The 57,671-nt window shown below is 37.3% G+C and carries 51 protein-coding genes and 2 pseudogenes (2 of these 53 only partly in view); 45 read left to right on the top strand and 8 right to left on the bottom strand.

What is annotated here, in order from left to right; all coding sequences use genetic code 11:
* Positions 1–433: the 3' end of an alanine dehydrogenase gene (gene ald / locus AC3WSO_RS18755; RefSeq protein WP_492532925.1), read on the top strand. Its footprint begins 683 nt before the window's first position; only the last 433 of its 1,116 coding nucleotides appear in the window; the start codon falls outside the window, past its left edge; it ends in the stop codon at positions 431–433.
* Between the two features lie 635 nt (positions 434–1,068).
* On the opposite strand, the gene AC3WSO_RS18750 is transcribed toward ald, so the two are convergent.
* Complete coding sequence (locus AC3WSO_RS18750; RefSeq protein ID WP_492532923.1) at positions 1,069–2,157, bottom strand: M24 family metallopeptidase; 1,089 nt, start codon at positions 2,155–2,157, stop codon at positions 1,069–1,071.
* Between the two features lie 273 nt (positions 2,158–2,430).
* Here AC3WSO_RS18750 and AC3WSO_RS18745 point away from each other — a divergent pair, with 273 nt between their 5' ends.
* Positions 2,431–3,114: a metal-dependent hydrolase gene (locus AC3WSO_RS18745; RefSeq protein WP_349659204.1), complete on the top strand. Its 684-nt coding sequence runs from the start codon at positions 2,431–2,433 to the stop codon at positions 3,112–3,114.
* A gap of 152 nt (positions 3,115–3,266) precedes the next feature.
* A complete protein-coding gene (locus AC3WSO_RS18740) occupies positions 3,267–4,574 on the top strand; it encodes a DRTGG domain-containing protein (RefSeq protein WP_492532920.1) in 1,308 nt (435 codons plus the stop codon).
* A 94-nt stretch (positions 4,575–4,668) separates the two neighbouring features.
* Here the strand turns inward: AC3WSO_RS18740 and AC3WSO_RS18735 are convergent, their stop codons facing one another.
* Positions 4,669–4,974 carry a YtpI family protein gene (locus AC3WSO_RS18735; RefSeq protein ID WP_492532918.1) on the bottom strand — a complete coding sequence of 102 codons (306 nt, stop codon included), beginning with the start codon at positions 4,972–4,974 and terminating at the stop codon, positions 4,669–4,671.
* Between the two features lie 90 nt (positions 4,975–5,064).
* Here AC3WSO_RS18735 and AC3WSO_RS18730 point away from each other — a divergent pair, with 90 nt between their 5' ends.
* The 8 genes from AC3WSO_RS18730 (at position 5,065) to AC3WSO_RS18695 (ending at position 15,958) form a co-directional block, all read left to right on the top strand.
* Positions 5,065–6,009 carry a DHH family phosphoesterase gene (locus AC3WSO_RS18730; protein WP_492532916.1) on the top strand — a complete coding sequence of 315 codons (945 nt, stop codon included), beginning with the start codon at positions 5,065–5,067 and terminating at the stop codon, positions 6,007–6,009.
* 436 nt (positions 6,010–6,445) lie between these two features.
* Entirely contained in the window at positions 6,446–9,529 is a 3,084-nt protein-coding gene (gene dnaE / locus AC3WSO_RS18725) for a DNA polymerase III subunit alpha (protein WP_492532914.1), read from the top strand.
* Between the two features lie 176 nt (positions 9,530–9,705).
* Complete coding sequence (locus AC3WSO_RS18720) at positions 9,706–10,347, top strand: FadR/GntR family transcriptional regulator (RefSeq protein ID WP_492532912.1); 642 nt, start codon at positions 9,706–9,708, stop codon at positions 10,345–10,347.
* A gap of 21 nt (positions 10,348–10,368) precedes the next feature.
* Positions 10,369–11,217: an acetyl-CoA carboxylase, carboxyltransferase subunit beta gene (gene accD / locus AC3WSO_RS18715; RefSeq protein WP_492532910.1), complete on the top strand. Its 849-nt coding sequence runs from the start codon at positions 10,369–10,371 to the stop codon at positions 11,215–11,217.
* Entirely contained in the window at positions 11,210–12,166 is a 957-nt protein-coding gene (locus AC3WSO_RS18710) for an acetyl-CoA carboxylase carboxyltransferase subunit alpha (RefSeq protein ID WP_492532908.1), read from the top strand. The genes accD and AC3WSO_RS18710 overlap by 8 nt, the downstream gene beginning before the upstream one ends.
* A 286-nt stretch (positions 12,167–12,452) precedes the next feature.
* Positions 12,453–13,412 carry a 6-phosphofructokinase gene (pfkA, locus tag AC3WSO_RS18705; RefSeq protein ID WP_492532906.1) on the top strand — a complete coding sequence of 320 codons (960 nt, stop codon included), beginning with the start codon at positions 12,453–12,455 and terminating at the stop codon, positions 13,410–13,412.
* Positions 13,413–13,440: 28 nt separating this feature from the next.
* Complete coding sequence (gene pyk, locus AC3WSO_RS18700; protein ID WP_492532904.1) at positions 13,441–15,201, top strand: pyruvate kinase; 1,761 nt, start codon at positions 13,441–13,443, stop codon at positions 15,199–15,201.
* Positions 15,202–15,568: 367 nt separating this feature from the next.
* The gene (locus tag AC3WSO_RS18695) at positions 15,569–15,958 is read left to right on the top strand and encodes an FxsA family protein (protein WP_492532902.1); all 390 of its coding nucleotides are present in this window, start codon (positions 15,569–15,571) and stop codon (positions 15,956–15,958) included.
* On the opposite strand, the gene AC3WSO_RS18690 is transcribed toward AC3WSO_RS18695, so the two are convergent.
* Positions 15,942–16,907 (bottom strand): AI-2E family transporter, encoded by a 966-nt coding sequence (locus tag AC3WSO_RS18690; RefSeq protein ID WP_492532900.1) that lies wholly within the window; start codon positions 16,905–16,907, stop codon positions 15,942–15,944. The genes AC3WSO_RS18695 and AC3WSO_RS18690 overlap by 17 nt on opposite strands.
* A gap of 253 nt (positions 16,908–17,160) precedes the next feature.
* On the opposite strand from AC3WSO_RS18690, the gene citZ reads away from it, so the two are divergent.
* From citZ to AC3WSO_RS18670, 4 genes are all read left to right on the top strand, one after another.
* Positions 17,161–18,276, top strand: coding sequence for a citrate synthase (gene citZ / locus AC3WSO_RS18685; RefSeq protein ID WP_492532898.1), 1,116 nt, complete (start codon positions 17,161–17,163; stop codon positions 18,274–18,276).
* A gap of 78 nt (positions 18,277–18,354) precedes the next feature.
* Complete coding sequence (gene icd / locus AC3WSO_RS18680) at positions 18,355–19,617, top strand: NADP-dependent isocitrate dehydrogenase (protein WP_492532897.1); 1,263 nt, start codon at positions 18,355–18,357, stop codon at positions 19,615–19,617.
* 189 nt (positions 19,618–19,806) lie between these two features.
* Positions 19,807–20,745, top strand: a complete 939-nt coding sequence (gene mdh, locus AC3WSO_RS18675; protein ID WP_492532896.1) for a malate dehydrogenase — start codon at positions 19,807–19,809, stop codon at positions 20,743–20,745.
* Positions 20,746–21,020: 275 nt separating this feature from the next.
* On the top strand, positions 21,021–21,596 hold the full coding sequence (locus tag AC3WSO_RS18670) for an SMI1/KNR4 family protein (RefSeq protein WP_492532894.1): 576 nt from the start codon (positions 21,021–21,023) through the stop codon (positions 21,594–21,596).
* Positions 21,597–21,905: 309 nt separating this feature from the next.
* Here the strand turns inward: AC3WSO_RS18670 and AC3WSO_RS18665 are convergent, their stop codons facing one another.
* Positions 21,906–22,730, bottom strand: a complete 825-nt coding sequence (locus AC3WSO_RS18665; protein ID WP_492532892.1) for an MBL fold metallo-hydrolase — start codon at positions 22,728–22,730, stop codon at positions 21,906–21,908.
* A 408-nt stretch (positions 22,731–23,138) separates the two neighbouring features.
* On the opposite strand from AC3WSO_RS18665, the gene AC3WSO_RS18660 reads away from it, so the two are divergent.
* From AC3WSO_RS18660 to AC3WSO_RS18565, 20 genes are all read left to right on the top strand, one after another.
* Positions 23,139–23,579, top strand: coding sequence for a MaoC/PaaZ C-terminal domain-containing protein (locus AC3WSO_RS18660; RefSeq protein WP_492532890.1), 441 nt, complete (start codon positions 23,139–23,141; stop codon positions 23,577–23,579).
* A gap of 52 nt (positions 23,580–23,631) precedes the next feature.
* Positions 23,632–24,348, top strand: coding sequence for a response regulator transcription factor (locus AC3WSO_RS18655; protein WP_492532888.1), 717 nt, complete (start codon positions 23,632–23,634; stop codon positions 24,346–24,348).
* Positions 24,345–25,880 (top strand): two-component system histidine kinase PnpS, encoded by a 1,536-nt coding sequence (gene pnpS, locus AC3WSO_RS18650; RefSeq protein WP_492532886.1) that lies wholly within the window; start codon positions 24,345–24,347, stop codon positions 25,878–25,880. The genes AC3WSO_RS18655 and pnpS overlap by 4 nt, the downstream gene beginning before the upstream one ends.
* Before the next feature lie 381 nt (positions 25,881–26,261).
* Entirely contained in the window at positions 26,262–26,630 is a 369-nt protein-coding gene (locus AC3WSO_RS18645; RefSeq protein ID WP_079561583.1) for a CidA/LrgA family holin-like protein, read from the top strand.
* On the top strand, positions 26,627–27,340 hold the full coding sequence (locus tag AC3WSO_RS18640; protein ID WP_492532884.1) for an LrgB family protein: 714 nt from the start codon (positions 26,627–26,629) through the stop codon (positions 27,338–27,340). The genes AC3WSO_RS18645 and AC3WSO_RS18640 overlap by 4 nt, the downstream gene beginning before the upstream one ends.
* Before the next feature lie 182 nt (positions 27,341–27,522).
* On the top strand, positions 27,523–28,509 hold the full coding sequence (gene hflK, locus AC3WSO_RS18635) for an FtsH protease activity modulator HflK (protein WP_492532882.1): 987 nt from the start codon (positions 27,523–27,525) through the stop codon (positions 28,507–28,509).
* Positions 28,509–29,519, top strand: coding sequence for a protease modulator HflC (hflC, locus tag AC3WSO_RS18630; protein WP_492532880.1), 1,011 nt, complete (start codon positions 28,509–28,511; stop codon positions 29,517–29,519). Before hflK ends, hflC begins: the two co-directional genes overlap by 1 nt.
* Before the next feature lie 710 nt (positions 29,520–30,229).
* The gene (locus AC3WSO_RS18625) at positions 30,230–30,661 is read left to right on the top strand and encodes a DNA polymerase I (RefSeq protein WP_492532878.1); all 432 of its coding nucleotides are present in this window, start codon (positions 30,230–30,232) and stop codon (positions 30,659–30,661) included.
* A gap of 205 nt (positions 30,662–30,866) precedes the next feature.
* Entirely contained in the window at positions 30,867–33,494 is a 2,628-nt protein-coding gene (polA, locus tag AC3WSO_RS18620; RefSeq protein WP_492532876.1) for a DNA polymerase I, read from the top strand.
* Positions 33,495–33,506: 12 nt separating this feature from the next.
* Positions 33,507–34,379: a bifunctional DNA-formamidopyrimidine glycosylase/DNA-(apurinic or apyrimidinic site) lyase gene (gene mutM / locus AC3WSO_RS18615; RefSeq protein WP_492532875.1), complete on the top strand. Its 873-nt coding sequence runs from the start codon at positions 33,507–33,509 to the stop codon at positions 34,377–34,379.
* 13 nt (positions 34,380–34,392) lie between these two features.
* A complete protein-coding gene (coaE, locus tag AC3WSO_RS18610; RefSeq protein WP_492532873.1) occupies positions 34,393–34,986 on the top strand; it encodes a dephospho-CoA kinase in 594 nt (197 codons plus the stop codon).
* Positions 34,987–35,753: 767 nt separating this feature from the next.
* The gene (locus AC3WSO_RS18605) at positions 35,754–36,776 is read left to right on the top strand and encodes a glyceraldehyde-3-phosphate dehydrogenase (RefSeq protein ID WP_079561574.1); all 1,023 of its coding nucleotides are present in this window, start codon (positions 35,754–35,756) and stop codon (positions 36,774–36,776) included.
* Positions 36,777–36,972: 196 nt separating this feature from the next.
* Positions 36,973–37,443 carry a transcriptional regulator NrdR gene (gene nrdR, locus AC3WSO_RS18600; RefSeq protein WP_049667519.1) on the top strand — a complete coding sequence of 157 codons (471 nt, stop codon included), beginning with the start codon at positions 36,973–36,975 and terminating at the stop codon, positions 37,441–37,443.
* A 21-nt stretch (positions 37,444–37,464) separates the two neighbouring features.
* On the top strand, positions 37,465–38,841 hold the full coding sequence (locus AC3WSO_RS18595; RefSeq protein WP_492532871.1) for a replication initiation and membrane attachment family protein: 1,377 nt from the start codon (positions 37,465–37,467) through the stop codon (positions 38,839–38,841).
* 2 nt (positions 38,842–38,843) lie between these two features.
* Complete coding sequence (gene dnaI / locus AC3WSO_RS18590; RefSeq protein ID WP_492534416.1) at positions 38,844–39,782, top strand: primosomal protein DnaI; 939 nt, start codon at positions 38,844–38,846, stop codon at positions 39,780–39,782.
* A gap of 554 nt (positions 39,783–40,336) precedes the next feature.
* Positions 40,337–42,268: a threonine--tRNA ligase gene (gene thrS, locus AC3WSO_RS18585; protein ID WP_492532869.1), complete on the top strand. Its 1,932-nt coding sequence runs from the start codon at positions 40,337–40,339 to the stop codon at positions 42,266–42,268.
* A gap of 798 nt (positions 42,269–43,066) precedes the next feature.
* The gene (gene infC / locus AC3WSO_RS18580; RefSeq protein ID WP_024363824.1) at positions 43,067–43,570 is read left to right on the top strand and encodes a translation initiation factor IF-3; all 504 of its coding nucleotides are present in this window, start codon (positions 43,067–43,069) and stop codon (positions 43,568–43,570) included.
* A 31-nt stretch (positions 43,571–43,601) separates the two neighbouring features.
* Entirely contained in the window at positions 43,602–43,802 is a 201-nt protein-coding gene (rpmI, locus tag AC3WSO_RS18575; RefSeq protein ID WP_004226312.1) for a 50S ribosomal protein L35, read from the top strand.
* 58 nt (positions 43,803–43,860) lie between these two features.
* Complete coding sequence (rplT, locus tag AC3WSO_RS18570; RefSeq protein WP_053592414.1) at positions 43,861–44,220, top strand: 50S ribosomal protein L20; 360 nt, start codon at positions 43,861–43,863, stop codon at positions 44,218–44,220.
* 101 nt (positions 44,221–44,321) lie between these two features.
* Complete coding sequence (locus AC3WSO_RS18565; protein WP_079561568.1) at positions 44,322–44,582, top strand: DUF1294 domain-containing protein; 261 nt, start codon at positions 44,322–44,324, stop codon at positions 44,580–44,582.
* A gap of 38 nt (positions 44,583–44,620) precedes the next feature.
* Here AC3WSO_RS18565 and AC3WSO_RS18560 read toward each other — a convergent pair whose 3' ends face one another.
* Positions 44,621–45,016, bottom strand: coding sequence for a sigma-w pathway protein ysdB (locus tag AC3WSO_RS18560; RefSeq protein WP_079561567.1), 396 nt, complete (start codon positions 45,014–45,016; stop codon positions 44,621–44,623).
* Positions 45,017–45,119: 103 nt separating this feature from the next.
* Here AC3WSO_RS18560 and AC3WSO_RS18555 point away from each other — a divergent pair, with 103 nt between their 5' ends.
* Positions 45,120–45,605 carry a dUTP diphosphatase gene (locus AC3WSO_RS18555; RefSeq protein WP_492532867.1) on the top strand — a complete coding sequence of 162 codons (486 nt, stop codon included), beginning with the start codon at positions 45,120–45,122 and terminating at the stop codon, positions 45,603–45,605.
* 94 nt (positions 45,606–45,699) lie between these two features.
* Positions 45,700–46,788, top strand: coding sequence for a M42 family metallopeptidase (locus AC3WSO_RS18550; protein WP_492532866.1), 1,089 nt, complete (start codon positions 45,700–45,702; stop codon positions 46,786–46,788).
* A gap of 254 nt (positions 46,789–47,042) precedes the next feature.
* Here AC3WSO_RS18550 and AC3WSO_RS18545 read toward each other — a convergent pair.
* A pseudogene (locus AC3WSO_RS18545) lies at positions 47,043–47,836 on the bottom strand (MerR family transcriptional regulator).
* 257 nt (positions 47,837–48,093) lie between these two features.
* Here AC3WSO_RS18545 and AC3WSO_RS18540 point away from each other — a divergent pair.
* Positions 48,094–48,744 carry a cysteine peptidase family C39 domain-containing protein gene (locus AC3WSO_RS18540; protein ID WP_492532864.1) on the top strand — a complete coding sequence of 217 codons (651 nt, stop codon included), beginning with the start codon at positions 48,094–48,096 and terminating at the stop codon, positions 48,742–48,744.
* A gap of 733 nt (positions 48,745–49,477) precedes the next feature.
* Here AC3WSO_RS18540 and AC3WSO_RS18535 read toward each other — a convergent pair.
* Complete coding sequence (locus AC3WSO_RS18535; RefSeq protein WP_492532862.1) at positions 49,478–50,470, bottom strand: serine hydrolase domain-containing protein; 993 nt, start codon at positions 50,468–50,470, stop codon at positions 49,478–49,480.
* Positions 50,471–50,646: 176 nt separating this feature from the next.
* Positions 50,647–50,745 (bottom strand): annotated as a pseudogene (locus AC3WSO_RS18530) (hypothetical protein); the annotation flags it as partial.
* Positions 50,746–51,116: 371 nt separating this feature from the next.
* On the opposite strand from AC3WSO_RS18530, the gene argF reads away from it, so the two are divergent.
* The 7 genes from argF to AC3WSO_RS18495 form a co-directional block, all read left to right on the top strand.
* Positions 51,117–52,082, top strand: coding sequence for an ornithine carbamoyltransferase (gene argF / locus AC3WSO_RS18525; protein ID WP_492532860.1), 966 nt, complete (start codon positions 51,117–51,119; stop codon positions 52,080–52,082).
* A 375-nt stretch (positions 52,083–52,457) separates the two neighbouring features.
* Positions 52,458–53,384 (top strand): LysR family transcriptional regulator, encoded by a 927-nt coding sequence (locus tag AC3WSO_RS18520; protein WP_492532858.1) that lies wholly within the window; start codon positions 52,458–52,460, stop codon positions 53,382–53,384.
* 468 nt (positions 53,385–53,852) lie between these two features.
* Positions 53,853–55,181 carry an LLM class flavin-dependent oxidoreductase gene (locus tag AC3WSO_RS18515; protein ID WP_492532857.1) on the top strand — a complete coding sequence of 443 codons (1,329 nt, stop codon included), beginning with the start codon at positions 53,853–53,855 and terminating at the stop codon, positions 55,179–55,181.
* A gap of 48 nt (positions 55,182–55,229) precedes the next feature.
* On the top strand, positions 55,230–56,237 hold the full coding sequence (locus tag AC3WSO_RS18510; RefSeq protein WP_492532855.1) for an LLM class flavin-dependent oxidoreductase: 1,008 nt from the start codon (positions 55,230–55,232) through the stop codon (positions 56,235–56,237).
* 13 nt (positions 56,238–56,250) lie between these two features.
* Positions 56,251–56,523: a glutaredoxin family protein gene (locus AC3WSO_RS18505; protein WP_079563201.1), complete on the top strand. Its 273-nt coding sequence runs from the start codon at positions 56,251–56,253 to the stop codon at positions 56,521–56,523.
* Between the two features lie 15 nt (positions 56,524–56,538).
* Positions 56,539–57,363 (top strand): transporter substrate-binding domain-containing protein, encoded by an 825-nt coding sequence (locus AC3WSO_RS18500; RefSeq protein ID WP_492532853.1) that lies wholly within the window; start codon positions 56,539–56,541, stop codon positions 57,361–57,363.
* Positions 57,364–57,389: 26 nt separating this feature from the next.
* Positions 57,390–57,671, top strand: the start of a protein-coding gene (locus tag AC3WSO_RS18495) for an amino acid ABC transporter permease (protein ID WP_492532851.1). It continues 423 nt past the right edge of the window; the window shows 282 of its 705 coding nt (coding positions 1–282); its start codon is at positions 57,390–57,392; its stop codon lies beyond the right edge, outside the window.

Here is a 57,671-nt window from a genome sequence, read left to right as displayed (position 1 = left end):
GAAAAACTCAGATTTAGTAGTTGGAGCCGTTTTAATTCCTGGTGCGAAAGCACCAAAGCTAGTTTCTGAGGAAATGATTCAGTCAATGCAACCAGGCTCAGTAGTGGTCGATATTGCTATTGACCAAGGCGGTATTTTTGAGACATCTGATCGAGTGACGACACATGATAATCCGACTTATGTAAAACATGGAGTTGTGCATTATGCAGTAGCAAATATGCCAGGAGCTGTACCACGTACATCAACAATTGCTTTAACAAATAATACAATTCCTTATGCACTTCAAATTGCTAATAAGGGTTATAGACAAGCATGTGTTGAAAACGCTGCATTGAAACTAGGTGTTAATACTATTGATGGACATCTTGTTTACAAAGCTGTTGCAGATTCTCAAGGTTTGCCATATGTAAATGTTGATGAATTAATTCAATAAGTAAAATATCAAAAGGAAGCACCGTGTTTGGTTGCTTCCTTTTATGTTGTTGAAAAGCTATTCTTCTTAGCAAAACGAGGGTTGATTTCCGTCCCAGGCTACTCGCTTTCCTGTGGGCGAGCGTTGAGCCGCCTTCTGCTCCATTCAGCGATAGCATATTTTATTCATTTCAAAAGTGAACATCTGTTGGCCCGAGACCCTGGAACGCATACTTTAAACTAAAAAAGAGGCTGGGACAAAACTGGTCAAAACCTTAAAAAGTGAGAGAACTCAATTTAGAAATGTTGATTTCTCGCACTTTTTTGATGAAGGTAGATGTCGATATTTTTCGAAAGTTGGTCGATAAACAATCAATACTTCTCGATAAATCTCAATTTCGCAGGCTTTAAATTTTTTTTATGAAAAAAATAAGGACCACTTCTGATAAAATTAAGTCACCACTTGAAGGTTGAAAACGAGATGGGCCTCGCATTAATGGCTGTGGATTTAAGAAAATTCATAGCCATTAGCTAAGAACTATTATATGGAGACAACATAAAAAATAGAGAAATCCGAATTTGAATTCATTTAAATTCGGATTTCTCATTAATTGAAACTAGTTATGTCCCAGCCTCTTTTCTATATGATTCAATAAACTATAGTACAATCAAATCTTTCGGGAATTTTGTAAGTATTTCTACCCCGTCTTTTGTTACTACTACATCATCTTCAATACGGACACCTGTCACATCGGATTTATAGATGCCAGGCTCAATTGTGAAGACCATGCCTTCTTCCATAGTCATTTCATTTGCGCCTGTAACAGATGGGAATTCATGTACAGAAATGCCGAGTCCATGACCAAGTCGGTGTGTGAAGTATTCGCCATAGCCTGCTTCAGTAATAGTATCACGAGCGATTTTATCTAAATCCATTGCGCGAACACCTGGCTTCACTGCTGCAATAGCATTTGTGTTAGCAGCTAGTACTGTGTTGTAAATTTCCTTTTGTGCTTCACTAGGCTCACCAAAAGCAACTGTACGTGTAATGTCAGAACAATAACCATCGTAAATTACGCCAAGGTCGAATAAGATCATATCGCCTTTTTCTATTTTTCGAGCACCTGGTTTACCATGTGGAGAGGCTGTTTTTGGACCGCTTAATACCATTGTCTCAAAGGACATCTTGCAGCCTTTATCCTGAATAGCACTTTCTATAGCCGTTAAGATTTCCATTTCTGTTTTGCCTTCTGCGATTTCTTTACAGCCAATTTCAATAGCATAGTCAGCTAGTGCAGCGGCTTTACGTAATTTTTCTAATTCAGTTGCCTCTTTAATTACGCGCATAGCATTGATTTTTTCATCAAGGCGGACAAAACTTGCCTGTGGAAATGATTGTTGAAGGGCTTCTAAACGTTCAACAATAAGTTGACCTTTCTCAATAGCAAACGTTTGTGGATTAACATTACGAGCTTTTATCGCTTGTGCAAGAACTTCCATTGAATTTTCAGTATCTTGGTGGCCGATGACTTCATAAGACCAACCTGCATCCTTCGCATCTGGGATCTCCATTTTTGGACAAATTAAAAAAGGTTCTGCCTCTTTAAAAATCATCACGCCTAGCAATCTCTCATGTGGATCACTTTTAAAGCCTGAAACGTAAAAAACATTGTCTGGTGTCGTTACGAAAGCGGCATCAATTTGGTTTTGTTGTAAATAACTTTGAATTTCTTTAACCTTTGACATAAACAGTTCCTCCTCTGATTGCACTGAAAAATTTCCATGTGCTTGGCTAAACTAATAGCCTAACCGGGATGAGGCTTCGACTTTTGAGCGATTTAAAACTCTAATTCGATGCTTCATTTTTGTACGAATGAATAATTGTCTCCCTACAAGGTATGCTTTGTTGGGAAAGAATCTATTATTCTCTGTACAAGCATATCAAAAAAAGGGAAAAATCGCATGGATAGCGAATAAAAAATGGTGTAGAACAATAAGTACCGCAGGGAGGAAACGTAAATGGAAATTAGTTATCATGGACATTCTGTTGTCAAAATTCAATCAAATGGGAAAACAATCTTGATAGATCCATTCATTAATGGGAATGGGCAAACAGATTTAAAGGTTGCTGAGGAAGCACCAGATATAATCTTACTTACACATGGCCATAATGATCATGTTGGTGATACAGTGGAGCTTGCAAAGAAAAAAGATGCACTTGTCATTGCGCCAAATGAGTTAGCCAATTGGATTTCTTGGCAAGGAGTGAAAGTGCACCCGATGCATATAGGGGGAGCCAAGGAATTTGATTTTGGTAAAGTGAAGTTTACGCAAGCTTTCCACGGTTCGTCATATGTAACTGAAAATAACGAAATTATTTATATGGGAATGCCTGCTGGAATTTTACTATTTATCGAAGGATTAACAATTTATCATGCAGGGGATACAGCTTTGTTTAGTGATATGAAACTAATAGGAGAACGCCATCCTATTGACATTGCATTTTTACCAATTGGTGATAATTTTACGATGGGTCCAGAAGACGCGGCTTGTGCAGTGTCATTTTTGAAGCCGAAAATTGTCGTACCAGTTCATTACAATACATTCCCTCCAATCGAGCAGGATCCACAAATTTTTGCAGATTTAGTGCAAAATGCAGAGGTTCAAATTTTAAAAGCGGGTGAAAAAGTAAACTGTTCCTAATCAGTGACACTGCTGTACTATATGAGTTGACACCACGTGCGTAGTTGAAACGATGGGAAAAGTATAACAAATTCATCACTTTATATTAAATATTTTTATAAAAAATATGGTACACTAAGAGCAGAATTGATGATTGAGAAATAGGTGATATTTTGTCTACAAAACATGAGAGAATTTTACAATACATCGAATCATTACCCGTTGGTGATAAAATTTCAGTACGTCAAATTGCAAAGGAAATGCAGGTGAGTGAAGGAACGGCATACCGTGCTATTAAAGAAGCGGAAAATCGTCGTTTAGTAAGCTCTATTGAACGTGTTGGAACAATTCGTATTGAGAAGAAAAAGAAAGAAAATATTGAGCGATTAACCTTCGCAGAAATCGTAAATATTGTAGATGGCCAAGTTTTAGGTGGAAAAACAGGTCTACATAAAACGTTGACAAAATTTGTTATTGGTGCCATGCAATTAGAAGATATGATGCGTTATACAGATGCAGGAAGCTTGCTTATCGTTGGTAACCGTATTAAAGCACATGAAAATGCACTTCGAGCTGGTGCAGCTGTGTTAATTACAGGGGGCTTTGATACAACTGAGGAAAACAAATTACTTGCAGATTCCTTGGACTTACCGATCATTTCAACAAGCTATGATACATTTACTGTGGCAACAATGATTAACCGCGCAATTTATGACCAATTAATTAAAAAAGATATTTTATTTATTGAAGATATTTTTGTGCCGATGACTGATACTTCTGTTCTTCGAAATGATGAAACAATTCAACATTTCCACAAGCTAAATGAACGAACAACTCATGGTGCATTTCCTGTTGTGACAGCAAACAATAAGCTTATTGGGATGATTACAGTAAAAGATGTTATCGGTCGCGAAGAAAACGAGTTTATTGAAAAGGTTATGACGAAAAATCCGATTGCTGGATCGATGAAAATGAGTGTTGCTTCTGCAGGACATCGTATGATTTGGGAAGGGATAGACCTGTTACCAATTGTCGATGATGATAATATTTTGCAAGGTGTAATTAGTCGACAAGATGTATTAAAGGCGCTTCAGCTTGCTCAAAGACAACCTCAGCATGGTGAAACGATTGATGATTTAGTGAAAAATGAGATGAAGGTGCTTGGCGATGAAGAATTAATCGTAGAATTTAAAGTAACTCCTCAAATGACAAACCAATACGGGGCAATTTCTTATGGAGCATTTACAACTTTGTTAGCGGAAGTTGGCTCATTCTCATTAAAGCGTCGTAAACGTGGGGATGCAGTTGCCGAAAACATGACGATTTATTTCATCAAGCCTGTGCAAATGGAAAGCACACTTACTGTTAAGCCTCGAATATTAGATATGAGTCGTAAGTTTGTGAAAATGGACTTCGAAGTGTTTAATCAACAAATGCTTGTTGGGAAGGCAATGATGATGTTCCAATTACTGGAGCGTTAAGAAAACGGAAAAAGGGATGGTCTAGGGTAAATGCTAGACCATCCCTTTCATTTCTTTCAGCGGGTGTCACGGAATTATGCCGAGAATCGATTATTTATTGGTTAATACGGTACTCTTCTTCAACAAATTGACCGTAGTGACGAACCTTTTTAATATTTTCGACAATAACAAAGATGCCTAAAACGACAAGAATTGCTACAATAATAAATGTAAATAATCCTGGGAATAAATATGCTTGGTTTAAACCAAACAAAAGAATAAATGCACCAAAACTTACATTGGCTTTACTCTTATACCAATTTTTAGCAATTGGTAATGAAGATCGAAACTGTTTTGTTTTAAAATAAAAATAAAACACAAATGATATGATTATTGTAAACACAAATATTAAATTGGGCATAGTAAACCTCCTAGCATAATTAGTCATTATTGTAACGATTATTGAAGAAAAATGCTAACGGTTATTACTATCAAGTTGGGGGAAATTAATTTGAAAAGACAAATCATCGACACAATTGCTTCATATGAAACAATCATTATTCATCGCCATGTTCGACCAGATCCAGACGCTTATGGATCTCAGCAAGGCTTAAAAGAGCTTATTTTAGCAAATTATCCGGAAAAGAAAGTTTTTGCTGTAGGTGAGCATGATGAATCATTATCATTTTTAGCAAATCCAGATGACATTACAGATGAAAAATACGATAATGCTTTGGTTATTGTGACAGATACGGCAAATATAGAACGTGTGGACGATCAACGCTATATAAAAGGTAAAATGATTATTAAAATAGATCACCATCCAAATGACGATGCGTATGGTGATTTACTATGGGTAGATACAAATGCGAGCTCTTGTAGTGAAATGATTTATGAGCTTTTTGAGGAAGGAAAACAAGTTGCCAACTGGATTCTACCAGATGCCTCCGCAAGATTATTGTTTGCTGGTATTGTAGGAGATACAGGACGTTTCCAATTCCCGAGCACGACCGCAAAAACGTTTAAAATTGCAGGGGAGCTTATTGCATATGATTTTGATCGAAATCAAATTTTCGATGGAATGTATGAAATGAAGCAAAAGCTATTAAATTTACAGGGCTATATTTATCAAAATTTCAAAATGGATGAGTACGGAGCAGGACATATCAAGCTAACAAAGGAATTGCTAGCAGACTTCAATGTTATACCGTCAGAGGCATCCTTGTTAGTAGGTTGTCTTGGAAGTGTGAAAGGTATTTGTGCATGGGTGGTCTTCATTGAAGAGGTCGATCAAATTCGTGTACGTTTACGCTCAAAAGGCCCTGTTATTAACACTTTGGCGAAGGAATTTAACGGTGGTGGGCATCCGCTCGCTTCAGGAGCTACAGCTTATTCATGGGAAGAAGCAGACCGTGTTATAACGAGATTACAGGAAATTTGTAAATCATATCAATAAACATGAATATTGGGCTCAATCGCTAAATTTTGTGGATGACATTTGTTACATGTATGCCATATATAAGTGTTGATTGGAGTGGAGGCTAGGCCACTCCTTGAGGATCAGCAATAGAGGAACGAAGTCTAAATGCATCACATCCTGTGATAACGCCTGACCAACATCCTGCTGTTGCTGTCGCTGCGCTTTCGCACAAACAAAACCCTCTGCTGTCGCTACGTTAGCACTACGCTTTCGCGCAAAAACATCTGTTGCCCCAAGCGGCGCATCGGACGCCCCTAGGAAAGCGCCCAGCCGGTACGGTCAACCACTCATCATGACGATTATCCAATATTTAGTGATGATTTGAAAACTCAATAGAATTAGAATGTGCTTCTGCCATAATAATGAAGTTTTGAAATTAACATTTTTTAATACCAGAAAGGAAGGGATTCATTTGACACATGTATATACGAAAATGCATACGAGTGCGGATTTATTGCAAAGTACGATTCGGCTTGAACAATTGATCCCTTTTTTACAAGAGCAAAATACTCAGGCCTGTGCAATCGTCAATTCAAAATTGTACGGGCTTTTGCCTTTTTGTAAAGCATTGCAGCAAGCGAATATTCATGCTGTATTAGGGCTCTCGATAAACGTACAGTGGCAAGATAGAAAAGTTCCACTTGTGCTGTATGCTCAGACGCAAGAAGGCTACCAGCATCTTTTAAAGATTAGTAGTGCAGTTTCGATAAGAGAGGATAATACGCTTCCGTGGAAATGGCTTGAAGGATATGCGGCGGGCTGTGTGGCATTACTTTCTTCGGATGATTTAGTAGAAACTGAGGGTTGGATAGAAGTAGCAAGTGCTTTAAACAAGGTATTTGGCAAGCATTTATTTATGGGGATAGCAAGACCAGCAGGAATGAAAGCCGAAAAAGAAGACACGTTTGTGACGTGGTGTGAAACTATGAATATAACGTTAGTTGCCTCTCAGAGCTGTTATTTTTTACGACCAGAAGATCATTTCGCCTTTGAGGTTGCAAGAGCGATAGATTCAGGTGAAAAGCTAACTGATACAATGCGATCAGCTCATTTACAAGGATATTTCGCTCCGACAGTAGAGGAATGGCGAAGCTGGTTTGCTGATCATCCAGAATGGCTTGCGTCTAGTGCAACGATGCTAGCGAGTTGTACGGCGGAAATTCCTGAAATGCACGTTCAAATGCCTAAGTTTCCTGTTCCTACAGATGAAACAGCCGAAAGCTTGCTTGTAAAAGAGACTTTTGCAGGATTGGCAGAACGATTAAAGCAAGCAGAGATTCCTAAAGTTTATCAGGAGCGACTTCAATACGAGCTTGAGATTATTTGTTCAATGGGCTTTGCAGATTATTTTTTAATTGTTGCAGACTTTATGCATTTTGCTAAAGAAAATCGTATTTTAACAGGTCCTGGTCGTGGTTCATCAGCAAGTTCTCTTGTAGCTTATAGCTTGTCTATTACGCAAGTAGATCCATTAATTTACGGCTTATTATTCGAACGATTTTTAAACCCGGAACGTGTTACACTTCCGGATATCGATATTGACTTTGTCGACAGTAAAAGACAAAAAGTAATCCATTATGTCGCTCAGAAATATGGCAAGGCAAATGTGGCGCAAATTATTACGTTTGGCACTTTATCTGCAAAGGCAGTAGCTAGAGATGTTGCACGTGTTTTTGGTTTTGACGCTGAAACGTTAGAGAAAATCTCGAAAATGATTCCCAATAAACCAGGAATAACATTGCAAAAAGCAGTGACCGAATCACAAGGCTTACAAGGCTGGTTAGCTGAGGATGAAAAACATCGTCACTGGTTAGAGGTGGCGTTAAAACTTGAAGGGGTGCCAAGAAATTCTTCCACTCATGCGGCAGGAATTGTGCTGTCACCTTCACCATTAGTTAATACGATACCGATTGAAGAAGGGCATGATGGAATTTATTGTACGCAATGGCCGATGGGAGATGTAGAAGCCTGTGGACTTGTCAAAATGGATTTTTTAGGATTGCGCAACCTGACAATTTTAGAGCAGGTGCGTTGGTCAATTTATAAAGCTGGGGGTCCTTGGATAGAGTTTGAGCTTATACCGATGCAAGATGAAAAAACATTTCAACTTCTTCAAATGGGAGATACATTAGGGATTTTTCAATTAGAATCAGAGGGTATGAAGCAAGCTTTGCGTGATATTCAACCAACCCATTTTTTAGATATAGTAGCAGTCAATGCGTTGTATCGCCCTGGTCCAATGGATTTTATTCCGATGTATGCTAGGCGAAAAGCGGGAAGGGAATCGGTTACTATGCCGCATCCAGCATTAGAGCCCATTTTACGAGAGACATTTGGTGTCATAGTTTATCAAGAACAGATCATGCAAATTGCCTCGGTGATGGCTGGATTTACGATGGGACAAGCGGATTTATTGCGTCGAGCGGTAAGTAAGAAAAATCGTCAAGTATTAGAAGAGCAACGTACCGCATTTGTAGATGGAGCAATGAAGCAAGGCTTTGACGTACATGTGGCAGAAGAAGTGTATGCATTAATTGTACGCTTTGCAGACTACGGTTTCCCTAAAAGCCATGCTGTTGCATATAGCGTTATTTCCTACCAAATGGCCTATTTAAAGGCACATTTCCCGCAAAGTTTTTATTCCGCGTTATTATCAAATGCAACAGGAAATGTGGAAAAAATTCTGCAACTTGAGAATGAGGCAAAAGAGAAAGGAATTTCATTTTACCCGCCATCATTAAAACAAAGTACAAAATTCTTTACTGTTGAGAAGGACGGAATTCGCTACAGCTTATCCGGAATAAAGGGTGTTCCCTATACATTTATAGAAAAAGTATACGCCTTACGCCAGGCGAAACCAGAAGCATTGGATAATATTTTTGACATTGCAGTTGCATTAAGCGCACAGCATTTTAAACCAAAAGTAATGGAGTCTTTAATTTTTGCAGGGGCTCTCGATTATTTAGATAAAGATCGGGCGGTACTGATAGCTACATTGGAGGCAGCTTTGAAGCATGCAGAACTGCTAAGACCAACTGAGGATATTGATATTGAATCGACTACTACCTTTAGCTTTGGTAAGCCAAAGTATATGGAAGCGGAAGCGATGCCACAAAAGGAAAAATTGCTACACGAAAAGGAAAGTCTTGGTTTTTATATATCGGCTCATCCGGTTACAGAGGAAAGAGCTTTTTGGCATGAAATAAATAGTACGTGCAGAGAGTTAAAACAAGCGCGTGACGGAACGTATGTCAAAATGATTGGTATAATAGAAGAAGTAAAAAAAATACGCACAAAAAAAGGTGAGCAAATGGCCTTTGTTCAGCTTCAGGATGAGTTTGGATCAGTATCTGTAACTTTATTTCCACAGGTTTTTCATCTTGTTCAAGATCTGTTACTTGAAGATGAATTGCTTTTCATTGAGGGGACACTTGAAAGACGCTTTGGTAAACCTCAAGTGAAAGTAAAACATGCGCAAGCGACGAAAAGAATATGAAATTGAAGAAAATATTAGAAACTGCATAAATTTTTTATGCAGTTTTTTCTTTACTTTTTAACAGTTATTTTGTAAGCTAGAGTCAATGTTCAAAAGTGGCCAGACCACTTTTGATTTGTTTATGTAGCGACAGATACAATTACGCCAAGGCGAAATTGATAAGAGGAGTTGATCGTATGGATAAAAAAACCGAACAAAAGAAAGTGTTTTTGGATATCGTCCAACAATTACGACAACTTATTAAAATGGAAGAAATACAGGCTGGAGATAAACTACCTTCTGAACGAGTCCTTTCAGAGCGTCTAGGTGTCGGGCGATCCTCTGTGAGAGAGGCATTGCGAAGCTTAGAATTGTTAGGTCTTATTGAAACGAAACATGGGGGAGGTACGTTCCTAGCTTCCACACATAAGCATCAGCTCGTAGAAATATTGTCGATGTTTATATTAGAAGATGAAAAATCGAAAAAGGATGTCGAATTAACGCGACAAATTCATGAAAAGGAAGCCATTCGCGTAATAAGTTGTACAGGGAATCTGCGAACACTACCGGTGTGGGACAGTTTTTTTGTAAAGCTAGAGATAGAAGATACGATTAATTGTCGAGATGTATTACGAGAAATAATCATCACGGCGGGAAATCGTCTCTCACTAAAAGTCTGGTTTCAGTTAGCAGCTTATGATGGTGACCGTTTAAATCGAAACTCAACAGAAGAAGAAAAATTAATCATCCAAACTATGTTGAAATCGATGCAGCTTGGCTATGAAAAAGAAGCACTAAAAGCTTACGAGCAATGGATGAAGACTTTACGAAGTAATTAGACAACAAAGGGGGAGTCAAACATGGCAATTCGCAGTATATTTAGTAAAAAGAAAGAGGACGGACAAGAAAAGGGGTTTCCAGAAGGACTTATGACAAAATGTCCAGAATGCCGTCACATTCAATTAACGAAAGAATTAGAAAAAAACAACAAAGTATGCACAAAATGTGACCATCATTTCAAAATGACTGCACAGGAGCGCGTAGCATGTTTTTTAGATGAAGGTTCATTTGTTTCAATGGACGATCATTTACAAACAAGTAATCCGCTTAATTTCCCTGCTTATGTTGAAAAAATTTCAGCGGACCAACAAAAAACGGGATTAAACGAAGCCGTACTTACAGGGGTGGGTACCCTTGATGGAGAAGAAATTGTTGTAGCAATTATGGATTCTCATTTCCGTATGGGTTCAATGGGTTCAGTTGTTGGAGAAAAAATCACAAGTGCCGTAGAAAAAGCTACGGAATTACGAGTACCGTTTATAATCTTTACTGCAAGTGGTGGGGCACGCATGCAAGAAGGCGTACTATCATTGATGCAAATGGCGAAAACGAGTGTGGCATTAAAACGTCATAGTGATCATGGACTATTGTTTATTTCAATACTAACTCATCCTACAACAGGTGGCGTTTCTGCAAGCTTTGCCTCTGTTGGAGATATTAATATTGCGGAGCCACAAGCATTGATTGGCTTTGCTGGTCGTCGAGTAATAGAAGAGACAGTAAGAGAAAAACTACCAAATGATTTCCAAACAGCAGAATTTTTATTAGCACATGGGCAGCTTGATGCAATCTTCCATCGAAAAGATTTACGAAAGCAAGTAGCAGTGCTTGTAAAAATGCATACAAAAGGAGGCGTGCAACATGTCTAAAAATTTAGCTTTTGAAGAACCAGTAGTACAATTACGTGAAAAAATTGATGAATTAAAAACGATTGCTACCGAGGCAGATGTAGATATGACAGGCGAAATTGAAAAGCTTGAAACACGTCTAACACAGCTAGAACAATCTATTTATGCAAATATGAAGCCATGGGATCGTGTACAGGTTGCTAGACATCCAGAACGCCCAACAACTTTACAATATATAGAGGCTATGTGTGAAAACTTTATTGAGTTACATGGAGATCGTACGTTTGGTGATGATGCGGCTATTCTTGGAGGGATTGGTCTTTTTGAAGGTCAGCCAGTAACAATTGTTGGACACCAACGGGGAAAATCAACGAAAGAAAACATTCGTCGGAATTTTGGTATGCCACACCCTGAAGGATATCGTAAGGCATTACGCTTAATGAAGCAGGCGGAAAAATTTAAACGACCAATTATTTGCTTTATTGATACGAAAGGCGCTTATCCCGGTAAGGCAGCTGAGGAACGTGGTCAAAGTGAAGCGATTGCTAGAAATCTCGTCGAAATGGCGGGCTTAACAGTACCAGTTATTTCAATTGTTATTGGGGAAGGCGGAAGCGGTGGTGCACTTGCATTAGGTGTAGCAAATCGCGTCTTTATGCTAGAAAACTCAACGTATTCTGTAATCTCGCCAGAAGGGGCAGCTTCGATTTTATGGCGTGATGGTAGCCTTGCAAAGCAAGCGGCAGAAGCAATGCGTATAACAGCACCTGACTTAAAAGAGCTTGGCGTTATTGATGGAATTATCCCTGAAATAACAGGTGGAGCTCATCGCAATGTAGCAAAGCAAGCACTTTATTTAAAAGAATGTATAAGGGACACACTAAAAACATTGAACTCTTTAAATGGCGAACAATTAATTGAAGACCGCTATGAGAAATTCAGAAAGATTGGACAATATACAGAAGTTTAAATCCATTTTTAGGTTTTTGGACATATAAATTTGCTCGTAAAGAGTTAAAAATTGTTTCTATAAAAAATAAATAACCTAATGATGGAAGAATAAATAGTGCGAAAAATATTACCAAAAACTTCAGAAAAATGTTAAATTTAGGATATTTTTGAATAGAAAGAGTGTGTGAAAGCGCATTCTTTTTATTTTTTATGTAAAAGTTATGTTTTTGTAGCCTCAGAACACTTACATAGTTTGTTTTTTCATGTTAATGTGAATAATAATAGTATCTGCAGGAGGTTCGACAATGAAAAAAATTGCCGTATTAACAAGTGGTGGAGATGCACCAGGAATGAATGCAGCTATTCGTGCGGTCGTTCGTAAGGCAGCATATCATGGAATTGATGTTGTCGGAATTAAGCACGGCTATGATGGCTTAATAAAAGGAAGTATGGAAAATCTTGATTTAGGTTCAGTAGGTGGTATTATTCAACGCGGTGGTACATATTTAAATTCAGCAAGATGTCCTGAATTTAAAGAAGCCGCTGTTCAGCAACGAGGTATAGACAATATGCGTGAAGCTGGCATTGAAGGACTAGTCGTGATCGGCGGAGACGGTTCATACCGTGGAGCTATGGATTTAGTGAAAAAAGGTTTCCCTGTTGTGGGCGTTCCAGGAACTATTGATAATGACGTACCAGGAACCGAGTACACGATAGGATTTGATACTGCGCTAAATACGGTGGTGGAATCCATTGATAAAATCCGCGATACAGCAACTTCTCACGAAAATTCCTTTATCGTTGAGGTAATGGGGCGAGATGCAGGAGATATTGCTTTATGGGCAGGTCTTGCAGCCGGTGCTGAAACAGTTTTAATTCCAGAAGAAGATTATAATTTGGATGATATTGTGTCACGCTTAGACCGTGGTGCAGCGCGTGGGAAAAAGCATAGCATTATTATTGTTGCTGAAGGTGTTATGTCTGGTAGTGAGTTGGCAAAGCTCTTATATGAAAAAACAGGAAAAGAGACGCGTGTTTCTGTTCTTGGACATATCCAACGGGGTGGTTCACCTACTGCGCGTGATCGTGTTCTAGCGAGTCAATTCGGTGCACATGCAGTTGAATTGCTAATGGAAGGAAAGTCTGGCAGGGCGGTAGGTATACGTAATCATCAAGTGATCGACTATGATATGCCTGAGGCTTTCGAAAAAAATCATGAGGCAGATGTAAGCTTATATACTTTAATGAAAGAACTATCCATATAATTTGATATAAAAACGGAGTGGGCAGAAAATGAGAAAAACAAAAATCGTATGTACAATTGGTCCAGCAAGTGAGTCACCAGAAGTTTTAGAGAAACTAATTGAAGCAGGTATGAATGTAGCACGCTTAAACTTTTCGCATGGTTCTCATGAGGAGCACGAAGTACGCATTAATTTAATTCGCGAAGTAGCACAAAAATTAGGGAAACCAGTTGGGGTTTTGCTGGACACAAAAGGCCCTGAAATTCGTACGCATAATATGAAAAACGGAGAATTGCATTTAGCAGCAGGGCAAGTTATTGATATTTCAATGACGGAAGTTGAAGGAACAGAAACTAGCTTCTCTGTAACGTACGAACATTTAATCGAGGATGTTGAGCAAAACGCCATTATTTTATTAGATGATGGACTTATTCAACTACGTGTATTAGCAAAAGATATTGAAAAAGGTCTTATTCATACGATTGTTGAAAATGCAGGTGTTTTAAAAAATAAAAAGGGTGTTAACGTGCCGGGCGTTTCTGTACAACTTCCTGGAATTACAGAAAAAGATGCACAGGACATTTTATTCGGTATTAAGCAAGGTGTTGATTTTATTGCAGCATCGTTCGTTCGTCGAGCAAAGGATGTACTTGAAATTCGAGAATTACTTGAACAAAACGGCGGTAGCCACATTCAAATAATCCCGAAAATCGAGAATCAAGAGGGTGTCGATAATATCGATGAAATCATCTTAGTTTCAGATGGATTAATGGTAGCGCGTGGTGATCTTGGTGTAGAAATCCCTGCAGAAGAAGTACCACTTGTACAAAAGAAATTAATTTTAAAATGTAACCAAGTAGGTAAACCAGTTATTACAGCTACACAAATGCTAGATTCGATGCAACGTAATCCACGTCCAACAAGAGCAGAGGCTAGTGACGTAGCAAACGCAATTATCGATGGAACAGATGCAATTATGCTATCTGGTGAAACTGCAGCAGGACTATATCCAGTAGAGTCTGTACAAACAATGAATAAAATCGCACAACGTACAGAAAATTCGTTAGACTATAAGGCCATCGTCTCTACTCGTAGTCGTGAAAAAGAAGCAAATATGACGGAGGCAATTTCTCAGGCAGTAGCTTACACTTCGATTAACTTAGGTGTAAAGGCCGTACTTGCACCAACAGAAAGTGGTAACACAGCTAGAATGATTGCAAAATATCGCCCAGGTGTACAAATTGTCGCGGTAACGGGTTCTGCCAATACAGCTCATGCATTAACACTAGTTTGGGGTGTATTCCCAGTTGTTTGCCAACGTGTTTCGACAACAGATGAAATTTTAGAGTTAGCTGTTGATGAAAGCTTGAAACATGGCTTTGTAACGCATGGTGATGCAGTTGTCATTACAGCAGGTGTACCAGTAGGTGAAGCAGGTACTACTAACTTAATGAAGGTACACATCATCGGAGATTTATTAGCTCGTGGTCAAGGTATCGGTAAAGCTTCAGTAGTAGGTAAAACAGTTGTTGCTAAAAATGCAGCAGAGGCATTAGCTTATGATACAGACGGATGCATTATAGTAACGGTTGGTTCAGATCGTGACATGATGCCAGCACTTGAAAATTGTATTGGTCTGATTACGGAAGAGGGCGGGCTTACAAGTCATGCAGCAGTTGTAGGACTAAGCCTTGGCATCCCTGTTATCGTTGGAGTAAAAGAAGCTACTACACTGATTCGCCACGGCCAAGAAATTACGATGGATGCTGAAACGGGAGTTATTTACAAAGGGCATGCAAGTGTTCTTTAATTTCTTTAGTAAATGTTTTGATCTATAACAAAAAGCTCTAGTGCAAATAATTGTACTAGAGCTTTTCTTATAAAGATGAAGTAAATAGCATTTTGCGGTTTATCATTGTATGCGAGTGAAGCGGCTCATCGGACACCCCCAGGAAAGCACCCAGCCGGAACGGAAATCAACCACGCGTTATGGTGATGACCTAGTTTTAAATAATATTTAACCAACATAAAAATCGTTCCTTCATGGAATGAGAATTTACTATAAAAATAATAAACGTCGTCTTCTCTTTAATAGGGCCCTTTGTTTTTTTATGAAACTTAATGGGCTATAATAACGTATATAAGGTATAGCGTTTTCAGCTAGAAAGGAGAAAAATATGAGAAAAATTTTTCTTGGTTTCATTGTCTATGCATTAGCCGAGTTGGCGTTATTAATAGTAGTTGGTCAAAATATTGGTATTTTAAATACATTACTGCTTATAGTCACTACGAGTATTATAGGTATTTATGTAGTGAAAAATAAAGGTATGAATTCTGTGCAAAAGGCTAAAAATACGATAGCACGAGGAGAGGCTCCAGGGCCAGCATTAGTTAACACAGTTTTGAATTTCAGTGGTGGTGTACTTCTAGTATTACCAGGTTTTATAACAGATCTTGTTGGTTTATTATTGTTAATGCCTTTTTCTCGGAAAATGTTCCAACCAATCTTTTATTATTGGATGCGGAAAAAAATGAAAAAGGGTCAATTTATCATCGTTCAAAAATAGCATTTTCCTTTAGTTTAACTGCCAAAAATAAAAATATGGGGCTAAGTAAAATGCCGTAAAAACCAAATAATAAAATAGAGGCAGCACTGATGAAAAAGGTGTGGAAAGTCCGTAATTGTAATGTGTTTGACCAAAGCATGGAATCAGCTAGCTGCCTTGTTAATTGAACGAAGAGATATAAAAGTAAAATAGCTACACATAAAAAGGTATTGCCTTTTAAGTAAAAATAAATGCTCATAGGTATAAGAAATACGCCAATCCCAAAGAATGGAAGTACATCTGCAAATGCGACTATAAAAGCTTTGATGATGGCTTGTTCAAATTGAAGAATCATGAATCCCGCACAAAGGATGAGCAGTGTAATTGTGAACAGCTGAAACTCCACATACAAAAAGTAATGAAATAGCTGCATAATTTTAGAAAAATGAGACTGCCACTCATTGCGGAATTTTTTTGGCACATATTGAAAAAACCAATACCGGGATTTGCGAGTTTCCAATAGGGCAAAATAGTAAGCGACAAGGAATATAAATACTTCAATTACATGTTTCATTAATAGTTGGAAAATATTAGCCATGTATAAAAAGATTGAATCGAAAATAGAAAGCGATTTTTCCTTTAAAACTTGGATAAACATTGATTCATATTCGTTGAAAAGTGGAAAATTTTGTAGTGTATCTCGGATTTCAGGGAAGATAAGAATAATACTGTTTATAGAAATGATAACGAGAAGGAAAATGCAAGTTAAAATAAGTGCTTCCACGATAATTGCTGCAAGCCAATAGGCAATCCTACAATAAGAGTGAAGGAATTTTATGATAGGATACGTAGAAAAAGACAAAAAAATCGCGAGAGATACAGGTAATACGAACCATAAAATTGTTAAGTATAATATAAAAAACAAAACACTTATAGTTCTTTCGTATGAAAAATATTTAATATTCCTCATTTTTACAAATTCACCCCGTTTCAATTGATAAATTAATGTCAAAATACGAAAAAGAATCTCTTTCGGGCGTATATATAATCGCTCGTGCGCCTTTTTCTTTATTCGGAGGTTTTTCATTCACAAAGCTGTCAAAAATGATTATAATAGCAATTGTAAGCGATTTACTTAATGGTTCATATGAGCAAAAAACGTAAATGCGACCTAATAACTGCATTTACAACTAAAAAATATAAATATGAGGGAGCGATAATTTATGTCAGCAACTAAAGGTTTAGAAGGTATCGTAGCAGCGGAATCTAAAATCAGTTCAATTATCGATGACACACTTACATATGTTGGTTACAACATTGATGATTTAGCAGTGAACGCGTCATTCGAAGAGGTAATTTATTTATTATGGCATACTCGTTTACCAAAAGAAGACGAGCTAGCTGAATTAAAACAACAATTGGCAGACAACATGTCAATTCCGCAAGCAATTGTAGACCAATTCAAAACATACCCACTTTCAACTGTACATCCAATGGCTGCACTACGTACTGCAGTATCTTTACTAGGTGTATTCGATGAAGAAGCGGATGTTATGGATACAGAAGCTAACTATCGTAAAGCTATCCGTTTACAAGCTAGAATTGCAACAGTAGTTACTGCATTTGCGCGTGTTCGTAAAGGTTTAGAGCCAGTTGCTCCAAAACCAGAATTAGGATATGCTGCAAACTTCTTATACATGCTTAAAGGTGAAGAACCAGCAGCAATCGAAGTTGAAGCATTCGACAAAGCGTTAGTATTACATGCTGACCACGAATTAAATGCATCTACATTCACTGCACGTGTATGTGTAGCTACATTATCAGATGTTTATTCTGGTGTAACTTCAGCTATCGGAGCATTAAAAGGACCACTTCACGGTGGTGCAAACGAGCAAGTTATGAAAATGTTAACTGAAATCGGCTCACTTGAAAACGTTGAATCTTATATTCAAAATAAATTAGATAACAAAGAAAAAATCATGGGCTTCGGTCACCGCGTATACCGCAAAGGCGACCCACGTGCACCACACTTACGTGTAATGTCACAAAAATTAACTGAGCTAACTGGTAAACCAGAGCTTTATGAAATGTCAGTTAAAATCCATGACATGATCGTTGAACAAAAGAAATTACCTGCAAACGTAGACTTCTTCTCTGCGTCAGTGTATGATTCTTTAGGTATTGATCATGACCTATTCACACCAATTTTCGCAGTATCACGTACTTCTGGTTGGGTAGCTCATATTCTTGAGCAATATGCTAACAACCGCCTAATCCGTCCACGTGCAGAGTATGTTGGACCAGGCATGCAAAAATATGTTCCAATCAGCGAGCGCTAATTCGGAAAATATGCTAGAATATTTGGGACTGTGTTACATAACACAGTCCTCTGATTATGAATTTAGGAGGCAACATCAATGTCAAACAAAATTGTAGTTGAAAATGGCGTACTTAACGTACCAAACAATCCAGTGATTCCTTTCATCGAAGGTGACGGAATCGGTCCTGATATTTGGGCTGCAGCATCTCGCGTAATCGACGCAGCTGTAGAAAAAGCTTATAACGGTGAAAAGAAAATCGAATGGTTAGAAGTTTTAGCTGGTGAAAAAGCATTCAACCAAACTGGTGAATGGTTACCACAAGAAACTTTAGACAAAATTAACGAATACCTAATCGCAATCAAAGGTCCTCTTACTACTCCAATCGGTGGTGGTATCCGCTCTCTAAACGTAGCATTACGTCAACAACTTGACCTATATGTATGCTTACGTCCAGTACGTCACTTTGATGGAGTACCTTCTCCAGTTAAACGTCCAGAAGACGTTGATATGGTTATCTTCCGCGAAAACACAGAAGACATCTATGCTGGTATTGAATTCGAATCTGGTTCAGAACAAGCTCAAAAAATCATCAACTTCCTACAATCTGAATTTGGTGTTAACAAAATCCGCTTCCCAGAAACTTCTGGTATCGGTGTAAAACCTGTATCTAAAGAAGGTACTGAGCGTTTAGTACGTTCTGCTATCGAATATGCTATTAATCATAAACGCCCATCTGTTACTTTAGTACACAAAGGTAACATCATGAAATTCACTGAAGGTGGATTCAAAAAATGGGGTTATGAATTAGCTGAAAAAGAATTTGCTGATCAAACATTCACTTGGAACCAATATGATGCTATTAAAGCTGAACAAGGTGAAGAAGCAGCAAACAAAGCACAAGCTGACGCTTTAGCAGCTGGTAAAATCTTAGTTAAAGATTCTATCGCTGATATCTTCTTACAACAAATCTTAACTCGTCCAAATGAGTTCGACGTAGTTGCTACAATGAACTTAAACGGTGACTATATCTCTGACGCATTAGCTGCACAAGTTGGTGGTATCGGTATCGCTCCAGGCGCAAACATTAACTATGTAACTGGACACGCGATCTTCGAAGCTACTCACGGTACAGCTCCAAAATATGCTGGTCAAGATAAAGTAAACCCATCTTCAGTATTACTTTCAGGCGTATTAATGCTTGAGCACTTAGGATGGCAAGAAGCAGCTGACATGGTTACTAAATCTGTAGAGAAAACAATCTCTTCTAAAGTTGTAACTTACGACTTCGCTCGTTTAATGGACGGCGCTAAAGAAGTAAAATGTTCAGAATTCGCTACTGAATTAATCAAAAACCTATAATTTTCTATTTTAAATAGAAATTATAGTTAAAGCGGATGTATATTCTGCCGATATAATTAGGGTGAAATGTAAATTTCTATTGAACTTAGCTTAATAAAATATTTACGATGAACTTGTTTAATCGAGGGAGGAGAATTTATTCTCCTCCTTTTTTTAAAATATAACCTAATTTTAAAGGAGCGTATTCGAATGTCTCTGAAACGAAAAAAAATCTCAGTAATCGGTAGCGGTTTTACTGGCGCTACTGCAGCATTTTTAGCAGCTCAAAAAGAACTTGGTGATGTAGTGTTAGTAGATATCCCTCAAGCTGAAAACCCAACAAAAGGTAAAGCTCTAGATATGTGGGAAGCTGCACCAGTGCAAGGCTATGATTCTTATGTTAAAGGTACTTCTAATTATGCGGATACTGCAGATTCTGATGTAGTAATTATCACTGCTGGTGTTGCTCGTAAACCAGGTATGAGCCGTGACGATCTTGTTCAAATTAACCAAGATGTAATGAAAGCTGTTTCTAAAGAAATTGCTAAGTACTCACCAAATGCAACAATCCTCGTTCTTACAAACCCAGTTGATGCAATGACTTACACAGTATTCAAAGAAACTGGTTTCCCTAAAAATCGTGTAATAGGTCAATCAGGTGTACTCGATACGGCTCGTTTCTGTGCGTTTGTAGCTGAAGAACTTAATATTTCCGTAAAAGACATCACAGGTTTTGTTTTAGGTGGGCATGGTGATACAATGGTGCCACTAACTCGCTACTCATTCGCTGGTGGTATTCCATTAGAATCATTAGTCCCAGCAGATCGTCTTGAAGAAATTGTTGACCGTACACGAAAAGGTGGCGCTGAAATCGTTAACCTTCTTGGGAACGGTTCTGCATATTATGCTCCTTCAGCGGCGCTTATTGAAATGGCGGAAGCTATCATTAAAGACCAAAAACGTATACTTCCATCTATTGCATACTTAGAAGGAGAATATGGCTACAACGATTTATACCTAGGTGTTCCGACATTATTAGGTGCAAATGGTGTAGAAAAAATCTTTGAACTTGAATTAACAGACAATGAAAAAGCAGCTTTAGATAAATCGGTAGAAGCAGTCCGCGATGTTATGAAAGTTTTAGCTTAATAAAAGTTTATGAAATCGAGTAGGATTCATTCCTACTCGATTTTTTTTGAGTATTTAGGTATCAAAAAGTAGAGTGAAAATGTACGGACATATGTGCAAGAGTAGAAATATGCTAAAATTATCCTATCAATAAGTTCATCGAGGTTTATCTGCCTTCATTTCTTGAACAAAGAGACAAAATAAAGTTTTTGAGAAAAATGAAAAAACCTTCTATAATGGCATGCATATAACCTAACAAATAAATTTTTATATTTTATTATTGGGAGGACGAAATAATGGATATAGTAAATCAATTTTTTAACGGCTTGAGAGAGGCATTATCAACAGAAGAGCTCGAGGAACTAAATACAGCTAGTGGTGCTACAAAAGAAGATATTGAAACGCTAAAGTCAGAATATCCAAATTGTCCAGAATCACTAATCTGCCTACTTGAAAATATTGATGGTACATATTGGAGGAAATATGGAGAAAGCAAAATTGCGGTTTGTATTTTAGGTTCAGATGTTGAAGAAGGTAAATATCCTTATTATTTGCTGTCTACACAGCAGATGCTCGAAAGTTCAAAAGAAGAAGAAGACGTCTCCTATCTTTACGAGGAGGCTGTTGACTCTAAGATAAATTCGGAGGGACTTCTCCCAGGTATGTATATCCATTTTTCAGATTGTATGAACAATGGTGGATCATCGAGACTCTATATTGATTTTAACCCATCTGATGAAGGTGTATGCGGTCAAATAATTCGCTTTTTGCACGACCCTGATGAATATGAAGTGATAGCAAACAGCTTTGATGAGTATTTACAGGATCTTATTGACTGTGGTTTCATTTTTCTGGAAAACGAAGAACAGTAATCTCTTGCATTTTAGATACTAAGAATATTTCAACAAATGGGCGACGATTGTTGAAAAGCTTGAATGATGTATCCATCTCATACACTTATTTTACCCAAAAATATATTGTCTGACATAATAGTTCACCGGGCAAAATGACTCGATACGTCTCACAGCGAACAAGTAGCTTACTTTGTTTTATATGAAATATTAGATTAGCGTCTTGCCTCGTAATGAAATACGATAGCAAGACGCTTTTTGTTTCCGCAAAAATTGGAGGCAAAGGCTTTGGAAATAGTAACGAAATCCTTCTAATAAAGAAGAATTAACTTAAGTAGTGAAAAGCTTACCCTCTATAGCATTTATATACCTTACAGCTGAGTTATGAACAGATTGTTTTGCATCTTTTTTCACAATACGGAGAAAAGCATCATATATCCGTTCAAAATGTAGATCCTCTACTTGACTTAAGATTCTTTCCACTGTTTTAACAGGAAGTGGAATGAAATTAGGGAAACTATACATAAATGTTACCCAATTGCGATCAGCCACTACACGAATGATATCTCCAACTAGTAATATGCCTTTTTGTTGATAACCATTTTTCCATTCTAGTACAGTGGCTCCTTTAAAATGACCGCCCATACGATAAAGAGTTAACCCATTCTGTAAAGTAAGAGATTCACCAGACCAAAAAATAATCTTGTCACTAGTTCTTGTAACCCATTTTTTATCATCCTCATGAATATAAATAGGTGCGTTAAAAGTTTCTGCCCACTCCACTTGACTTGAATAATAATGAGGATGAGATAATGCGATGGCATCAATTCCTCCTAACCGCTCAATTTTATCAATAGTTTCTTGATCAATATATGAAATACAATCCCATAACAAATTAAAACCCTGTTCTTGAATTAAATAAGTTGTTTGTCCAATTCCGAATGTTGGGCTAGTTGTAATACTGAATAATCCATCTTCTTCAAGATTGAAGTTATTTTTATAAATTTCAGAAGAAATCATTTTGTTCAAAGTTGTCCAAGTTTGCCCATTTACACTGACATATTGTCTTTCTTCTGAACAAATAGTACATTGCTTTGGCTCTTCCATTGATTTTTCATACTGCGCCCCACATGTTTCACAAATATAGTAATTCAAAATTACTCCTCCTTTAAAATCCTTGACCTCAATTCATCACACACCATATATTACCAACGTCATCCGGAAAAGTATTTACAACTTTAGTCTGAACTTCATAATTATGTTAAATTCGTAGTTCGTTAATGTTTAGTTCATTCGGCGATTCTCTAAGTAAGAAATTGATGAAATCCGCAAATATGAAGGGGAGATGTCCTTTGTATTTTTTCAGCTACGCTTTGGAGAATCTGGTCCTTCAACATTCATCAGCTAAATCTTAAAAGAATAGCAACATAGTTCTCGATTAAAGACAAAGGAACCGATAAACAATGCTGAATGAAGAATAAATGGTTACTCTGCTTTTCATTGTACTTTTGGAATAAAATTGATACTATGAAGGTATATGATAGAAAAGGGGTTGGCGTATTTTTGCTTCAAAAAAACAGTAAGCTTGGTCTCTCTATTGATGAAATTACAGTTGGCGAGAAGATTCATATAACCGAAAAGATAGAAGATAAGGATTTATTGCTTTATTTAGGACTTACGAATGATAATAATCCACTTTATATTCAACATGATTATGCTGCAATGACACCTTTTCAAAAGCCAATCGTACCAACAATCATGTTAAATGGCATTATTACTTCGGCTGTGTCAAAGTATATTCCTGGACCAGGTGCACGAATTATTGAGCAACATATAAAATATTTAGGACCGCTCTATCATTATGAATTATTTGATACTCTTTTAGAGGTAACAGAAGTAAATAAAGTACAAAATACGATTACAGTATCTGTACACTCATATAATGAGCAAAAGGAGCTTGTGATTGAAGGTACTTTACTGGTAACACCACCACTTACTTTATAAACGTCTTGAGATTTGAAATGGGGGTTTCAAATCACTAACGGAGGCATTACACATGACAAAAACGATTTTAGTTGTAGAAGATGAGTTTTCTATTGCGACATTATTGAAATATAATTTAGAGCAGGCTGGATATGTTGTCGAAACTGCTGCAGATGGTCAAGAGGGTCTTGATAAGGCAATTGACTTACAGCCGGATTTAATTTTATTAGATTTGATGCTTCCAAGACTTGATGGTATGGAGGTTTGTAAACAAATTCGTCAACAACGTATGAATACACCTATTATTATGCTAACAGCAAAGGATGACGAGTTCGATAAAGTACTTGGTCTAGAGCTAGGGGCAGATGATTATATGACGAAGCCCTTTAGTCCACGCGAAGTGTTAGCGCGGGTAAAGGCTGTTTTAAGACGTTTTACACAAAATGTAGTGGCTGAAGATAAGAATGGGTCACAAGAGAAAATGTATGAGTTTGGACAATTACGTGTTTTTCCAGAGCGTTTTGAAGTGTTTTTACAAAATGAAGCACTGGAATTTACACCAAAAGAATTTGAATTACTCATTTATTTACTTGAAAATAAAAACCGTGTGTTAACGCGTGATCAGCTATTAAGTGCTGTATGGAAGTATGACTTTGCTGGCGATACTCGAATTGTGGATGTGCATATAAGCCACCTTCGCGATAAAATCGAGGAAAATAGCCGTAAGCCGATATTCATCAAAACAATTCGCGGCCTTGGCTATAAATTCGAGGAGCCGAAAACGACATGAAATCAATGAGCAATCGCTTATTCTTGACATTCATGCTATTGCTTGGAACGATATTAGCTGTCCTAATGGTTGTAATAGGTCAGCTTTTTCCTGTTTATATAGGACAGTACAACGAACAGGCTAGTGTAGAGATGCAAGGATCAATTAACCGAGTATTAGATGAACGAAAGATTGGACTATCTAAGGAAGATAAAGAGGCGTTATATACTGCGCAAAAAATTGAAGTGAAAGATTCTCTATTATCGACTGTTCATGCGCGACTTTATGTAGTGCTAGCGATTCTTTTTATCATAGCACTGATGTTAATGGCTATTGTAAGTCGCTATATGATTCGAAATTTCACTGCTCCTATTGATAACGTGACAGATACGGCACTTGAGCTGGCGAAAGGAAATTACCGTGCTCGTGCCCATGAAAATGAACATGAACGCATGATGCCGCTTAGTCACTCCATCAATATTTTAGCGCGTAATCTACAGGATATTACGACGATTCGTGAGGTAGAAGAGGAAAGGCTTAAAACGTTAATTGAAAACATGGGAAGCTCCCTCATGATGATAGGACGTGAAGGAAATATATCTATTGTGAACCGTGTATTTTTAGAGCGTTTCGGTATGCAAATTGACGATGTGCAAGGGAAAGTTTTTCGTACAATTGGCTTACCAAAATCACTAGAGCAATTTATTGATCATGTGTTTCTAACGGAAATGCCTTATCGACAACAAATTAAAATGGAGGTCCAACAGGAGCTATATAATAAGGAAGTGTACGGAGCACCTGTTATAGGGGATCATGGTCGTTGGCTTGGTGTCGTTATCGTTATGCATGATATTACGGAGCTTGTTCGTTTAGAGCAAATTCGTAAGGACTTTGTAGCAAACGTATCCCATGAATTGCGTACACCTATTACATCTATTAAAGGCTTTTCTGAAACATTACTGGATGGCGCGTATAAGGACGAAAAAATGCTCCTATCTTTTTTAGAGATCATTTATAAAGAAAGTAACCGTCTGCAGATGCTTATCCAGGATTTACTAGAGTTATCGAAAATAGAACAGCATGGTTTTACCGTTAATATTATGCCGATGGGCTTGCAAGATGTACTTATACGTGGAGCAGAGCTGACAGGTCCTCGTCTGGATGAGAAAAATATGAGCTTTTATGTGGATATAGAGCGTGATGTTCAAGTTATGGGTGATGCCAATCGCATTATTCAAATTGTCACTAATTTAATTACCAATGCCATTACGTACTCTCCGGAAAATACAACCGTTACGATTCGTTTAAAGGAAAATGAAACGTACGGCATTCTTGAAATAGAAGACCAAGGTATAGGAATTGAAAAACATGAAATTGCTCGTGTCTTTGAACGCTTTTATCGTGTGGATCGTGCGCGAAGCAGGAATTCTGGGGGAACAGGTTTAGGACTTGCTATTGTGAAGCACTTAGTAGAGGCGCACCATGGTCGCATTCAGGTAGAAAGTGAAGTTGGTGTAGGGACAAAAATGATTGTTATGATTCCGAAAAATTAACGAATTCTTTACAATAGCATAATTTTAGATTCACATTGGGGGCTTATACTTGTAAGTAGAAACCCCCTTATAAAATTGCTAAGACTATAAAATAGCAAAAAAATCTTTATTTATATATAAATTAGATTTTTTATTTGTTGCTTAATTATCGCCACAATAGTAAGAATCTATTGCCAAACTTTATGGTAATAGATTCTTTTTCTGTTTTACACGTAACAAAAATAGGTGTAAAGTATAGTAGCATAATGTTCAACTAATAAGAAGTATCTTTTTAGTAGAACCAATCGGGCTTGTACGGTCAGCTAATTAGCACACTTTACCTAGAAGTAATCTATATGAATTACCGTTATAGCAGGATAAAAAATTGAAAGAAGGATGACCATGAAAATCGTCAAAAGTATCGTGCAAATCGGCTATCTTTATGTAATTTTATTTGTTGGGAATAGTATTGCACGCCTACTTCACTTGCCGATTCCAGGGAGCATAATTGGACTAGTCTTATTGTTTTTACTATTGCAGTTTCATATTATTAAGCTTGAATGGATTGAGCTAGGTGCAGGTTTATTACTTAGTGAACTATTACTATTTTTCATTCCATCTGCTATCGGAGTAATCGATTATACCGCATTATTCGGTGTGCAAGGTGTGAAAGCTGTGCTTGTAATTGTATTGAGTGCCATCGTTGTTATGTTTGCAACAGGTTTCACAGCACAGTTGCTAGGGCAACGAAAGAAAGGTGATACTGCATGAGCTTTTTAACCGCTATAGTAAGTTTACTAGGTACTATCGCAGTTTTTTATATTTGTAAAATGTTTTATAAAAAGTATCAGAAGGAATGGTTATCACCTATACTGATCACACCGTTAGTGGTCATTGTCATTTTGTTACTAACGGGTACATCTTATAAATCCTATACTGCAGGAGCCGGTATTTTATCAAATTTACTTGGACCAGCAACAGTTGCATTTGCGGTACCAATTTATAAAAATTTTAAGCTATTAAAGAAACATGCTTTTGAAATTTTTATAAGTATTGCAGTAGGCTCAGCCGTTGCCATTACATCTTCATTTATCATTGCCGTAGTAATTGGTTTAAATAATGAACTTGTGCATAGCTTAGTTCCACGTTCAGTTACGACACCAATAGCAATGGACATTTCCAACATGATTGGTGGCTCTCCTACACTTACCGCTGTTTTCGTTATGGTAACTGGTATTTTAGGGAGTCTAATAGCACCGTTAGTAATTAAAGTTTGTCGTTTCCATCGACCATCCTCTAGAGGTCTAATGTTAGGAATGGGAGCGCACGGCACAGGTACTTCTAAAGCATTTGAACTTGGTGAGTTGGAAGGTACTTTTGCAAGTCTTGCGATGATTGTAGCTGCATTAATTAGCATTGTTTTATCGACAACCTTTTTCCCAGCGTTTGAACATCTAGTTGTCAATATCCTGTTACCTTAAATGGTAATGGGATATTTTTTTTTGCGGATTAGAGATGGAGGGCCGGTGCAAAAAAATGATGAGCTTCCCATTGTTCCTTATGTAAAACTGCCTAAAATAAAAAAGTAGTTTATTAAAATATTTTGAAACTTTTAAGTAAGTGTCCCGTATAAAATAGTACTAAGCTTAAGGGAGGATTAGACATGAGTGTAAAAAGATCACTAATGATGGTGGGGCTTGGCATTTTCGGCATTGTTGCAATTATTGCGGTATTTACTTCGTGGTACACGGTTGATGAATCAGAACAAGCCGTTGTCATTACGTTCGGTCGTGCCGATAATACAGTTACAGAACCAGGTTTACATTTTAAATTACCTTGGCCTGTACAATCGGTTCAGGTTTTATCCAAGGAAACATTTAGTTTAAAGTTTGGCTATAAGCAAAATGAAGATGGGGAATTAGAAACTTATGATGCTGAAACGAAAATGATTACAGGGGATGAACATATTGTATTAACAGACCTTGTCGTTCAATGGAAAATTACAGAACCGAAAAAGTATTTATTCAGCTCACAAAATCCAGAGAAAATATTACATAGCGCTACGTCGAGTGCGATTCGATCCATTATCGGAAGTTCCAAAATCGACGCTGCGTTAACTGAAGGAAAAGCGGACATAGAAGCAAAATCACGAGATTTACTCGTTGCTCTTCTTGAAAAATACGATATAGGTATAAGTGTTTTAGGGGTAAAACTACAGGATGTTGAATTACCGAATGCAGATGTGCGAGCAGCCTTTACAGCTGTTACAGACGCACGCGAAATGAAAAATACAAAAATTAATCAGGCGAAAAAATATAATAATCAGCGACTTAGTGAGGCTGAAGGTGAGAAGGATGCAATTCTGTCGAAGGCTCAAGGTGAAAAAACAGCGCGTATTGAGCAGGCTCAAGGGGATGTAGCTGTCTTTAATAAAATGTATGAGCAATATAAGGGCAATCAACAAATTACCCGCGAACGTTTAATTTTGGAAACACTTGAAAATGTATTACCTAAAGCACAAATTTATATTATGAATGATGATGGTAATACAATGAAATATTTACCTCTTCAAGCATTGCAACCTGCAAAACAGGAGACACCTGCAACACAAGAAACATCAAAGGAGAAAAAAGAAGGGAGCGGTAACTAATGGATCAAAAAAATAAGGATCTTGAAAAATTCCTGAATTTTTTATCGGGAAAATCCAAAAATACTGCTCCAAAAGAAGGGGATACTATGGATAATGTGGTCAAAATGTCGAAAAAAGGCCCGAAGAATCCGAAAAAATATATTTCTCTTGTTATAACATTAACATCCGTTTTTGCTATTGCCATTATATTATTTGCTAATGTTTATATAGTTAAAGAATCCGAATACGCAGTTGTTAGACAGTTTGGAGAAGTAGTGAAATTTCAGAGTGAGCCTGGCTTGAAAATAAAGGTTCCATTTATTCAAAGCGTAACGAGGCTACCAAAAAACCAAATGACATATGAAGTTTCTGAAGAAGAAATTAATACAAAAGATAAAAAGCGAATTATTATTGATAATTATGCAGTTTGGCATATAACTGATCCAAAGCAATTAATTTCAAATGCAGGAACAATAGAAAAAGTTGAATCACGTATGGAAGAGTTTATTTATTCAGTTATTCGTTCAGAGCTTGGTCGAATAGAATATAAGGCGATTATTAATGATGAAGGTTCTTCACGTGGGAGTATCAATGATCAGGTAACTGCACGTGTCAATGAGTTACTTTCAAATGATAAATATGGAATAGAAGTAGTAGATGTTCGTATTCGTCGTATCGACTTGCCCACTGAGAATGAGCAATCCGTGTTTACGAATATGATTTCGGATCGTGAATCAATCGCACAGAAATATTTATCTGAAGGTGACGCTCAGAAACGTCGTGTTGAAGCTCAAACAGATCAACAGGTTCAAGAAATGCTAGCAACAGCGAAAAAGGCTGGAGCATTGATTCAAGCGGAAGGTGAAGCAGAAGCCGCGAAGATTTACAATAAATCATTCTCTCAAGACCCTGAATTCTATTCATTGTACCGGACATTAGAATCATATAAGAAAACTATAGGTGAAGATACGGTCATTATTTTACCATCCACTTCACCGTATGCAAAAATATTATCTGGCTATATAAAGTGAAACTTTAATCAGTGGGGGAGTTTCTTCACCCCCACTGATTATTAGTCTTCACCAATCGGGCTTTTACGGGCAGTTAATCTCCCGCTTAACTTCTTTGCTTTCGTGAATTTCGAGGTGGGAGTCTTGTACCTGACGCTTCGCTTTTGGTATAGATAAATTACTGCCCGTTAATGCGGGATAAAATAATACTATGATCCTTGCAGGGATAAGTATATGAAGTCGTCTCAATTTTTTGAGACGGCTTTTTTACTTCTTACATAAAATTAGCAATACATTTTGTAGGATATTTTTATATACTGGTTACGAGGTTTTGCAAGGGTTATTTAATGAATGGCAATATTAATATAAGTTGATTGAAGTGGAGACTAGCGGCTCATCGGACGCCTTCAGGAAGCTCTGCTCTGCGCGGCAGCGAATGTTTTATCTGTCCGAAAGCGTAGCGACAGCAACAACAAATGTTTTCTGTAGCGAAAGCAAAGCGGCAGGTACAAAGCGCCCAGTCGGAACGAAAATCAACCCCGCTTTATGGTGATAGGCATTTATGATCTGGTTTTGGGGTTTTAAATGTTGAATCGTATATTTTGTAAATATATTTCATTTATACGATGTTATGTTATGAAAATGATAGAAATTTATAATTTTATGTTTCGTATATGACTATTATCTGATAGAATGATAATGTTGAAAAATAAGAAATGGGGGTAATAGTTGTGAAGTTGCAAATTAGTAAGTGGCTCCAAAATTTAGGGATAGCCTGTAGTATTGCATCGTTATTTACACTTTTCTTCCGTCTATCAGATTTTGCATGGATCACAAAAAGTGTTTATCATATACCAGTATTTTTTGTTATTTTATTTTTATTAAGTTTGGTCATTGCTGAGGATGTACGAAAAATAGTTAAAAAAATATTTTGGTACGAAAAGCGAAAAGTTAAGCGTCCTATTTGGCAAGTAGGGATTGGTTTCATTTTCTTTTTAGCGCAAATCAGCGCTGTAATGGTTTTCGATACAGAGCTTACACACCAAAAGCTGGGCGGTATGCCAATGTTTTTAGTGTTTGCCTTTATGAATGCCTTTATTTTGACTGTCATATATGAAGAAATTTTCTATCGTAAGGAAAAAACAAATAAAGTTAGTAAATAACGACAGAGAAGTCAATTACAATAAGTGATTGGCTTTTTTTGTGTAGTTAAACATACGTTCATCTATTGCTGTAGAAATTTTGGCGATTTTCAACGTTATGATTGGTAAAATACCTGTTTTCTCGATAAAGTAAAAGGAAGAGGCATTTTCAAACATACGTTTTCGTTTTACAATTAAGAAGACGATAACGCAGGAGGATAAAATCATGACAAAGGATAAATTGCTATTATTGGACGGCAATAGTTTAGCATATCGCGCTTTTTTTGCGTTGCCATTATTGACGAATGATAGTGGAATTCATACGAATGCAGTGTACGGCTTTACAACGATGTTACAAAGAATATTGGAGGAAGAGCAACCAACGAAAATTTTGGTTGCCTTTGATGCGGGTAAGACAACCTTCCGTCATGAAACATTTACGGAATATAAAGGTGGTCGACAAAAGACGCCACCAGAATTATCTGAGCAGTTCCCTTATATACGCAAGCTTATCGATGCTTACGGTATTAAGCGATATGAGCTTGAAATGTACGAAGCGGACGATATTATAGGGACACTTGCCACTGAAGCTTCAACTCAGGATATGGATGTCATCGTTGTATCAGGAGATCGTGACTTAACACAGCTCGCGACTGAGCAAGTAACAGTATACATTACGAAAAAAGGTATTACTGAAATTGAAAAAAATACACCTGCTTTTATTGCAGAAAAATACGGCTTAACGCCGCAACAAATTATAGATATGAAAGGTTTAATGGGGGATTCTTCAGATAATATCCCTGGTGTACCAGGTGTCGGTGAAAAAACGGCTGTTAAATTACTTAAAGAGCATGGTTCAGTAGAGTCGCTTTATGCGGCAATGGATACGGTGAAGGCTTCTAAAATGAAAGAAAAATTAGTTGCCAATGAAGAACAGGCACTAATGAGTAAAAAGCTAGCTACTATTTTTACAAAAGCGCCGATTGATATAACGCTTTCTGATCTAGCTTACAATGGTCCGAATGAGGAAGAATTAATTAGTGTGTGGCAAGAGCTTGGTTTTAAATCACTACTAGAAAAAAGTGATTTTACTGTCCAAGAAGAGGAACAAGCACCTTTTGACTATGAAATTGTGGAAGAAGTAAAGCGAGAGCATTTAAAAGATGTAATGGCAGTGCACTTGGAGTTAGAGGACGAGCATTATCATACTTGCCAGCAACTAGGTATTGCATTAACAGATGGAACGAAAACAATGTACGTGCCTTTTGATCTTGCGGCTAAATCAGATGTTCTTCGTCTCTGGTTAGAAGATGCTACTAAAATAAAGTACATGTCTGATTCAAAAGCATCTCAAGCTGCGTTAATACGTGCGGGAATACGTTTAGCTGGTGTGGAATTTGACTTATTGCTTGCTTCTTATATTAATAACCCTGCGCTAAGTGGAGATGATGTGGCAACTCTTGCAAAAGAACTAGGATATCGTAATGTGCAGGCAAATGAGGCCGTTTATGGTAAAGGGGCGAAACGAGCTATACCAGCTATAGATGCACTTGCTGAGCATGCTAGCCGCAAAGCCTTTGCTGTGTGGTCTTTACAGCCAAAACTAGAGACATTGTTAAAGGAAAATGAACAGTTCGAGCTCTATAAAAATTTAGAACTTCCGCTTGCTTCTATTTTAGGGGAAATGGAAAGTGAGGGGATCACGGTCAATCGTGCCACATTAGAGAAGATGGGTCAGGAATTAAATGACAAGCTAATAGTTATTGAACAAGCAATTTATGCTGAAGCAGGAGAAACCTTCAATATTAATTCACCAAAGCAATTAGGTGTTATTCTCTTTGATAAGCTTGGTCTTCCTGTTATTAAAAAGACAAAAACAGGTTATTCAACTGCAGCAGATGTGTTGGAAAAATTAAAACCAGAGCATGCGATTATTGAGCATATTCTTTTATATCGCCAGCTAGGGAAATTACAGTCAACTTATATCGAAGGCTTATTAAAGGAAATCCATAAAGAGGATGGAAAGGTGCATACACGATTCCAGCAAGCATTAACAGCTACAGGACGTTTAAGCTCAACGGATCCGAATTTACAAAACATCCCGATTCGTTTAGAAGAAGGGCGAAAAATTCGTCAGGCATTTGTGCCATCGAAAGAAGAGTGGATATTATTTTCTGCCGATTATTCACAAATCGAATTGCGTGTATTAGCCCATATGTCGAACGATAAAAATTTAGTCGAAGCTTTCCGTGAAGGTATGGATGTTCATACACGTACAGCAATGGATGTATTCCATGTTTCAGCAGATGAGGTCGATAGTAATATGCGTCGCGCTGCAAAAGCAGTGAACTTTGGTATTGTTTATGGGATTAGTGATTATGGCTTATCGCAAAACTTAGATATTACTCGTAAGGAAGCTGCTACATTTATTGAGAAATATTTTGCAAGTTTCCCAGGTGTAAAACAATACATGGATGATATCGTCCAAGCTGCGAAGTTTAATGGTTATGTGACAACGACTTTAAATAGACGTCGATATTTACCTGACATTACGAGCTCGAATTTCAATCTACGAAGCTTTGCAGAGCGTACTGCGATGAATACACCAATTCAGGGAAGTGCAGCTGATATTATTAAAAAAGCAATGATTGATATGGATGCTCGTTTGAAAAAAGAAAATATGCAGGCAAAAATCCTTTTACAAGTGCATGATGAATTAATATTTGAAGCACCTAAAGAGGAGATTGCATTGCTTGAAAAAATAGTACCAGAAGTTATGGAGAACGCAATCGAGCTTTCAGTACCATTAAAAGTAGATTTTAACTACGGTGCAACTTGGTACGAAGCAAAATAAGGAGAGGTTAAAATGCCTGAATTACCAGAGGTTGAAGGTGTCGTCCAGGCATTAAAACCTAAAATTGAAGGGCGGACAATTCAACAAGTTCAACTATCAGAAATTATTCGTTTTTCCTTTGGGGAAGGAAAGCAATGTATCGTGAAGCAAGCTGAGCCTGATGCATTTGAAATATCGTTGACTCAAATGACGATTACAACAATTGAACGACGAGCAAAATACATCTTCTTTCATTTACTGAAGGAAGATGTCCCTTATGTGCTTGTTAGTCATTTAGGGATGACAGGTGCTTGGTTTGTGGTAAATTCGCCTGAGGAAATCCAAGAGGTGAAATTTAAAAAGCATATTCATGCTACATTTCAAATGGTAGATGGTGGCTATTTAATTTATTCAGATATACGCCGCTTTGGTGAACTACGTTTTTTAACAAAAATTGAGGATCATGCACCATTAACAAAAATGGCACCAGAGCCATTCGATGAAATAGCATGTGATTATTTTATTGCGAAATCAAAGTTGCCGAAATATGAGAAAAAGGCCGTTAAAGATGTAATTATGGATGGGCAAGTCATTTCGGGCTGTGGTAATATTTACGCAACAGAAGCATTATTTACGCAAAAAATTCATCCGGCCCGTACAATGAACTGCATTAGTGAAAAGCGTAAACGTGAATTGTTCGAGGCGATTGTCGCTATTTTACGCCAAAGCATTGAAGCAGGAGGTTCAACAATTTCAGATTATCGTAATATAAATGGTGAGGCTGGAAGTATGCAGAATCGACTGCAAATGTATGGGAAGAAGATGTGTCCAACGTGTGGAACTGCAACGAGCCAAATGACGATAGGTGGGCGCACATCAGTCTTTTGCCCAAATTGTCAACATTAAAGGGGATTTAACTATGATTATCGGATTAACAGGAAGTATAGCGAGCGGAAAAAGTACAGTAGTAAAAATGATGACAGCACTTGGTTTACCAATTGTCGATGCAGATATTGTAGCGCGTGATGTTGTTGAACCAGGAACGGAGACTTTAAAGCTAATTGTTGAAAATTTTGGACAAGATATATTGCTAGAAGACGGGAGTTTAAATCGTGCTAAGCTGGGCGATATTATTTTTCACGAGCCTGTTAAGCGTAAAATGTTAAATGATATTATGCATCCTGCTATTCGCAAGGAAATGTTACGCCAGCGCGATGCATATATAGAAGCCGGAGAAAAGCATGTTGTGATGGATATTCCACTTTTATTTGAAAATAAATTGCAGCATTTTGTTGAACGCATTATCGTGGTATCAGTTAGTGAGGAGGTACAGCTCCGTCGATTAATGGAGCGTAACAACTTACCAAAGGAGGATGCACTTGCCCGAATGCATTCTCAGTTACCGATGTCAGTCAAAGAAAAAGGGGCCCATGCGGTTATTTATAACAATGAAAATTTAGAACAAACAGAGCACCAACTGAAAAAAATCCTGACATCTTGGGACGTATTATAATTAATTAAAAATCTGTAAAATCATTCGATGCGTAGCAATGACATATTGCTACGCATTTTTATTTTTGTTAAACAAAATATGAACGTTGTGCTTTAAATGATTTCGGTCCTAGGCTACTGCTGTAAGCATCGAGTTTTCCAACGGGAGTCGAGTAGTTCTTCATTTTAATCAGCGAAACGTAAAATTTTTTTGTTTTTCAAAAGTGAACATTAACTTACTCAATAATCTAACAGAATTGACTTATTAGATGCGATTGTACAACTTCTATTGCTTCGCTTTCACACAAAAAATATCTTGTTAAGTTTTATCATTGTAAATTATAGTGACAAGTCAGAACATACACGCTATGTGACATGGTTGATTGGAGTGGAGGCTGGGCGACTCCTCGGGGGTCAGCGTCACAGATGAGACCCTGGAGCGAGCATCGCGAGTGAAGCGGCTCATCGGACGCCCCTAGGAAAGCGCCCGGCCGGAACGGAAATCAACCCCTTGTTTTGCCGAAGAGCCATACTATATTTAATATGACACCCTATTTCATAAACATTATTGTGTTTTAAAAACGTGAATGCATAGCAAAAACACTTTGCTATGCATTTTTTTGTGAGTTTATACCATAATAAGGACTAATTTAGGCGATTTTATTTTTCAGAAAATAAGAACTTTAATATTATGAATATATAATGTTCATCTTTTTTAAAATTGTGTTATACTAATCACCATAAAGTATATAATTAATCTGAGTATGCACTCACAGGAGGATTTTATAAATGACAGTATCAGTTGCTATAAATGGTTTCGGACGTATCGGACGTATGGTTTTCCGCCAAGCGATCGTACAAGAAAGTTTAAATATCGTTGCAATTAACGCCAGCTATCCAGCTGAAACGTTAGCACATTTGATTAAGTATGACACAAATCACGGAACGTTCGAGGGTTCAGTTGAGCCTGCAGGCGATGCTTTAATTGTAAATGGTAAACGTGTTCAAATTATTAGCGAACGCGACCCATTAAAATTACCATGGGCAACAATGGGTGTGGATATCGTTATTGAAGCAACTGGTAAATTTAATGATCGTGAAAAAGCAGCAATGCACTTAGAAGCAGGCGCAAAGAAAGTTATCTTAACTGCACCAGGTAAAAACGAGGACGTAACAATTGTTTTAGGTGTAAATGATGAGAAACTTGATATCACAAAGCATGATGTTATTTCAAATGCTTCTTGTACAACAAACTGCTTAGCACCAGTTGCTAAAGTATTAAATGACACATTTGGTATCGAAAACGGTTTAATGACAACAGTTCACGCTTATACAAATGACCAAAAGAATTTAGACAATCCACATAAAGATTTACGACGTGCACGTGGTTGCGCACAGTCTATCATTCCAACATCTACAGGTGCTGCAAAAGCATTGAAATTAGTGTTACCGGAATTAGAAGGCAAAATTCATGGTATGGCACTTCGTGTTCCAACACCAAACGTATCATTAGTTGACCTAGTAGTTGATTTAAATACTGATGTAACTGTAGATTCTATTAACGCTGCATTCGTTAAGGCAGCTACTGAAGGTCCAATGAAAGGTATTTTAAACTTCTCAGTTGAGCCTCTAGTATCTTCTGATTACAATACAACAACTTACTCTTCAACAGTAGATGGACTTTCTACAATGGTATTGGGTGACCGCAAAGTGAAAGTGCTTGCTTGGTACGACAATGAATGGGGTTATTCAGCACGCGTAGTAGATCTTGTGAAAAAAGTGGCAAAAGCATTAGAAACGGTTAATGCATAATCAAGCAAATATGTTGAGCACATTGAAATCCGAGTGATTTCAATGTGCTTTTTGTATTAGATTGTAAAATCTATGCTTGTACTTTTGGCTTTCAAGGCTTATCATGAGCACACGATCGTCAATGCGCTTTTCTTATACATAGGAAATTTGTTATAATAGAAATACTAAATTGTTGTGAAATCAGGAGAGTAAATATATGAGATGTCCATCTTGCCAATTTAACGGAACGCGTGTTGTGGATTCGAGGCCAGTTGATGATAATAAAGAAATTCGTAGACGTCGTGAATGTGAGTCATGTGGCTTCCGCTTTACAACGTTTGAAAAAATTGAAGAGACACCGTTAGTTGTAGTGAAAAAAGAGGGTTCACGAGAAGAATTTAGCCGTGAAAAGGTACTTCGTGGACTTATTCGTGCTTGCGAAAAACGACCTGTTTCTCTTGAAGTACTTGAAGGACTAGTAATGTCTATTGAAAAAGATCTTCGCCGTATTGGGAATTCTGAAGTCCGATCTGAGGATGTAGGGGAAATGGTAATGGATCGCTTAGCGAAAATCGATGAGGTTGCGTATGTGCGCTTTGCATCGGTGTATCGTCAATTTAAGGATATCAATGTCTTTATTGAAGAAATTAAAGAAATTATCCAACGCCAAACAGAGCAGAAATTATAGGGAATAGAGAGGGGAATGACGTTGATCCATTTGTATAAGGAATTACAGCCTGCTGATTCTTTTGACATTCGTCTACCTCATGCACTTTCTACGCAGGAACGTCAATTAGTAACGCTTTTTTATCAGCCTTTAATTGGAGCGGAACCAATCAGCCTTTACCTAACATTATGGGCAGAGGCTGAGCAAATGCCAAAGCAGCAAATGACACATTATTATTTAATGAATGTGTTAGGGCTTCCTATTGGCAAAGTATTTGAGGCACGTATTGCGCTTGAAGCAATTGGCCTGTTACACACATGGAAAAAAGAAGATGATGGCGAACGGAGCTTTTTATACGAGCTGATACGTCCACTTGATGCGGATAGTTTTATGAAAGACCCACTGCTGTCGATGTTTTTATTTAGTAAAATTGGGGAGCAAGCTTATCGGAAGTTACGTCAGCGTTTTATTCCATCTACAAGAGATGCAGAATTTAAAGATGTATCGCGTGCCTTCATAGATGTTTTTAAGCCTGTAAGTACAAGGATTCCAGATGATTTACAAGTAGATACTAGTCGTAAGGATACACCGCAAAAGATTTATCCGTTTTATTTTGAGCAGTTTGACTTTGAGCTGCTTCAAGCGGGCTTATCGGAGCAACTAGTCCCTGCAAGCCTATTAACATTTGAAGTACGTGAAACAATAGCGAAATTAGCATTTTTATATCGCTTAACGGCACTCGATATGCAAAAGGTAGTAATTCTGGCATTAGATGATGATCTAGGTATTTCATTGGAACGTTTACGTAAGGCCGCTGCAGATTTTTATAAGCTAACGGTATCAAAAGAACCACCAAAGCTTGCTAGAGTGACTGAGTCGTCATCCGTAGAAGAACCCGGCCAAAAAACAAAGGATCAGGAGCTTCAGCAATATTTAGAGACGACTCCACCAGTGCAAGTATTGCGAGATATCAATAATGGCAAAGAACCGCTACAGACCTCCGTACAGCTTGCAGAGAGTTTAATTGTCCAGCATGGAATGCCGGTAGGGGTTGTTAATGCTCTTCTGGAATATGTAATGCTAACAACTGATATGAAGCTACCTAAGAAATATGTGGAAACGATTGCGGATCATTGGGTACGTAAAAATATTCAAACAGCAAAAGAAGCAATGGAGCTAGCACGTAAAGAACATGATAAGTACACTACGTGGAAAAATAAACCCCAGTCTTCGGCAAAAAAGAACTCTTACACAAAAAATCGCCGAGAGGAAAAAGTGCCAGATTGGTTTTATAAGCGTAATGAAAAATCAGAGGAAGTATTAAAAGATACAACAAATACTGGCACTACTGATTTTGAAAAGGAAAGACAAAAGATACTAGAAAAATTAGGTAATATTCAAGATAAGGTAGGTGAATGACAATCGAACCGATTAATGGACCATTAAAAAGAGCAATTAAGGTACCATCATTTCAAGAACGATATGAAGCGATGCGTAAAGAAATATTAGAAAACCCTCGTGTGCAAGAGTTTTTAGCTGAGCATATGGATGAGTTAAGCTATGATGCGGTTGAACGTAATTTACCGAAGCTCCATGAATTTATTAGTCAATCTACAGTCTGCTGTGGCTGTGACAATACAGAAAATTGTACAAATTACTTAAAAGGTTTTTTACCTACTTTACGTGTAGTAAGGAGTACTGTTGAAATTGATTATGTACGATGCGATCAAAAGATACGTGAAGATGAGCGTCGTGATGTTGCTAATATGATAGCAAGTATGCATATGCCAAAGGATGTACTACAAGCTACTATAAGTGATTTATTTATTGATGATCATACACGTGTTGACATTGCAAACCGTGCGGCTGATTTTGTTCAAAATGTACTAGGTACAGGTAATTTGCCTTCTAAAGGCTTTTATTTGTATGGTCAATTCGGAGTGGGGAAATCTTTTGTGTTAGGCGCATTAGCTAATGAACTTGCGAAGGCTAAAGTAAAGTCAGTTGTAGTTTTTGTGCCTGAATTTTTACGAGAAATGAAAAATGCAATTGGCGATAACACATTGAATGAAAAAATAGACTATGTGAAAAAGGCACCAGTGCTAATGCTTGATGATTTAGGAGCCGAAACTATGACAGCTTGGACGCGAGATGAAATTTTGGGGACTATTTTCCATTACCGCATGGCAGAGCAATTGCCAACATTTATTACATCTAATTTTAATTACGATGAGTTGGAGCATCATTTAGCACAGTCACAAAAGGGTGACATAGAAGTCGTGAAGGCTGGACGTGTTATGGAACGTATTAAAGCCTTGACAGAGCCGATTAAAATGGGCGGGCAAAATAGACGTATGTAAGATTGGCAGTTGCATTTTATGACAATCGAGCGTATACTGTCACATATAATAATTAACTTCTTTCAACCGGTGTCCGAACACTTGTAGCTGACGCTTCGCTTTCGCTACAAATAACACTTGCTGAAAAAGTTAAAGCCTTCGGATTATGCCGAGGCATAATTGATCAAATGCATTGATGAGGACATGAATTTTGTGTAAGGCTTTTAGAGAGGGAAGTCATTGGCTGTAAGCTTCCTAGTTTGAGCACATTATTTACTACCTGCTGAGCAGCGAAAGGGATAATCTTTCGCCGGTCCCTAGCCCGTTAGCTAGCCTTGAGCTTCGTCTGACTATAAAAGGTCGGAAGGAAGAAGGGTGGAACCACGAGCATACGCTTCGTCCCTTTCGTAGGGACGGAGCTTTTTTTATTTTCGTTCAGTGGAAAATAGTGGTGAACGAATGCGGATGTAGGTCCTTTTCAGTGAGTGTCCAAACACCTATTGAATGAGGATCAATTCCGGGGATTCTTTGACTTCAATCATGCATCACAACAAAACTATAAGGAGTGCAGAAAAATGTCAGATATGATTAAATTAACTTTCCCAGATGGCGCTGTAAAGGAATTTGCAAAAGGCACATCTACTGATGACGTAGCATTATCAATTAGCCCAGGACTTCGTAAAAAAGCATATGCGGGTAAAGTAAATGGTGTCTTAGTCGATTTAAAAACACCAATTGAAGAGGATGCAACAATCTCAATTATTACTCAGGATGATGAGGAAGCACTGGAAATCTTACGTCACTCTACTGCGCACTTAACAGCACAAGCGATTAAACGTTTATACCCAGATGTTAAACTTGGTATCGGTCCAGTTATTGAAGGTGGCTTCTACTACGATATCGATTCACCAACTCCAATCACTGCTGAAGACTTACCAACAATCGAAAAAGAAATGAAAAAAATTATCGCTGAAAACCTAGAGATAGAGCGCAAAAATGTTAGCCGTGCAGAAGCACAAGCGATCTATGAAAAAATCAGCGATGAATATAAATTAGAATTACTTGAAGCGATTCCAGCAGATGAGCAAGTTTCTATTTACCATCAAGGTGAATTTTTCGACCTTTGCCGTGGTATCCACGCACCATCAACAGGCAAGCTTCGTGAGTTCAAACTTCTTTCATTAGCCGGTGCTTACTGGAGAGGTAACTCAGATAATAAAATGCTACAACGTATTTATGGTACTGCTTTCTTTAAAAAAGAAGAATTAAAACATCACCTACAAATGCTTGAAGAAGCAAAGGAACGTGATCACCGTAAAATCGGTAAAGAATTAGAATTATTTACAACTTCTCAAAAAGTTGGTCAAGGTTTACCGCTATGGCTACCAAACGGTGCGACAATCCGTCGTGTTATTGAGCGCTATATTGTAGATAAAGAATTATCTCTTGGTTATAAGCATGTTTACACACCAGTACTTGGTTCTAAAGAGTTGTACCAAACTTCTGGTCACTGGGATCATTACCAAGATTCTATTTTCCCACCAATGGAAATGGACAATGAAACATTAATTATGCGTCCGATGAACTGCCCTCACCATATGATGGTGTACAAAAATAGCAAGCATTCTTATCGTAACTTACCATTACGTATTGCTGAGCTTGGTACAATGCACCGTTACGAAATGTCAGGTGCTGTTTCAGGTTTACAACGTGTACGTGGGATGACTTTAAATGATGCACATATTTTCGTTCGTCCAGACCAAATTAAAGTGGAATTCCAAAAAGTAGTACAATTAATTTTAGAAGTTTATAAAGACTTCGATTTAAATGATTACTCATTCCGTTTATCTTACCGTGATCCAGCGGATACTGAAAAATACTTCGACGACGATGCAATGTGGGAAAAAGCACAAAGCATGTTAAAAGAGGCAATGGATGAGCTTGGCTTAGATTACTTTGAAGCTGAAGGTGAAGCGGCATTCTACGGTCCTAAACTAGACGTACAAGTAAAAACTGCAATTGGTAAAGAAGAAACTTTATCAACAGTTCAGCTTGACTTCTTATTACCGGAACGCTTTGACTTAACTTATGTAGGAGAAGATGGTAAACCACATCGCCCAGTTGTTATTCACCGTGGTGTAGTATCAACAATGGAACGCTTCGTTGCCTTCTTAATCGAAGAATACAAAGGTGCATTCCCAACATGGTTAGCACCAGTACAAGTTGAAGTCATTCCAGTTTCAAACGAAGCACACTTTGATTATGCTAAACAAATTGAAGAGCAATTAACTGCAGCAGGCTTACGTGTTGAAATGGATGACCGTGAAGAGAAACTAGGTTACAAAATCCGTGAAGCACAAATGAAAAAAATCCCATATATGCTTGTTATCGGAGACAAAGAAGTAGAGGCTGCTGGCGTAAACGTACGTCGTTACGGCTCAAAAGATTCAGAAACAATTAGCTTCCAAGACTTCTTAGCAAATATTAAAGCTGAAATTACAAAATAATTTTAATGCTTTGCAGGCGAATTCAATCAGATTGAAGAAGGATTAGAAATTTGCCTGGCAAGATCATAAAAAGTTTGAAATGACATTTGTTAAAACGTATGTCATTTATATAAGTTGATTGGAGTGGAGGTTGAGCGACTTCTTGGGGATTAGCGTCACAGATGAGACCCTGCAGCGAGCATCGCGAGTGAAGCGGCGCATCGAACGCCCCCAGGAAGCTCTGCTCTGCGCGAAAGCGAAGCGGCAGCAACAAAGCGCCCGGCCGGAACGGAAATCAACGACCTCGCATCATGATGATAACCACTATAATGGTTTAGATTAAAAGTTTTTAGGTTACTTTATCTTCATTCAGAAGAAGATTCCCACCTCTAAAGGTGTAGAGATAAATGGGTATGTGGTTCCTTTTTAGTGTGTATCCAAACTCATACTAAATGAAGATAAAGCCTCCGGACGCAATTACGCCAAGGCGAAATTGTTTTAGAAATAAGCTAAAAAACATTTGACAGCTTATTAAAGTACATGTTAATATAGTTAAGGTTAATGAATACAAAGTTTGTGGTTGAAGTAGAGGCTGCCCGCTTCTCACCTGATACAACGCTCTTGGGCTGTGAACAGGTATGACACGTTGAATTGTTTTGCGTAGACTTGCGCATGCACATATAGCGGGCGGACATCTTCAAAGTGTCCGTCCTTTTTTTATGGACATGACAAGATGATGTACCGTTCAACCGGGCAAGACTTTGCCCAAACCATGTATTCGCGACAACTACTTGGAGGTGGATTACTATTAGCAAAGACATGTATGTAAACGAAGGCATTCGCGCACGTGAACTTCGATTAATCGATCACAATGGTGACCAGCTTGGTGTAAAGACACGTAACGAAGCGCTAGAAATCGCCACTCGTGTAAACTTGGATCTTGTCCTTGTGGCCCCTCAAGCCAAGCCGCCAGTCGCTCGTATCATGGACTATGGTAAATTTAAGTTTGAACAGCAAAAGAAAGACCGTGAAATTCGTAAAAATCAAAAGGTCATCGTAATGAAAGAGGTTCGTCTGAGCCCAACAATCGATGAGCATGATTTTCAAACGAAGCTACGTAATGCGATTAAATTCCTTGAAAAAGGTGATAAAGTTAAATGTAGCTTACGTTTCAAAGGTCGTGCGATTACACATAAAGACATTGGTCAACGTGTGTTAGATCGTTTTGCTGAAGCTTGTGCTGAAGTATCGACGGTTGAACAAAAACCGAAGATGGAAGGCCGAAGCATGTTCTTAGTTCTTCAACCAAAGAACGAGAAATAATATTAGACGAACAGTTTAGGAGGAATTCGACATGCCAAAAATGAAAACTCACCGTGGAGCTGCGAAACGTTTCAAAAAAACGGGTTCAGGTAAATTAAAATATGACCGTGCTTATGGAAGCCACTTATTCGCAAACAAATCTACAAAACAAAAACGTCACCTACGTAAAGCAAACATCGTTTCATCTGGTGACTTCAAACGCATCAAATCATTACTTGTTTACATGAAATAATTTGACAACACAAAATAACTAATATTCATTTTTTAATGAAAAGCAGGAGGTAATTCATATGCCACGCGTAAAAGGCGGAACAGTGACGCGCAAACGTCGTAAAAAAGTATTGAAATTAGCTAAAGGTTACTACGGTTCAAAACATACATTATATAAAGTTGCTAACCAAGCAGTAATGAAGTCAGGTCAATATGCATACCGTGACCGTCGTCAGAAAAAACGTGATTTCCGTAAATTATGGATCACTCGTATCAACGCAGCTGCTCGCATGAACGGTCTTTCATACAGCCGTTTAATGCACGGATTAAAAGTTGCTGGTATCGAAGTTAACCGTAAAATGTTAGCTGACCTAGCTGTAACTGATGCAGCAGCATTCACTCAATTAGCAGACACTGCAAAAAAAGCAGTGGCTAAGTAATTTTTGACAAAGTCAAAAAGTTATTAAAAGACTGATGGATTTATCCGTCAGTCTTTTTTGTGTTAGAGTAGTAGTAAATAGAAAATTAAAAGGAGTATTCAATGGGGCAAGCATTATTGGCTTATATGGCGATTGTTTCTATCGTCCTGCTCGTTATGATGGGCATGGATAAATCAAAAGCAAAAAAACATGAATGGCGTATCGCAGAACGTACGTTATTTACATTAGCAATTGCTGGGGGTGCAGCAGGTGGCGTGTTAGGAATGTATTTATTCCGTCATAAAACAAGACATAACAGCTTTGCATTTGGTTTCCCACTGCTAGCAGCTATTCAAATATTTATCTTAGTACAATTATGGTGATAAAACCGGATAATGTTCCGATAAATAAAAACACATCCTCATTCTGAGGATGTGTTGTGCATAAGCTTTTCAATGGGCTGTTTCCAATTTATTTTTGCGCTCGGGTAGTTCAATAGAATTTCTTGCTGTAAGTATACAAAGTCTTTTTTCGTAAAACCTTGCAGTGTAGCGGCGTCACGGGCGCCAACGAAAATCGTCACAACTTCAAAGGCATCTTCAGTCGTGCCGAGGTATTTTTCACCTTCGAAAAGAGCACCCTTGTAAGAGATAAAGAAATTTTTTCGGACATTTTTGACGTCATCATAAAAATAATATTGGCCTTTTTCATAGGCCTCATCAAGTTTTCGCTTAGGATCGGTTATATAACGAATCGCTTTATAAAATACATAGATAATAAGCGTAATAACAGCAAGACGAATAAGTAACGGCAACATTTTTAATTTCCCCCTTGAAGAAAGGTTATTCCTTCCTATACGATTGTAAGGGACAATTAGTTTCACTTTATATAAATATTTTTAAGAAATTTAGGAGAAAAAAATGAATTTACAAAAATTGTTTGAAATGCAAAAAGAGCTCGATGATTTCATTGAAAAAACACAAAATATTGAACGTGATGTATTTAAAGAAAAAGGTTTAGCCTTAATGGTAGAGCTAGCCGAACTTGCAAACGAGACACGTTGCTTTAAGTTTTGGAGCACAAAGGGAGCTTCAGAACGTGATGTGATTCTAGAAGAATATGTGGATTCGATTCATTTTATATTATCACTTGGCCTATTAAAAGGTTATACAGCTATAGAAATATGGCCAGTGATTGAAGAGAAGAGAGATTTAACAGAGACATTTTTAATGACACAAGACAATATTTTAAGTTTTATTAGTCAACCAACTGAGGATAGATATTTAGTGATCTGGCAATGCTATGGATTACTTGCGTATAATCTAGGCTTTACGTTTGAGGACGTAGTTGCGGCATATATAGAGAAAAATGAAGAAAATTATAATCGTCAGCGTTCGGGGTATTAAAGTAAGAAATCCAACAATTTTCAGACGATTTAACTAGGAATATTTCGGTAAACGAAGTATAATAGAGGAGATACAAGAGTCGGGAGGTAAAAGGATGACACAGCTAGATTCAACATTACAAATGTTTAAAGATTTAACAGATGCGAATGGAATTGCAGGTAATGAACGTGCACCGCGCGAGGTCATGAAAAAATACATTGGACCATATGCAGACTTAGTTGAACAAGATAATTTAGGTAGCGTCATTGCTAAAAAAGTTGGCGATGAAAATGGTCCTAAAATTATGGTTGCAGGTCATTTAGATGAAGTAGGCTTCATGGTTACTCAAATCGATGACAAAGGGTTCATCAAATTTCAAACTGTAGGCGGCTGGTGGAGCCAAGTTATGCTTGCACAGCGTGTAACAATTACAACACGTAAAGGCGATGAAATTATAGGGGTTATTGGTTCTAAGCCACCTCATATTTTACCAGCAGATGTGCGTAACAAAGTGGTAGACATTAAAGATATGTTTATCGATGTTGGTGCAGCATCAAAAGAAGAAGTGTTTGAATGGGGCGTACGTCCTGGCGATATGGTAACACCATATTTTGAATTTAATGTGATGAAAAACGAAAAATACTTATTAGCAAAAGCATGGGATAACCGTATTGGTTGTGCAATTGCCATTGATGTTATGAAAGCTTTGCAAAATGAAAAGCATCCAAACATCCTTTATTCTGTAGGGAATGTTCAAGAGGAAGTAGGGCTTCGTGGTGCGAAAACAGCTACACATAAAATCCAACCAGATATCGGCTTTGCTGTCGATGTAGGTGTAGCAGGAGACACACCAGGGGTAACTGCAAAAGAATCGACTAGTAAAATGGGTGCTGGTCCACAAATCGTTGTTTACGATGCATCGATGGTTTCACACCGTGGCTTACGTGAATTCGTATTAGATGTGGCTGATGAGAACAATATTCCATATCAATTCGAGGCAATGGCTGGTGGCGGTACAGATGCTGGTTCTATCCACGTAACTGCAAATGGTATACCAGCACTATCAATCGGTATTGCTACACGTTACATCCATTCACATGCAGGTATTTTACATCGTGATGATTATGATAATGCTGTAAAATTAATGGTGGAAGTTATTAAAAAATTAGACCGTGATGCAGTGAATAAAATTATTTTTGACTAAGCGTGGAAAGAACTAAATAGATATCTACCATAATTATGCCTTCTAACAAAAATGTTAGGGGGCTTTTTTGAATTAAAGGACTGGCATAATTGAAATTCAATCATACACGCAAGTCCTATTCTTAATAAAATATAGCCCCTGTTAGCTTTCCTAAGGCACAAAAATAAGCATTTCACCGGAGTTCAATAAAAATTTGTTTTATCTCTTCAACTTTACCTTCAAATTATTATAACTAAGTTCATGGAAGTCCTTTTCTAATCTGATTCTGTGTATTCCATATAATATTGCATTGCTTGATTAAACCACTTTTGTTCATCTTCCGTGAAGGGGGAAGATGACATATTTTCGAATTTTTGAATATCCACCTCTTCTATATCTGTATCGGCAAGTTTTTGCATCAAATTTTCACCAAGGTATGAAAAAGTAGCTTCTAAATATTCCTTAACCATCTCTTGTACTTTCAAGTCTTCTACTGGATAACCATATAATTTTTTCACTTTTTTAGTTAAATGAATAAATGTTTTATCCAATGCAATTTGATCTTCTTCTGATTTCTTTGATAACTCTTCCATAACAACCTTAAACTTTTGTTGTTCCTACCATTCATTTTGTTCTGTACTCATACTATATATAAGGCCTAATAATACAGTACCATCTACTTCTCCTTCATCTTCGACTAAATTAATTACTCTTTTAATTGCTCGCATTGTTTGCTCAATTTGTTCCTTTTCTTTTTCTAAAGCATATAAATGGAGGGACAAGCTTTCATTTAAATCCATATTAAAACTTGATTCATTTAACAAAGTAGTAACTTTATCAAGGCTATACCCTAGAAATTTTAGACTAATAATTTTTTGTAATGTAATAATATCTTGATGATTGTAAATGCGATGCCCTGAAGAAGGATTTTTTCAGGTTGTAATATACCAATTTCATCATAGTAATGCAAAGTAGGAATTGGTATTCCTGTCCTTTCTGAAAATTCTCCAATAGAAAACTTTTTATTATTCATTAAAATTCCTCCTATTAATAGGTATAAGCTAATCATAATACATCAAGTAACTAGAGGTTCAAGAGGGAAATTTAAAGTTTGAGGTGATAGATAAATGGTAAATGTATAAAAAAGTCTGTTACAGATACCGAGACGATATGGGGAGGTCTAATTTCCACACACCAATATTTGTGAATATGTTACACTAGACATAATAACTGATTATTCTGTTATTAAGTTGAACTTTGGGTAGGTTAGTGAATGATGGAATAAGAATAATGTTGCGTATGGACGCAATGCAATGGGGGGGTAGTATGTTTATAGTTAGAACAGCTATTTTATGGATTATTATATCAACGATTATTAATGCATATTTAATGACATTACCCATACCTGTTTTACGAAAAAGAAATTATCCGGCTAGCTATCTAATTAAACGCAATAATAGGATAGATATACAAAACAATAGGGAATGTGCAGCATTTTCAACAGCATATGTGTTGCGTCATTTTGGAATGGAGGCCGATGGTGATGAGTTATATACTAATTTCCCTAGTAAAACGAGGTCAGGGAATGTATATCCAAAGGGAATCCGTACGTTGTTAAGAAAAAGGGGATTTAAAACAAGCTATTATAAAGGAAATATATATACATTAAAGTACGAAGTTAGTAAAGGAACTCCCGTAATTGTTTTTATAAAAGTACATAAGGATCGTAATAATTTGCATTTTGTCCCTGTAGTAGGATATGACAAGGAGTATGTCTACCTTTCAGAATCATTAAGGGAACTGGTGAATTGTAATGATGATAACAATAGCTATAATCGAAAAGTTCCTATTAATGAATTTGGGAAATTATGGAATGTAAAAAATATTAATATGGTTCTTTATAGCAATACTTACATAACTGTAGACGCCACACTGAGCTATATTAATGACGAAGAATTTTATTTGGATAGTTATTAAAAAATTAGACCGTTATCAGAGTGCCTTCTAACTAAATGTTGGGAGGCATTTGCCCTAATTAGGATGTTATATAGCTACAGGCAGCAAGGCAGAGAAGGGGATTAACTACTCGTAAATAAAATATAATTTTCAAGAACTACTAATTAAAAAACTCTCCAGATATAAAACTTATAAAAAAAGTAACTGCATACAGGAAAGCTCCCATTAAAAATACACCAGCGAAAAAATAAACAATATATAAAAGATTGTCTTTTATTGCCCCTAACAAATCATTTAGAAATCGTGCCATAGGTTTCACTCCATAAAATAAAATAATTTCAATAGATACTCCAAGTATAAAAAACAAGATGTAATTACTTTTTAAAAACATCTGTAAATTATATCCATTGAAATTGTAACATATAAGATCTAAAGTCAGTAGGGAAATAGGGAATGACTCATAGTATTCGAGTCTTTTTTATTACTTATCCATGATGAAATATATCGCACTCTATCCTTATACTAGTGTTTTTACACCTGATACAGTTAAAAATATTTTTGACTAAAAAAATAACAATCCTCAAACGAAAATGGTTTGAGGATTGTTTTATTTTATCGAGAACACTGTGCCTGAGGATATATTGCTTTTGAATATATTCATCAGGTATTGGAGCAGAGCTGTATATAGATAATCTTATAACAAATTAAAGAGATACCCCGTTTTGTAATTCTATAGAAAAGAACTGCTATTTAGCTAACATTCCAAAAGCTGCAAGATATCTTTACCAATTTGACTAGGGTTTGCCGCCAAAATAGGAGATCGATAATTTGATAAAACAACGACGCCCGTTTGTTGTGTTTTATCAAACCCTAAATAACTTGAAAAAGCTTTCGTCGAACCATTATGCCAAATGATATTGTGATCGAGTTGCCATCCTAGACCAATACCTATATTTTCTGAAAAAGTTTCAGTCGTTTGATGGGTTAATGTATAACCTAAATTTTCATCACTTAAATGAACTTTCGTAAATTTTAAAAGATCATTAACAGTTGAACGGACTGCCCCTGCTGCCATAAAGTCATTCATTTGGAGTGGTGGTTTTTTATGTCCAAGGATCGTGTATCCTTGCAATACTGCCTCTGCTTGATCAGTAGGGATAGAGATAAACGTATTTGGCATATTTAAAGGATCTGTTAATCTTTGTTTGATAGCAGTTTCAAAATCAGTATGAAGTGTATTAGCTAAAATATATCCTAAAAGCCCCATCCCTACATTAGAATATCGAAATTTAACTTTAGGCTCGTCTGTATGCGTTTTAAAATAATGTATAGTCTCGTCCAGTGAATATTGACAAAAAGGATCACGAGGTGTTTGCGCATCAAAAACATTGTAAATGTTCTTCAGCACACCTATTCCCGGTAGTCCGGAAGTATGGTTGGCTAAATGTTTGAGCGTAACAGGGTGAGTATCGGGAATTGCGGAAAAGTATTTGCCTATAGAATCTTCGACATGGACTTTCCCTTCCTGAATCATTTCCCCTAATATGGATGTAGTAAAAACTTTAGAAATCGAGCCAACTTCATATATATAGGACTTTTCTTCCAGCATAAAATTCGAGCCACTGAAAGTAAAAGTAGCTTCCTGACCTTGAGAAATGATACCAATGGATAAAGCAACATTTGGGCGAGTTTTTATATAAGGATAAGCAATTATAAAAATGTCCTTTTTTAAATTATGTAAATCCACAAGAATACCTCCATTATGAACGCTTATTTTTTTCCTGCTCCTCTGAAATAATAGAATGTAATTTCAAAAGTACAAGTCCTCTCGATGGAGCTTTGAATAATATTTATAAATAAGAGCAAGCTCAATTTCCTCCTGCTTTTGAAAATAAAGATGCCCCTGTTCATCTAGTTCTATAATCACTTCTCAATGATCCTTTTTACTTTAATAAAACTTTCTTGCTCCAGCCTATTTAATAATTGGCTAACAGCACTCGCGGATGTCCCTATTAACTTTGCTAATTCATAAGTCTGAAGTAGATTTAAAAATACTGCTTGTTTTGTAGTTTATGTTTCATTCAACAAAGAGGAAAATTCTTCGGTTAACCTTAAATTGGTTTCATATTCAACTTGATTAATCTCCTTAATAAGATGTACTAATTCCTTATCCATACGTTTTACCACCAAAATAATTAATATATATAAATTATAAATATGTATTAGCAATAATGCAATTTCCTTGAATATGCATAAATATTCGATTGTTCGCATTTTTGACACATCAGAAGATAAAATTCTAACTTTTGAAAATAAACATAAAAATTCAGTTGATTTTATAATTATGCATTGCTATACTAATTCCAACAGCAACGAAACAAGGAGTGAAGGCTATGAAATTACTTGAAGAAGTACAGCTAAAGTTAGTAACTAGCTTAAAAGATAAGGACTTATTAACCTTGCTAGATTATACAAGTGAAGAGGTTCAGCAGTTAGTTGAGTTATCGACACAGCTAAAAATGATTACTAAAGAAGGAAAATGTCCGAAGCTACTAGAAGGTAAGACACTTGGCATGATTTTTGAAAAACATTCAACTCGTACTCGTATTTCATTTGAAGTAGGGATGAACCAATTAGGCGGAAAAGGTATGTTTATGCATGCGCGTGATTTACAGATTGGTCGCGGTGAATCTGTTTATGATACGGCACATGTGCTATCAGGCTATTTAGATGGCATTATGATTCGAGCGAACTCTCATGCAATGGTTGCAGAGCTTGCAGAACATGCATCTATACCAGTAATAAATGGATTAACGGATATTTATCACCCATGCCAAGCTCTAGCGGATTTAGAAACAATCTTTGAACATAGAGGTGAACTAAAAGGACTTAAAACTGCGTATGTTGGAGATGGCAACAACGTGGCGCACTCATTAATAGTCGCTTCAGCGCATGTAGGAATGAATGTGGCAGTGGCAACACCGGTTGGCTATGAATGTGACGCGGAAGTAATCGCGAAGGCAAAGGCCATTGCAGCAACAAATGGTAGTATAATTACAATTACAAATGATCCTGTAGAAGCAGTTTTAAACGCGGACGTAGTATACGCTGATGTATGGACGTCAATGGGGCAAGAAGAAGAAACTGCAAAACGTCTACAAGATTTTGCTGGGTACCAAATTAATGATGAGCTTGTGGCATACGCAAAGCCGAATTATATGTTCTTGCACTGTTTACCAGCCCATCGTGAAGAAGAAGTAGCGTCATCTGTTATTGATGGCCCGAATTCCTATATTTTTGAGCAAGCAGAAAACAGGCTTCATGCGCAAAAAGCGGTACTTGCATCAATTCTAGCATAGAACTTTAATTGCCCTACATTGAGTAAGCACAAATTTGCTTTATTGCTATACTTCTCGATTTGAGAAGTACTATATAGACAAAGTTCACATTGGCAACAGGGGGTGTCAATGTGAATAGCATAACGGTGGTTGCAGACAGAGGGCTGTAAACCACGTGCGATGTATGTGATCAAGATGGATGACCACATCGCTACATAATAAAGTAACCTGGGAGACGCTAGGTTGCTTTTTTCTTGTTACGCTGTCTTTCAATGGCGCTATTCGAATGAACATTTACTTTGTAAAAATATAAAACCTAGTTTTCCAATCTTTTATAGAGAATTAAAACAAATATCTATATAATAGGATAAATAAGTAATTTGAGGAGGGCTCCGGTTGAACATTGATCATATCGAGGCATTTTTATATGTCGTACATTATAAAAGTATTCATAAGGCCGCTAATGCATTGTTTTTATCTCAACCGACTGTGACGGCTCGTATTAAATCATTGGAGCGAGAGTTGAATGTCGAGTTATTCCATCGCGATGGACGAAGTGTAATATTATCGGATAAAGGGAAGGACTTTGTTCCGTTTGCGACACAGATTGTGGAAACCTTTCAACGAGGGAAAAAACAATTAGAGGAAACGCAGGAGTCTGATAGGGTGTGTATCGGTACAAATGGAGTCACAGCACAATATTTTTTAGCTTATGCTTTGCCGAAATGGAAGAAAGACTTTCCGCATTTGCATTTCCAGATTATTACAGGTTCAACAGCGGTGATTTTAGAGAAACTGCAAAGCCATCAAATCAATATGGGTCTTATTCAATATGTTCATAGTGAAGGAATTTACAATGAGCTATTGCTAAGTAATGCGGTTAAACTTGTGATGCATCGGGAGCACCTCTTTATACAAAAAAATGTAATGAATGCAAAAGAACTGGCACGACAGAAAATGGTGTTTTTTGAATGTGGAGCTTTTGATTGGAATTATGTGCATAAAATGTTTGAGGTAGAGGGCGTATCAGCAAATATTGAAGTGCGAACGGATCATTTAGAAGTAGCGAAAGAATTTATTCGTACGAGGGAGTATATGAGCTTCTTACCACATCTCTGTGTAAAAAAAGAGCTTGAAAGTGGTGAATTTGTTGAGGTTGATGTTAAGCATTTACTTGATATGAATCAACATATTTTTTTAACGTATAAAAATAAAGAGACGCTTGCACCAGCTTTTTGGAAAACAATAGTAGAGACAGCGGTACAATTTGAAAGCATGCAAGAAAATTTAACTACCTTCAACGGTGGTCAACCACTTCTATAGAGGGTGAGATGCATGCGGATTTAAGTGTTACTTTCCAAGGGGGCCCAAACATCCGCTGAAAGGAGTTCACAGAGGATGTTAACCAAAAATCATCGCATCCATGCGATAACGGCTAACTGACCTGCATCGATAAAAACGCCACGTCCTGTGGCATTACCGAATTGACCGACCTCGTGTTGTTGCTGTCGCTATGTTAGCGCTGCGTTTTCGCACAAAAAACATCTGCAGGCCTAAGCACATAGCTGAATCCGGACACAAATATACCGAGACATAATTGATACTGATAAAATATTTTATAAGACAGTAAAATTTTTTCTATTATGTAGCCCATTGCAAATTGTAAAAATGAACGGTATTATCTTCCTCAATCCTATTTTATTTATGGTTCCATAAATAAAGTATTTTTTTAAATCTAAAACATACTTAACCACTAAGTTTAGTAAAAATAAAATTTGAGGAGGAGTAAATATGGTGAGACAGGACAAAATTCGATTCGGGGCTATTATTCATGGTGTAGGTGGTAATATTTCAAGTTGGCGTCATCCTAAGGTTGCTAGCAATCAAAGTGTAAGCTTGCCGTTTTATATTCAACAGGCACAAAAGGCTGAGCACGGGAAATTTGATGTTGCTTTTATTGCGGATGGTTTGTTCATCAATGAAAAATCGATTCCTCATTTTTTAAATCGTTTCGAGCCACTAACTATTCTTTCGGCGCTAGCAGTAGCAACTAAAAACATCGGGTTAGTAGGCACTGTATCAACCTCCTATAGCGAACCATTTACAGTGGCGCGTCAATTTGCCTCTTTAGATCACATTAGTGGGGGGCGTGCAGGATGGAATGTTGTCACGACACCGTTAGAAAGCACTGCCTTAAACTACAATAAAACAATTGAGCAGCATCCGAGTCACTCGGAGCGCTATCAAATTGCTGAGGAATATTTAGAAGTGGCAAGGGGATTATGGGATTCATGGGAAGACGATGCTTTCGTTGCAGATGTAGAAAATGATGTATTTTTTGATTCAACTAAGCTACACACATTAAATCATCAGGGCCAATATTTTTCAGTACAAGGTCCGCTAAATATTGCACGCTCTAAGCAAGGGCAGCCCGTTATTTTCCAAGCAGGTTCTTCAGATGCAGGAATTCGATTAGCCGCAAAGGATGCAGACGCAATCTTTACACATGGTACGTCATTAGAAGAGTCACAGAAATTTTATAAAAGAGTAAAGACTGAGGTTGCTGCATTTGGACGCAATCCAGATGAAGTTAAAATTTTCCCAGGAATTTCTCCGATTATTGGCGATACGCTTGAGGAAGCAGAAGCGAAGTATCAGGAAATCGTTGAGCTCGTTTCGATAGAACGTGCACTTGCTTATCTTGGTCGATATTTCGATCATCATGATTTTACACAATATGATGTAGATTCTCCGTTCCCAGAGCTTGGTGATATAGGAGCAAATAGCTTTAGAAGTACGACTGATTATATTAAAAAATATGCCAAACAAGAAGAGCTAACATTGCGACAAGTTGCTTTACGTGAAGCAACCCCAAAAACAGCGTTCTTTGGTACAGCAGAGCATGTTGCTGATCTCGTGCAGGAATGGTTTGAACAAGAGGCGGCTGATGGCTTTATTATAGGTGTTACTGTACCTGGAGCACTGGAGGATTTTGTAGATAAGGTTGTGCCGATTTTACAGGCTAGAGGGCTATATCGTGAAGAATACGAGGCAGACACATTACGTGGTAACTTAGGATTACCATTTAAAGAAAGCCGTTATGTCAAACATTCTGTCTAAAAACCTAGTAAATATATACGAATAAGTGTATTTAGAGGAGGAAAGTGTATGAGCTATTCATTAGGTATATTAGATCAAAGTCCTATTATTGAGAGTGCTACAAATGAGCAGACCTTACAAAAAACAGTGGCTCTAGCACAAAAAGCAGAGAAATTGGGTTACTCACGTTTTTGGGTGTCAGAGCACCATGATACAGAGACATTAGCGGGGTCATCTCCAGAGGTATTAGTATCTTATCTACTTGCTAAAACAAAGTCTATCAATATCGGGTCGGGTGGAGTGATGCTTCAGCACTACAGCCCATACAAAGTAGCAGAAAATTTTCATGTTCTCGCATCGTTGGAGCCCGGGCGAGTTGATTTAGGCATAGGGAAGGCACCGGGTGGTTTACCTCTCTCTACGAAGGCGTTGCAATATGGCACGCTCAATCAAGGCGAAGATTTCGAGGGAAGATTATCATTTTTGCAGCAATTAATTGATCAAACTGTACCATCGGAACACGAGTTATATGGAGTACAGGCAACGCCGATTCCAAAGGTAAAGCCAGCATTATTTTTACTAGGGGCAAGTCCACAAAGTGCCGCTCTTGCAGGCACATTAGGCATTGCGTTCGTCTTTGCTCGATTTATTAATAGTGACAATGACGTGTTAGCACAAGCAGTTACAACATATCGCAAGCATTATCCAAACGGTCATTTCGCCGTTTCTATCGCAGCCTTTGCAGCCCCTACAAAAGAAGAGGCGAAAGAGTTAATTGGTGATCAAAAAATTACGAAGGTGCATTTAGCGAGTGGTAGAAGCCTAACATTACAATCGGTAGAACTTGCAGAGAAATTTGGTCAGGAATCTGGAGAGACATTTTCGGTGAAGCAATATGATGCAGATATTGTATACGGTACTCCAGAAGACATTAAAACGGTATTAGATGACTATCATGTGCGCTATCAAATTGATGAGTTTATTTTGCATACGCCTGTGTTGAAGGAATTTGAACGGGAACGATCATTTGAACTTTTAAGTCCAGTAAATTTGCAGCAAAAAGAAGCGGTAAGCTAAGGAGGAAATGAACATGGCAAAAAATATAGATGTAATTGTTTGGTCTAAGCAAGGCTGTAGTTATTGTGATGAAGTGAAAACATATTTACAACAACAAGGCATTTCATACAAAACAGTGGATGTAACACATCAGGATGCATTCCGTGACATTCTTGAAATAAAATATGGGGTCCGATATGTCCCGGTTGTCGAAATTGGAGCAAATGGCGTCTTTAAAGCAGTAACAGAAATTGGGTTGGAGCATTTAAAAGCAGTACTTGCTGTGGATCTACCATCGCATGCATAAGAAGAGAGGGACTTTATGAAAAAAATATCGTTTTATTTACTAATATTGCTAGCTTTACTTTTAACAGCTTGTTCAAATACGGAAAAGTCCGAATGGGATACTAGTGAAAATAATGCAGCACAAGGTGGCAAGGACGTTCAAAAAATCATTGTTGGTACAGGAACCCAATTTCCAAATATCTGTTTTATTGATGATAAGGGGAATTTAACAGGATATGATGTAGAGCTTGTACGTGCCCTTGATGAGAAGCTACCAGAATATGAATTTGAATTTAAAACAATGGAATTTTCAAATTTATTATTAAGTTTAGAGACAAGGAAAATTGACTTTATTGCCCATCAAATGGAGGTCAATAGTGAACGAGAGCAGAAATTCCTCTTTAATAAAGAGCCTTATAATGTATTCCCCTTGCAAGTAACAGTCAATGCAAAAAACAATTCTATTCAATCCATTGATGATTTGAAGGGGAAAAACATTAGTGTTTCACCAACTAGTAACTCGGCTGTCTATATAGAGAAATACAATAAGGAACATAATTTAGGCGCTAATATTATTTATTCTTCCGGCTCGGTTGATATTCACAATCAACTTGCGACAGGTCGAATCGATGCAATCATTACAACACCATTTGCAGTAAAGTACTATAACGAAAGTAATGAGGCGCAGGAGAAGGTTGTAGGAGATGCTTTATTAAATTCAAAAGTTTACTTCTTATTAAATAAAGACGAGGCTGTCTTACAGGAGCGGCTTGATGATGCAATTCGAGAATTGAAGGCAGAAGGCGTCATTAGTAAGCTAAGTAAGAAATGGCTAGGTGACGATTATACGGTAGACTTCTAAACGAAATAGGAGAGGGAGAAGGAAGTATGGCTAATGACTTTGACTTCACACTAATTGCAAAAGTACTTCCAATATTGCTTCAGTATTTACCAGTAACACTTGAAATTTTAGTGTTCGCTACTATTTTTGGCATGCTGCTTGGTATAGTGATCGCTATACCAAAGCTGCTACGCATACCAGTTTTGAAACAAATCATAACGATTTATATTTCGTTTATTCGAGGTACGCCGATTTTAGTGCAATTGTTTTTAGTGTTTTACGGTATACCAGCATTATTGAAACTTGTGCATATTGATGTAACAAGAATG

It is taken from the genome of Lysinibacillus sp. EB106-09-02-XG168, assembly GCF_058791475.1.
This window is presented reverse-complemented; position numbering and strand designations above follow the sequence as displayed.

Bases quoted from the DNA above. Each gene is read 5' to 3' on its own strand.
- AC3WSO_RS18750 (WP_492532923.1), bottom strand. From the start codon at position 2,157: ATGTCAAAGGTTAAAGAAATTCAAAGTTATTTACAACAAAACCAAATT.
- AC3WSO_RS18745 (WP_349659204.1), top strand. From the start codon at position 2,431: ATGGAAATTAGTTATCATGGACATTCTGTTGTCAAAATTCAATCAAAT.
- AC3WSO_RS18735 (WP_492532918.1), bottom strand. From the start codon at position 4,974: ATGCCCAATTTAATATTTGTGTTTACAATAATCATATCATTTGTGTTT.
- AC3WSO_RS18720 (WP_492532912.1), top strand. From the start codon at position 9,706: ATGGATAAAAAAACCGAACAAAAGAAAGTGTTTTTGGATATCGTCCAA.
- accD (WP_492532910.1), top strand. From the start codon at position 10,369: ATGGCAATTCGCAGTATATTTAGTAAAAAGAAAGAGGACGGACAAGAA.
- AC3WSO_RS18710 (WP_492532908.1), top strand. From the start codon at position 11,210: ATGTCTAAAAATTTAGCTTTTGAAGAACCAGTAGTACAATTACGTGAA.
- pfkA (WP_492532906.1), top strand. From the start codon at position 12,453: ATGAAAAAAATTGCCGTATTAACAAGTGGTGGAGATGCACCAGGAATG.
- pyk (WP_492532904.1), top strand. From the start codon at position 13,441: ATGAGAAAAACAAAAATCGTATGTACAATTGGTCCAGCAAGTGAGTCA.
- AC3WSO_RS18695 (WP_492532902.1), top strand. From the start codon at position 15,569: ATGAGAAAAATTTTTCTTGGTTTCATTGTCTATGCATTAGCCGAGTTG.
- AC3WSO_RS18690 (WP_492532900.1), bottom strand. From the start codon at position 16,907: ATGAGGAATATTAAATATTTTTCATACGAAAGAACTATAAGTGTTTTG.
- citZ (WP_492532898.1), top strand. From the start codon at position 17,161: ATGTCAGCAACTAAAGGTTTAGAAGGTATCGTAGCAGCGGAATCTAAA.
- icd (WP_492532897.1), top strand. From the start codon at position 18,355: ATGTCAAACAAAATTGTAGTTGAAAATGGCGTACTTAACGTACCAAAC.
- mdh (WP_492532896.1), top strand. From the start codon at position 19,807: ATGTCTCTGAAACGAAAAAAAATCTCAGTAATCGGTAGCGGTTTTACT.
- AC3WSO_RS18670 (WP_492532894.1), top strand. From the start codon at position 21,021: ATGGATATAGTAAATCAATTTTTTAACGGCTTGAGAGAGGCATTATCA.
- AC3WSO_RS18655 (WP_492532888.1), top strand. From the start codon at position 23,632: ATGACAAAAACGATTTTAGTTGTAGAAGATGAGTTTTCTATTGCGACA.
- pnpS (WP_492532886.1), top strand. From the start codon at position 24,345: ATGAAATCAATGAGCAATCGCTTATTCTTGACATTCATGCTATTGCTT.
- AC3WSO_RS18645 (WP_079561583.1), top strand. From the start codon at position 26,262: ATGAAAATCGTCAAAAGTATCGTGCAAATCGGCTATCTTTATGTAATT.
- AC3WSO_RS18640 (WP_492532884.1), top strand. From the start codon at position 26,627: ATGAGCTTTTTAACCGCTATAGTAAGTTTACTAGGTACTATCGCAGTT.
- hflK (WP_492532882.1), top strand. From the start codon at position 27,523: ATGAGTGTAAAAAGATCACTAATGATGGTGGGGCTTGGCATTTTCGGC.
- hflC (WP_492532880.1), top strand. From the start codon at position 28,509: ATGGATCAAAAAAATAAGGATCTTGAAAAATTCCTGAATTTTTTATCG.
- polA (WP_492532876.1), top strand. From the start codon at position 30,867: ATGACAAAGGATAAATTGCTATTATTGGACGGCAATAGTTTAGCATAT.
- mutM (WP_492532875.1), top strand. From the start codon at position 33,507: ATGCCTGAATTACCAGAGGTTGAAGGTGTCGTCCAGGCATTAAAACCT.
- coaE (WP_492532873.1), top strand. From the start codon at position 34,393: ATGATTATCGGATTAACAGGAAGTATAGCGAGCGGAAAAAGTACAGTA.
- AC3WSO_RS18605 (WP_079561574.1), top strand. From the start codon at position 35,754: ATGACAGTATCAGTTGCTATAAATGGTTTCGGACGTATCGGACGTATG.
- nrdR (WP_049667519.1), top strand. From the start codon at position 36,973: ATGAGATGTCCATCTTGCCAATTTAACGGAACGCGTGTTGTGGATTCG.
- thrS (WP_492532869.1), top strand. From the start codon at position 40,337: ATGTCAGATATGATTAAATTAACTTTCCCAGATGGCGCTGTAAAGGAA.
- infC (WP_024363824.1), top strand. From the start codon at position 43,067: ATGTATGTAAACGAAGGCATTCGCGCACGTGAACTTCGATTAATCGAT.
- rpmI (WP_004226312.1), top strand. From the start codon at position 43,602: ATGCCAAAAATGAAAACTCACCGTGGAGCTGCGAAACGTTTCAAAAAA.
- rplT (WP_053592414.1), top strand. From the start codon at position 43,861: ATGCCACGCGTAAAAGGCGGAACAGTGACGCGCAAACGTCGTAAAAAA.
- AC3WSO_RS18565 (WP_079561568.1), top strand. From the start codon at position 44,322: ATGGGGCAAGCATTATTGGCTTATATGGCGATTGTTTCTATCGTCCTG.
- AC3WSO_RS18560 (WP_079561567.1), bottom strand. From the start codon at position 45,016: ATGTTGCCGTTACTTATTCGTCTTGCTGTTATTACGCTTATTATCTAT.
- AC3WSO_RS18555 (WP_492532867.1), top strand. From the start codon at position 45,120: ATGAATTTACAAAAATTGTTTGAAATGCAAAAAGAGCTCGATGATTTC.
- AC3WSO_RS18550 (WP_492532866.1), top strand. From the start codon at position 45,700: ATGACACAGCTAGATTCAACATTACAAATGTTTAAAGATTTAACAGAT.
- AC3WSO_RS18540 (WP_492532864.1), top strand. From the start codon at position 48,094: ATGTTTATAGTTAGAACAGCTATTTTATGGATTATTATATCAACGATT.
- argF (WP_492532860.1), top strand. From the start codon at position 51,117: ATGAAATTACTTGAAGAAGTACAGCTAAAGTTAGTAACTAGCTTAAAA.
- AC3WSO_RS18515 (WP_492532857.1), top strand. From the start codon at position 53,853: ATGGTGAGACAGGACAAAATTCGATTCGGGGCTATTATTCATGGTGTA.
- AC3WSO_RS18510 (WP_492532855.1), top strand. From the start codon at position 55,230: ATGAGCTATTCATTAGGTATATTAGATCAAAGTCCTATTATTGAGAGT.
- AC3WSO_RS18505 (WP_079563201.1), top strand. From the start codon at position 56,251: ATGGCAAAAAATATAGATGTAATTGTTTGGTCTAAGCAAGGCTGTAGT.
- AC3WSO_RS18500 (WP_492532853.1), top strand. From the start codon at position 56,539: ATGAAAAAAATATCGTTTTATTTACTAATATTGCTAGCTTTACTTTTA.